The 45,521-nt window shown below is 55.0% G+C and carries 27 protein-coding genes (1 of these 27 cut by a window edge); 16 read left to right on the top strand and 11 right to left on the bottom strand.

The features are described from left to right. Window positions 1-222: 222 nt before the first annotated feature. Window positions 223-8,874 (bottom strand): GH36-type glycosyl hydrolase domain-containing protein, encoded by an 8,652-nt coding sequence (locus ACMV5I_RS11350; protein WP_414824385.1) that lies wholly within the window; start codon window positions 8,872-8,874, stop codon window positions 223-225. A gap of 288 nt (window positions 8,875-9,162) precedes the next feature. Between ACMV5I_RS11350 and menF the strand changes: the two genes are divergently transcribed. The 6 genes from menF to menE all read left to right on the top strand — a co-directional run bounded on the left by menF (window position 9,163) and on the right by menE (window position 16,377). Then, window positions 9,163-10,455: an isochorismate synthase MenF gene (gene menF / locus ACMV5I_RS11345; protein ID WP_414824384.1), complete on the top strand. Its 1,293-nt coding sequence runs from the start codon at window positions 9,163-9,165 to the stop codon at window positions 10,453-10,455. Window positions 10,456-10,721: 266 nt separating this feature from the next. Next, on the top strand, window positions 10,722-12,395 hold the full coding sequence (menD, locus tag ACMV5I_RS11340; protein ID WP_414824383.1) for a 2-succinyl-5-enolpyruvyl-6-hydroxy-3-cyclohexene-1-carboxylic-acid synthase: 1,674 nt from the start codon (window positions 10,722-10,724) through the stop codon (window positions 12,393-12,395). Next, on the top strand, window positions 12,395-13,183 hold the full coding sequence (menH, locus tag ACMV5I_RS11335) for a 2-succinyl-6-hydroxy-2,4-cyclohexadiene-1-carboxylate synthase (RefSeq protein ID WP_121607378.1): 789 nt from the start codon (window positions 12,395-12,397) through the stop codon (window positions 13,181-13,183). The genes menD and menH overlap by 1 nt, the downstream gene beginning before the upstream one ends. Next, entirely contained in the window at window positions 13,167-14,024 is an 858-nt protein-coding gene (gene menB / locus ACMV5I_RS11330; RefSeq protein ID WP_021805976.1) for a 1,4-dihydroxy-2-naphthoyl-CoA synthase, read from the top strand. Before menH ends, menB begins: the two co-directional genes overlap by 17 nt. Next, complete coding sequence (gene menC / locus ACMV5I_RS11325; protein ID WP_414824382.1) at window positions 14,024-15,007, top strand: o-succinylbenzoate synthase; 984 nt, start codon at window positions 14,024-14,026, stop codon at window positions 15,005-15,007. The genes menB and menC overlap by 1 nt, the downstream gene beginning before the upstream one ends. After that, a complete protein-coding gene (gene menE, locus ACMV5I_RS11320) occupies window positions 14,995-16,377 on the top strand; it encodes an o-succinylbenzoate--CoA ligase (RefSeq protein ID WP_414824381.1) in 1,383 nt (460 codons plus the stop codon). The genes menC and menE overlap by 13 nt, the downstream gene beginning before the upstream one ends. Window positions 16,378-16,433: 56 nt before the next feature. Here menE and katA read toward each other — a convergent pair whose 3' ends face one another. Further along, a complete protein-coding gene (gene katA / locus ACMV5I_RS11315; protein ID WP_414824380.1) occupies window positions 16,434-17,870 on the bottom strand; it encodes a catalase KatA in 1,437 nt (478 codons plus the stop codon). Window positions 17,871-18,205: 335 nt separating this feature from the next. Here katA and ACMV5I_RS11310 point away from each other — a divergent pair, with 335 nt between their 5' ends. Next, entirely contained in the window at window positions 18,206-18,745 is a 540-nt protein-coding gene (locus tag ACMV5I_RS11310) for a YfaZ family outer membrane protein (protein WP_024485848.1), read from the top strand. Window positions 18,746-18,795: 50 nt separating this feature from the next. On the opposite strand, the gene tyrP is transcribed toward ACMV5I_RS11310, so the two are convergent. From tyrP to ACMV5I_RS11295, 3 genes are all read right to left on the bottom strand, one after another. Next, window positions 18,796-20,004 carry a tyrosine transporter TyrP gene (tyrP, locus tag ACMV5I_RS11305; RefSeq protein WP_202672327.1) on the bottom strand — a complete coding sequence of 403 codons (1,209 nt, stop codon included), beginning with the start codon at window positions 20,002-20,004 and terminating at the stop codon, window positions 18,796-18,798. 170 nt (window positions 20,005-20,174) lie between these two features. Further along, complete coding sequence (locus ACMV5I_RS11300) at window positions 20,175-21,398, bottom strand: MFS transporter (RefSeq protein WP_414824379.1); 1,224 nt, start codon at window positions 21,396-21,398, stop codon at window positions 20,175-20,177. Window positions 21,399-21,440: 42 nt separating this feature from the next. Next, complete coding sequence (locus tag ACMV5I_RS11295) at window positions 21,441-22,643, bottom strand: MFS transporter (RefSeq protein ID WP_414824378.1); 1,203 nt, start codon at window positions 22,641-22,643, stop codon at window positions 21,441-21,443. Between the two features lie 136 nt (window positions 22,644-22,779). Here ACMV5I_RS11295 and ACMV5I_RS11290 point away from each other — a divergent pair, with 136 nt between their 5' ends. The 7 genes from ACMV5I_RS11290 (at window position 22,780) to ACMV5I_RS11260 (ending at window position 30,683) form a co-directional block, all read left to right on the top strand. Continuing rightward, the gene (locus ACMV5I_RS11290; RefSeq protein ID WP_121607372.1) at window positions 22,780-23,367 is read left to right on the top strand and encodes a TetR/AcrR family transcriptional regulator; all 588 of its coding nucleotides are present in this window, start codon (window positions 22,780-22,782) and stop codon (window positions 23,365-23,367) included. A gap of 121 nt (window positions 23,368-23,488) precedes the next feature. Then, window positions 23,489-24,685, top strand: a complete 1,197-nt coding sequence (locus ACMV5I_RS11285; protein WP_202672324.1) for a nicotinamide mononucleotide deamidase-related protein YfaY — start codon at window positions 23,489-23,491, stop codon at window positions 24,683-24,685. A 544-nt stretch (window positions 24,686-25,229) separates the two neighbouring features. Next, window positions 25,230-25,928, top strand: a complete 699-nt coding sequence (locus tag ACMV5I_RS11280; RefSeq protein ID WP_121607370.1) for a DUF1120 domain-containing protein — start codon at window positions 25,230-25,232, stop codon at window positions 25,926-25,928. A gap of 201 nt (window positions 25,929-26,129) precedes the next feature. Next, entirely contained in the window at window positions 26,130-26,819 is a 690-nt protein-coding gene (locus ACMV5I_RS11275; protein ID WP_414824377.1) for a fimbria/pilus chaperone family protein, read from the top strand. Window positions 26,820-26,830: 11 nt separating this feature from the next. Then, complete coding sequence (locus tag ACMV5I_RS11270; protein ID WP_414824376.1) at window positions 26,831-29,269, top strand: fimbrial biogenesis usher protein; 2,439 nt, start codon at window positions 26,831-26,833, stop codon at window positions 29,267-29,269. A 96-nt stretch (window positions 29,270-29,365) separates the two neighbouring features. Further along, window positions 29,366-29,845, top strand: a complete 480-nt coding sequence (locus tag ACMV5I_RS11265; RefSeq protein ID WP_414824375.1) for a hypothetical protein — start codon at window positions 29,366-29,368, stop codon at window positions 29,843-29,845. A gap of 139 nt (window positions 29,846-29,984) precedes the next feature. Beyond that, entirely contained in the window at window positions 29,985-30,683 is a 699-nt protein-coding gene (locus tag ACMV5I_RS11260) for a DUF1120 domain-containing protein (RefSeq protein ID WP_202672321.1), read from the top strand. 615 nt (window positions 30,684-31,298) lie between these two features. On the opposite strand, the gene yfaE is transcribed toward ACMV5I_RS11260, so the two are convergent. The 4 genes from yfaE to ubiG all read right to left on the bottom strand — a co-directional run bounded on the left by yfaE (window position 31,299) and on the right by ubiG (window position 36,208). After that, on the bottom strand, window positions 31,299-31,559 hold the full coding sequence (gene yfaE / locus ACMV5I_RS11255) for a class I ribonucleotide reductase maintenance protein YfaE (RefSeq protein WP_021805960.1): 261 nt from the start codon (window positions 31,557-31,559) through the stop codon (window positions 31,299-31,301). Beyond that, a complete protein-coding gene (nrdB, locus tag ACMV5I_RS11250) occupies window positions 31,560-32,690 on the bottom strand; it encodes a class Ia ribonucleoside-diphosphate reductase subunit beta (protein ID WP_024485993.1) in 1,131 nt (376 codons plus the stop codon). Between the two features lie 71 nt (window positions 32,691-32,761). Beyond that, window positions 32,762-35,050, bottom strand: coding sequence for a class 1a ribonucleoside-diphosphate reductase subunit alpha (nrdA, locus tag ACMV5I_RS11245; RefSeq protein ID WP_202809755.1), 2,289 nt, complete (start codon window positions 35,048-35,050; stop codon window positions 32,762-32,764). 432 nt (window positions 35,051-35,482) lie between these two features. Further along, window positions 35,483-36,208, bottom strand: a complete 726-nt coding sequence (ubiG, locus tag ACMV5I_RS11240) for a bifunctional 2-polyprenyl-6-hydroxyphenol methylase/3-demethylubiquinol 3-O-methyltransferase UbiG (protein WP_202672318.1) — start codon at window positions 36,206-36,208, stop codon at window positions 35,483-35,485. 237 nt (window positions 36,209-36,445) lie between these two features. On the opposite strand from ubiG, the gene gyrA reads away from it, so the two are divergent. Next, window positions 36,446-39,097 (top strand): DNA topoisomerase (ATP-hydrolyzing) subunit A, encoded by a 2,652-nt coding sequence (gyrA, locus tag ACMV5I_RS11235; RefSeq protein WP_024485995.1) that lies wholly within the window; start codon window positions 36,446-36,448, stop codon window positions 39,095-39,097. Window positions 39,098-39,268: 171 nt separating this feature from the next. Further along, window positions 39,269-42,142: a two-component system sensor histidine kinase RcsC gene (gene rcsC / locus ACMV5I_RS11230; RefSeq protein ID WP_141132609.1), complete on the top strand. Its 2,874-nt coding sequence runs from the start codon at window positions 39,269-39,271 to the stop codon at window positions 42,140-42,142. Between the two features lie 81 nt (window positions 42,143-42,223). Here the strand turns inward: rcsC and rcsB are convergent, their stop codons facing one another. Together rcsB and rcsD are read right to left on the bottom strand one after the other, a co-directional pair. Then, window positions 42,224-42,874: a response regulator transcription factor RcsB gene (gene rcsB, locus ACMV5I_RS11225; protein WP_021178490.1), complete on the bottom strand. Its 651-nt coding sequence runs from the start codon at window positions 42,872-42,874 to the stop codon at window positions 42,224-42,226. Then, window positions 42,867-45,521 carry the 3' portion of a phosphotransferase RcsD gene (gene rcsD, locus ACMV5I_RS11220; RefSeq protein ID WP_121609009.1) on the bottom strand. 48 nt of this gene lie beyond the right edge of the window, so only the last 2,655 of its 2,703 coding nucleotides appear in the window; the start codon falls outside the window, past its right edge; it ends in the stop codon at window positions 42,867-42,869. The genes rcsB and rcsD overlap by 8 nt, the downstream gene beginning before the upstream one ends.

Here is a 45,521-nt window from a genome sequence, read left to right as displayed (position 1 = left end):
AAAAACGTTTTTTGCCAAGTCGATACCAAGAGTCGATACTTTCATTTGGACGCTCCTGCTGTTGAGGTTAGACACTCAAATTGTGGCACATTGCGATGCCGTGGTAGGAGCGTCCATCTCATTATCCATGCGCTCAACGGTCGGCTAACCTGCAATGACTCCCTCCTGTCTCAAGCTTCGGGTGTAGCGGTATTAAACACAACTATTTAGCTACTGCGTCCCTTATTGCTTTCCCAGAATTACCTCCACCTGGTAGATTTTGGCCTCATCAGCCAAGGTAACCACCGCTTCCTGCTGCAGCACACCATCAATAATCACCTGAGTTTCTCCTTCCCCCTGGCGTAGGGTGAAGTGATATTCGCTCTCCCCTTCACGGTAGGTTAGGGTGACCGGTGGCCAATCTGCCGGTAAGCGGGTGTGGATGGAAAGCGTATTGCCGTGGCGTTTTAGCCCCAGCAACGACTCGACGATTAACCGATACATCCAGCCCGCCGAGCCGGTATACCAGCTCCATCCTCCGCGCCCAACGTGTGGGGCTACCGCGTAAATATCTGCCGTGGCGACATAAGGTTCGACCTTGTAGCGCTCCGCCGCAGTACTATCCAGGCTGTGGTTGATGGGGTTAATCAGCGCCATCAGTTCCCAGGCACGCTCGATGTTGCCCATCTCGGCGAACGCCATCACCGCCCATACCGCCCCGTGAGTGTATTGACCGCCGTTTTCCCGCACACCGGGCAGGTAACCCCGGATGTAGCCAGGATTCGGGCCGTTGCCGTCAAAGGGTGGGGTCAGCAGTTTGATGATGCCGGCCTGGTCGTCTACCAGGTGCTTATCCAGAGATTGCATTGCCTGTGCGCTGCGATCTTTGTCACCCGCGCCGGAAAGGATCGACCAACTCTGGGCTATGGCATCAATGCGGCATTCTGCCGCTTGGTGTGAACCCAGCGGTTCTCCGCTATCGAAGTAACCACGGCGATACCATTCGCCATCCCAGGCGTTGTTGTGCAGGTTGGCACGCAGTTTTTCTGCTTCCTCGCGGCACAGTTCTGCCAGCTCCAGATCGCCGCGGTGGGTGGCCAGTTTGCCGTAACGTTGCAGAATATAGAACAGGAAGAAGCCCAGCCAAACACTCTCACCCCGGCCTTCCAACCCTACCATGTTCATGCCGTCGTTCCAGTCACCTGCACCCATTAGCGGCAAGCCATGCTCGCCAAAGGTCAGGCCATGCTTCAGCGCCCTGGCTCCGTGCAGATAGAGGCTTTCCTGTTTCGAGCTGATACCAGGCTGTTCATAAGAAGACTCCTCACCCGGTGCCAGTATACGGGCCTCCAGATAACCCACTTGTTCTTCGAGGATCGATGAGTCGTCGGTCGTGTCGAGGTAGTGGCAAATGGCCAGCGGCAACCACAGGTAATCATCGGAGCAGCGGGTGCGCACCCCGTTGCCCTGCGGTGGATGCCACCAGTGCTGAACGTCGCCCTCAACAAACTGGCGCGAAGCACACAGCAGGATCTGCTCACGCATCCGCTCAGGCAAGGCATGCGTCAGGGCCAAGGTATCCTGGAGCTGATCGCGAAAGCCAAATGCGCCGCCGGACTGGTAATAACCACTGCGTGCGTGAATGCGACAGGAGAGGGTTTGATACAGCAACCAGCCGTTAGCCAGCAGGTTAACCGCTGGATGAGGCGTACCGATCTGCACCTTGTTGAGGATCTTGTCCCAATGGGCATCGACCAGCTGCAATTCGTGTTGCAATGCCTCCTCGTTGAGATACTGGCGTAGCAGGGATTCGGCTTCGTCGGCATCTTGTCCAAGACCAAGCGCAAACACAAAGCTGCGCTGATCGCCATCGATCATGCTGATGGCCGATTGCACCGCGCCACAGGGATCCAACCCGGCACCGGTCTTGCCGGATAACCGCCGCAGCTTAAGTACGGCAGGAGCGGCCAACGAACCGTTACGACCAATGAATTCCCGCCGATCGCCGGTGACTGAGCAATGGACGCCAGTAACGCCGAAGAAGGCGGTACGAGGCGATCCGCTGCTGGTGTAATGGTTGGTGGCGAGGATGCCACAACCGCCAGGTGGTGTAGCTACGCGGGTGACTACGTGCATCGCCGATTTCTGGCGTAAATCACCGAGGATCAGTTCGGCATAGCCGGTAGTCGAAAGCTTACGCGTACGGCCAGAAGTGTTGGTGAGCGTCAGCAGGAACAGTTTCACCGGGGCGTCTTTGGCAACCAGCATCGTCAATTGGCTATCGATACCGCCTTCCCGGTGTTCAAACACGCTGTAACCAAAGCCGTGGCGCGTCAGGTAATGACCGCGCCCACGGGCGGGCAGCGGCGTTGGTGACCAGACGTGACCACTCTCTTCATCGCGCAGATAGAAAGCCTCGCCGCTGCGATCGCTGACCGGATCGTTATCCCAAGGCGTCAGGCGGTATTCATGCGCATTCTCATACCAGGTGTAGGCTTGGCCGCTTTCAGAGATCACCGAACCGAACATCGGGTTGGCGATGACGTTTGACCACGGAGCCGGCGTCACCTTGCTTTCGTTCATGGCGATCACATATTCGTTGCCATCTTCCGAGAATCCGCCAAACCCGTTGTAGAACTGGAGCTTGTCGATGATCGGCAACTGCGGCGAATGCAGATTACGCGGCAAATTGGCCATGGTAGCCAGTTTGGAGGAGGCGGTCGGCGGCCCCAATGGCTGCTGCAGCGTTTGCGGCAGTTGCAACCTTTGGTTGAGTTGCTCCGTCAGGCCACCGCGGCGGTCATCCAGATAGATCCGCGCTACGCTCAGCAGCAAGGTGTGATCCTCCGGTGACATATGTTCACTGGAGCGTACGAAGATCCCTCCGGGTTTGTCCGTCAGGGAAGACTCCATCCCGGCGGCGATCAGCCCCATGATCCGATTTTGCAGATCTTGCCGGTAACCGCCGGAATCCTCATTGAGGATCACCAGGTCGACCAATAATCCTTTCAGCCGCCAGTAGTTGTGTGCCTGAATAAGCTGTTGCACCAGCCCGATATTCTCAATGTCAGTGACGGACAGCAGCACGATCGGCAGATCACCGGAAATCGAATAGCCCCACAGGCCGGACTGCCCGCGGCGGTTATTGATGATTTCATTGCTGGCGGCACGCATTTCCTGTGCCGGGAACACCACCGCGCTGGCCAGACGGTTAAACAGATTGGCGTCTTCTTCGTTAGCGTTCAACTGGCGCAATACCACCTGGCTGTGCGACCAGGCGAGTTCGAAAATACGATCGGCCATATGGCGGTCGCGGTACTTCTCCAACATCGCCAGGCTGGTGGCGCGGTCTTCACACACGCCGTAGAAGATATCCAGCGTCAGCGGCACGTTGGGTTCCAGCCGGATCCGCTGACGGATGGCGATGATCGGATCGATCACCGGCCCGGCGCTATTGGTCAGGGGTTGATTCTGATAGAGCGCCTGCGGGTTAGCTGCCGTACGGCCACGGCCGATAAACTTGGCCCGGTCGGTTTCAAAGGAGGTTTTGCTGCTGGCCCCCTGGACCGACATCATATGCAGCAACCACGGCGATTTTTCTTTCGGTTCACGCGGACGGCGATGGCACAGAATGGCATCCTGTTCCTGCAACAGCTCGGTTTGGACAAACAGATTGCTGAACGCCGGGTGGGCCAAATCGTTGCTGGCCGGTGCCAGCACCACTTCGGCATAGCTGGTGATCTCAATGGTCCGCGACTGCTTGCCCCGGTTCACCAAGGTTAAGCGCCGCAGTTCGATGTCGTCCTCAGGAGAGATCACCACCTGGGTTTTCACCGACAGCAGCCCCTGCTTGCGTTGGAATTCCGCCCCGGCATCGTTGAAGACGGCGCGATAGCCGCCTTTCTCGGTTTCGCCGGTAGGGTGCCAGGTATTGCTCCACACCTCGCCGGTTTGCGGATCGCGCAGGTAGCAGAACGCCCCCCAGTTATCGCAGGTGGCATCCTCACGCCAGCGGGTCAGCGCCAGATTCTGCCAGCGGCTGTAGCTGCCGCCGGTTTGGGTGATCATCAGGTGGTAGTTGGTATTCGACAGCAACTGGACTTCCGGGATCGGTGTATCCACACGGGTGAACTCACGCGCGGCGAAGCTGGCCGGTTTAATCGCGCCTTCATGGGTTTCGAAGTGGCGGCGGGTACTGTACAGCTCAACCGCATCAGGCACCCGTTCCTGCAACAGCAAGCGGGTTGACTGGAAGGCAGGGTAACTGGCAAAGCGTTTCACCATCGGCGCATCCAGCAGCAAGTGTGACAGCGCCAGGAAACTCATACCCTGGTGGTGAGCCATATAGGAACGAACAATGACATACAGTTGTCCCCGGCTGAGGCGTGAAGTGGTGTAGTCCAGCGCTTCATAGAAGCCATAACGGCCCTTGGCACCGTTTTTTTCCAGTTCCACCAGGTTGCTACAGGCATTGTCCGGATCGACAATCAGCGCCATCATGGTGGCGTAAGGGGCGATCACCATGTCGTCACCCAGCCCACGCCGCAGCCCTAACCCCGGCACACCAAAGGCGTGATACTGGTAGTTTTGCAAAGCGTCAAAGCCGAAGTAACCGGACTCGGAAATCCCCCACGGTACACCGCGCTCCTTGCCCCAGGCAATTTGCCGCTCGACTGCAGAGCGGCACATTTGCACCAGCAACGTATCGGGATAGGCAGGCATCACCAGTTGCGGCATCAGGTATTCAAACATCGAGCCGCTCCAGGACATCAGCGCTGGCTCCTTGTCGATCACCGTAAACAGCCGGCCTAACGCAAACCAGCTACGCTGCGGAATTTGGTTGGTGGCAATCGCTACATAGTTGGTCAGGCGGATTTCCGAGGCCAGCAGATCGTATTTACCACTGTCGGCACGGTTTTGATCGCAGTTGAAACCGACGGTCAGCAAATGGGTGGCTTCGTCATACAGGAAGCTGAAGTCCATTTGCGCCATTGCTGTCAGGCGCCGTGCCAACTGCGCCAACTGTTCGAGGCGTTCCGCTGCCAACTGTTGCACGGCATCCAACTGTGTTTGCTGTTCTGTCGACAGCGTCAGCTGTTTAGGTGGGTTAGCCAGCCAATGCACGCTAGGGAGCTGGTCTAGCTCCGGCATGCTGTCGCTCAGCCAGCCAAACCATAATGCCCATTCGGCGCACAGATCGTTGAGTTGCTGGTGTAAGTTGCCTGCCCAGCGTTTGACCTCGTCACCCTGTTGCAGAGCGGGTTCCTGCAGCCCATTACAGTGGTTACGCATTTCATTGAGTTCAGCCTGTAGTGCCGCCGGATGGGCGTTCTGCGCCTGTTCCCAGTGTTTGCGCAGTTTGGTTAATCCTTTTGGTGCGGCGTTACCCCAGTGCTGCTCCAGTATCAGCAACGTATCTTCCACTCCGGCCAGAATGCGGGCTGGCTCGATAACTGGCTGCATAGCCAACGCTGGCAGGCCTGAGCTCAGGGTCAACAGGTGGCCTGCGAAATTACCGCTGTCCACGCTGGAAACATAACGTGGATTCAGAGGCTCCAGGGTGCGCGTGTCGTACCAGTTGTACAGATGACCGCGATAATGCTCCATACGATCGAGCGTATTCAACGTCAGGGTAATACGCTGCAAGGCGGCACTGAGGGTGATATAGCCGAAATCATAGGCGGTGAGGTCGGCCAACAGCGCCAGCCCGATATTGGTGGGGGACGTGCGGTGCGCCACTACCGGCTCTGGAATTTCCTGGTAGTTATCCGGTGGCAGCCAATTTTCCTGCTGGTTGACAAAAGTGGCGAAAAACTCCCAGGTTTCGCGGCTGCTCTGGCGCAGGAAACGGCGCTGGCGATCGTCGATGGCCGTTTTGCTGCGCTGTGGCTCAAGGCTGAGCGAATAAAGCAGGTACGGCGACAGGATCCACAAGGCGGCTAATGGGATGGCGGCTAACAGCGCAGCCGGGCTGGAAAAAGCGGCCAATAGCAACAGTGAAACGCCAGCAAACGGGTTGATCCACAGGTTGCGATAAAAATTCGCCAGCGTGACGGTCAGGTGGTGTTTGGATTGGTCGAAGCTGGTCCACTCTTGCAGATGACGTTTGCTGATCAGCAAACGCCACAGGGTGATGCCAATGGCCTTCAGGCTATACCAGGCTTCATGAGGTAGCTCAGCCAGACGCAGGCCAATCTGACACAGCCGATGCTGTGATCCCTTCAGTGCCAGCTGCAAGTGCTGAATAACGGGCCGACGCGGGGGCTTGCGTACCACATCTTGCAACAAAGCCAGCAGCGTGGGCAGCAGCAGAATAATGGCGAATACGGCCAACCAGTATGGGGTATCCGGTAGCCAGGTTAAGCCAAAGAACAGCAGCAGCAGGAAGCAGGGGGCTACCAGGCTGCGGCGTAGGTTATCGAACAGTTTCCAGCGAGACAGAGGGCTTAATGGGTTAGCGGCCCGCGAACCGTCTTCAGTGGTGACCCGGGGCAACAGCCAGTTCAATAGCTGCCAATCGCCGCGGATCCAGCGGGTGCGGCGGGCAACATCGACCAGATAGTTGCTTGGATACTGTTCATAGAGCAAGACGTCGCTCAATAAACCGGAACGGGCATAGCAACCTTCCAGCAGATCGTGGCTTAACACCAGATTTTCCGGGCAGGTGCCCTTCAGGCTGTGGGAGAAGACGTCAACATCATAAATCCCTTTGCCGATAAATGAGCCTTCGCCGAACAGATCCTGATAGATATCTGAAGCCATCTGGGTATAAGGATCGTTGCCGGGCGTACTGCTGCAAAGGGCAGCATAACGGCTCTGGCCATAAGCGGGGATCTCTTCGGCCATGCGGGGTTGCAGGATGGCATAACCCTCCACCACTCGCTGCAGTTTGGCATCATACTGAGGTTGATTCAGAGGATGGGCCATGGCGGCGATCAGCCGGTGTGCTGTTTCACGTGGTAGCACGGTATCGCTGTCCAGGGTGATCACGTATTTGACGTTTTTCAGCACCTCCAGCCCTTGGCCAACCTGAGTGGTAAACGCATTGCCACGGTTACGCAGCCAATCGTTCAGCGCGTTCAACTTGCCACGTTTACGCTCCAACCCCATCCAGCTCTGCTGTTTTTCATTCCATTGGCGATCGCGATGGAATAGGAAAAAGTGGCTTGGCCCTTCGCAGGCATACTGCGCATTGAGCTCGTTCATCTTTTGGCTGGCATAGGCCAGCAGTTCGGCATCGTCGGGCTGCTGTTGCCGAGGCGAGTCATTAAAGTCGGTGAGCAGGGCAAAATGCAGGTGCTTGATGGCATTGCCCAGATAACAAACTTCCAGTGTGTTGATCAACTGGTCAATGCCGGGTTTGCTGCTTATCAGCGTGGGAATGGCAACCAGCGTGCGGAACTCGGCCGGGATACCACAGGAAAAATCCAACCTTGGCAGCGGCTGCGGAGAACGGCTGCGGGTGGTGATCTCACTGAGCAGACTAATGACGAACTGAGCGAGCACCATCCCCAAGGGGAACAGCAAGATCAACAGTCCCCAGGTGAGCCCGGTTTGGTGGGCATGGCGTAACAGCAAGGCCCAGCAGGCCATCGTGAGTAGGCTGATGCTGCCGAGCCAGGAAAGCAGTGGAGATTGGCTGAGTGCCTGACGGATACGCGTAATACGGCTAAGCCGAACGTCGAGCTGTTGCTCTAACTGCGTGCGACCATGGTCAATCAGGTAATAGCCGATGTGATGAGTGCGTGGATCGTTGCGGGGATCTTCGGCGGCGACCCGTGCCATATTTAGAGCGTGTTGTGCTACCTCAACCTCATTGTAAGAACAGTGGCGAGCCAGTCTCTCGATCACATGACGATAGTTGTCACGGGTATCGAAATGCATTAGTGGATAAACCCCGGTAGGATCTTCGCGCAGCGTCTGATCGACCTTGCTCATGGTCTCAACAAATTCCGCCCAATCCATTTCACTCAGTTGCCGCAGGCCAGCGATACTGTTGCTGACGGAAAGTTGGCTCACAGCCAGTTGTTGGTTGAAACGATGGATAAGCTCATCGGAGCTCAGGCTGACTTCGGCCAGGCGTTGCTCAACCCAGGTCAGCGGTAGCGCCAGCATGGTGCCGTGCCCCTGCAGGCGCCGCACCAGTTCCGCCACAAAGGCGCTGGTGCGGGGCGGGTTGGAGCGGGCCATATCGGCAATCACAATGATCAGGTTGGCCGGATCGTTTTCCGCCGACTCCAGCATTTTGGTCACCCAACTATCGGCCAGGCTGCGTTCTTCCTGTGCCTGTGCCACTTCTACCGCCACGCGGCGCAAGTTCTCAATGAGCGCCAGCCTCAGCATGCCCGGCAGCGCCCAAAGCTCGCCCAGGGTCAGATTGGCCTCTTTTTGGTAGGCGGCAATATAGCGCGTCAGGCTCTCGGCATCCCATCGCCCGTCGCCGTGAGCAATGGCTTCGGTGGCGATATCGAAAATTCGTGGGCAATTGTGCGGGGCGGTTAACTGTGGCAGCCCACGGCCGAAGGTTTTCGGCAGATGGTGCCGAACGACGCGGATCTGCTCCTCGATAAGATAAAAGTTATCCAGCAGCCAGTCGCCCGCCGGGGTCATGGTGTTTTTCTTGTCGTTACTCAACCTGCGGCAACTGTCCGTCAATACCTGCTCGTTGTTATCGAGACGCTTGAGCAAATAATAGGGTGTTTTATGGGTTGCCAGCTTATGGGAGCGTGCCAGGCGCTGGCCATAGCGTTCCATTTGGTCGACCGAAAACAGCTCTGCCTTGATGTTGCTGGCAGGAGGGGTTTCGGCAGCAGCCCGGTTATGCCGTAAGGGTAACCGGGCCACTTTGGGGTGGTGGCGCTGTTTCTTTAACCAATTGATAAGTATTTCTTTCACGCAAAAAGCTCCTTACATCTGACCCAAAGGACAGCGGGTTAATACCGTTGGGAGGCTGTGAACATCTTGATTTAACTATCGATTTGATATGACAAGATTTCACTGCGGCAGGAACATGACTTCTAAGTATAGTTCCGCCGCGCGCGTGTGGCTGTTTTTTAATCTTAAACTTCAGTTTTAATAAATAATTAGCGACGGAAGATATGGGTTAATTGACGCTATTTTTCCGCCCGTAAGGGTTGATTTACCGTATAATTCCCCACATAGCGTTTGGTTAATGAGGTGGCAGTGGAACAACTTTCGGGATTGCTGCGGCGGCTACGTCAGCAGCTTGGGCAAGGCTTTCCCCGTGAAGCCGGATTTCGGCAGCTAACGCTGGTGGTTCCCAGCCATCTGAGCGATTTGCTGCTGGAGTGGCTGGCGGCGCAGGTGCTGTTCCCTCAATTCTACTGGCGTCATCGCGAAGGGCGGCAGGAGGCGGCGGTGTGCGGCGCTTTGCGGCAGTTTTCACACCCTTCAATGGCGCAGGCATTCGTGCATGCCTATCCTGCAGCCCGTTTATGGGGGCTGACTGCCTTTGACGGTGACGCCCAGCTGTTTTTGCCGCGTCTGGAAATTATTAACCGCCAAGGCAAGTGTGAACTGACGCTAAACCTGTTTTCTGAAGTGGCATTGAGTGATGATGCCCAAGTGGCGCTTGCCTGGCTTGAAAATCTGCTGGTGGCTAAACCGATCGAGAATTTACAGGTGAAAGTGCTGTCTGTGCAGCATCAGCCGGAACGTTCCGGGTGGGAAATCATGCTGCGCGATGCGCTGAAGGCGATAAATCGGCAGCAGATGGATAAGGTGGTCTTGGCGCGCAGCTCGGTGTTGACGCTGGAGAGTCCGTTGTTTGCCCCTGCGATGATGGCCGCCAGCCGCAGGGTGAATCACCAATGCTACCACTTTATGCTGCGCTTTGATGCACATTCCGCATTTCTTGGCTCCAGCCCGGAAAGATTGTACCTGCGTGAGGGAAAACATTTGCTGACCGAAGCGTTGGCGGGGACGGTTGCCAACCATCCCGATGAGCGGCAAGCCCAGGCACTGGCCCAGTGGTTGCTGCAAGACAGCAAGAACCAACAGGAAAACCTGCTGGTGGTCGATGATATCTGCCAGCGTTTGCAAGGCGGTGCCAGAGCGGTCGATGTGTTGCCACCAGAAGTGGTGCGGTTGCGCAAGGTACAGCATCTGCGGCGGCGTATTGAAGGGCAACTGAACCAGGGTGATGATGCCGATTGCCTGCAACGGCTGCAACCGACGGCTGCGGTGGCCGGGCTGCCGCGCCAGGCCGCGCGTGAGTTTATCCGCCAGCATGAGCCTTTTTCTCGCGGTTGGTATGCCGGCTCTGCGGGTTATCTTTCTGCGGCACGGGCTGAGTTCTGCGTTGCGCTGCGTTCCTGCCAGATCGAGGATGCTCGGGTTGAGCTGTATGCCGGGGCGGGGATTGTGGCCGGTTCCGATCCGGCACAGGAGTGGCAAGAGATCGAAAACAAGGCGGCGGGCTTACGCACTCTGTTGCAGCCAGAACATTCTGGGTAGGCGCATTGAGCAGGCCGATCTTCGTGTGTAAACTTGTTGTGTTTTATATGTTTCTTTTTTGTTCTTTTTCGGGGCGCTATTTGGCATGGGTGGGTCGAAATTGATTTATTGCAGGCCACCTGCCACAGGGAAATACGGCGTTTTTGCGCTGGCGCAAAAGCCGTAAAGATAATTACTTATATAATTCAGAGTTATGATCCCCGGTTCGCTACCTCGTTTGGGTAGGCTTCGGCGCGTAACCTCTGTTTACTACTGATGAGCGAAATATGTCGACAAGTGTTTTTAATCGCCGGTGGGCGGCGTTGTTGCTGGAAACGCTGGTCCGCCATGGAGTGCGGCATGTCTGTATCGCTCCGGGATCGCGCTCCACGCCTCTTACGTTGGCCGCTGCCGCGAACCGCGCTTTTGTCTGTCATACTCATTTCGATGAGCGGGGCCTGGGCCATTTAGCGCTCGGTCTGGCAAAGGCCACGCGTGAGCCGGTGGCGGTGATCGTCACCTCGGGTACCGCGGCAGCAAATCTTTATCCTGCCCTGATCGAAGCCGGGTTAACCGGGGAGCGGCTGGTGTTCCTCACCGCCGATCGTCCGCCGGAGTTGATTAACTGCGGGGCCAATCAGGCGATCCGCCAAAACGGCCTCTACTCGAGCCACCCCACCTTGAACATCGATTTGCCACGCCCAAGCCCGGATATTCCGGCTCGCTGGCTGGTATCTACCTTGGACAGCGCGATGGCGCGCCTACGGCAGGGTGCCCTGCATATCAACTGCCCGTTTGCGGAGCCGTTATATGGCGGAGATGAACAGCTGTATGAGCAGTGGTCGGCAGAGTTAGGGGACTGGTGGCAGGATACGCACCCTTGGCTGCGTGAAATGGATCACCATCAGGTTATTAAGCAGCCGGACTGGTTTTTCTGGCGGCAGAAGCGCGGCGTGATTATCGCTGGCAGGATGGGAGCGGAAGAGGGCGTGCAACTGGCTGAATGGGCGGGCATGCTCGGTTGGCCGCTGATTGGCGATGCCCTTTCGCAAACGGGACAACCGCTGCCCTGTGCCGACTTATGGTTGGCGAATCCACAGGCTCGCGATCTGTTGGCTAGTGCGCAGTTGGTGGTGCAGTTTGGCAGCAGCCTGACGGGCAAACGCCTGCTGCAGTGGCAGGAGCGCTGCCAGCCGGAGGAATTCTGGCTGATCGACGATCTGCCTGGGCGTCTCGATCCCGCGCATCATCGTGGCCGCCGTATTCGGTCTACCGTCGGCGAGTGGCTCGATCTGCATCCGGCGCAACCTCGCTCACCTTGGGCTGGCGATCTGTCCGCGTTGGCGGATGATGCCCTTGATGTGACGTCGCAATACCTGGTTAACCGGTTTGGTGAGGCCCAACTGGCCCATCGCCTACCTGAACTGTTGCCGGAGAACGGCCAGCTGTTTCTCGGCAATAGCCTGATTGTGCGCCTGATCGATGCCTTAACTCAGTTGCCTGCCGGTTATCCGGTTTTCAGCAACCGCGGAGCCAGCGGTATCGATGGCCTAATCTCCACCGCGGCTGGGGTTCAGCGCGCCACAGCCAAGCCGACGTTGGCCGTGGTAGGCGATCTCTCCGCGCTATACGATTTGAACGCCCTGGCACTGTTGCGCCAATGTTCGGCGCCCACGGTGCTGATCGTGGTGAATAACAATGGCGGGCAGATTTTCTCGCTGTTGCCAACGCCGGAACCTGAGCGCCAGCGGTTTTACTGTATGCCGCAGGACGTGGAGTTCAGCCAGGCGGCAGCCATGTTCCAGCTTGATTATGCCTGCCCGGAAAATTGGGGGCAGTTGCAGCAGGCAGTGGAAAAAGCCTGGCGTCACAGCGGAGCCACGCTGATTGAGTTGCAGGTGCCGCCAAGCGATGGCGCAGAAACCTTGCAACATCTGGTACAAAAAATGGGGGCAAACTGATGCTGGCTTCCCGCGTGCTACAACAAGGCGAAAGCCAACGCCCATGGTTGATCTGGCTGCATGGTCTGCTAGGGAACAACAATGAGTGGCGGGTGATCGCCTCGCGTTGCGAACAGTGGCCCTCGCTGGCGATTGATTTACCCGGCCATGGCGATTCTGCCGATCAATCCTGCCTGGACTTTGCCGACGTCAGCAAGCAAATCACCGCCACGCTGCAGCAGCATAATATTGAGCGTTACTGGCTGGTGGGTTATTCACTCGGTGGGCGCATCGCCATGTACCATGCTTGCTGCGGAGAAGCGCAAGGGCTACAAGGTATTGTGATCGAAGGCGGTAATCCAGGGTTGGAGAACGAGGATTTACGTGCCCAGCGGCGTGCCCATGATGCCGCCTGGGCGAAGCGTTTCCGTACTGAACGGATCAAAACGGTATTGGCCGATTGGTATCTCCAACCGGTCTTTGCCAACCTCAGCCCGGTACACCGCGAGGCGCTGATAGCTGCCCGTGCAGATAATCATGGCCCGGCCATTGCCGATATGCTGGAAGCGACGTCTCTCGGGCGGCAACCTTGGCTGGTGCCACAGTTACAACAGTTGGCACTGCCAGTGATGGTGTTATGCGGTGCTGACGATCACAAATTTCAGGCGTTGGCGCGTGATGCCGGTTTGCCATTGCAAACCGTGCCAGAAGCGGGTCATAACGCTCATCTGGCCAATCCGGCAGATTTTGCCGCCGCGCTCGATGCATTTCTTGCTAAAAAAGGAACCAAACATGCTGTATCCCAATGAAGAACAACTGTACGCCGCGATCGACTGGCAGGACTGCTCGGGTGATTTCGAAGACATCCTGTACCACAAGTCCAGCGATGGCATTGCCAAAATCACTATCAACCGCCCACAGGTGCGTAATGCCTTCCGCCCGCACACGGTGAAGGAAATGATCGAGGCGATGTCGAACGCGCGCTATGACGACGGCATCGGCACTATCATTCTTACCGGTGCCGGGGATAAAGCCTTTTGTTCCGGTGGCGATCAGAAAGTGCGCGGTGACTACGGCGGCTATCGTGATGACAGCGGTGTACACCACCTGAACGTGCTGGACTTCCAACGCCAAATCCGCACCTGCCCTAAACCCGTGGTAGCGATGGTTGCCGGGTATTCCATCGGCGGCGGCCACGTGCTGCATATGATGTGCGATCTGACCATTGCGGCCGATAACGCCATCTTTGGCCAGACAGGGCCGAAAGTCGGTTCCTTTGACGGCGGCTGGGGTGCTTCCTATATGGCACGCATCGTCGGCCAGAAGAAGGCCCGTGAGATCTGGTTCCTGTGCCGCCAATACGACGCCGCTGCGGCGCTGGATATGGGCTTGGTCAACACCGTGGTGCCGTTGGCCGATCTGGAAAAAGAGACCGTGCGCTGGTGCCGTGAAATGTTGCAGAACAGCCCAATGGCTCTACGCTGCCTGAAAGCCGCACTGAACGCCGACTGTGATGGACAGGCCGGTCTGCAAGAGCTGGCGGGTAACGCCACCATGTTGTTCTATATGACCGATGAAGGTCAGGAAGGGCGCAACGCATTTATCGAAAAACGCCAGCCTGACTTCAGCAAATTCAAGCGTAATCCGTAATGACGGCACTAACCCGTGTTGCTGCGATCTATCGCTATAGCCTGCCGATGGAGGCGGGCGTGGTGCTGCGCAACCAGCGGCTGAAAACCCGAGATGGCTTGCTGATCCACCTGCAACAGGATGGGCAGCAGGGATGGGGGGAAATTGCCCCCTTACCGGAGTTCAGCCAGGAGACGCTCGACCAGGCGCAGCAGGCTACTTTGGCCTGGGTGCAGGCTTGGGCTGCGGGTGAACTGCCTGCGGAAAGCGAGTTGCCGTCGGTGGCTTTCGGCACCAGCTGTGCCCTCGCAGAACTGGCTGGGCAATTGCCAATGCAGGCCGATTATCGCAAGGCGCCGCTGTGCACTGGCGATCCGGATGAGCTGTTCGACCTGTTGGCCGCGCTGCCGGGGGAGAAAGTGGCCAAGGTGAAGGTGGGGATGTATGAGGCGGTGCGGGATGGCATGGTCGTCAATGTCTTGTTGGAAGCCTTGCCTGACCTCAAGCTACGCCTGGATGCCAACCGCAGTTGGAGCCGGGCCAAAGCGGACGGTTTTGCCAAATACGTTAACCCAGCGTGGCGCGATCGCATTGCGTTTCTGGAAGAGCCCTGCAAAACCCGTGATGAATCCCGTGAGTTTGCCCTGGCAACCGGTATTGCCATCGCCTGGGATGAAAGCGTGCGTGAAGCCGATTTTGTCGTGCAGGCGGAACCGGGCGTGGCAGCGATTGTGATCAAGCCGACCTTGGTGGGTAGCCTGGCACGCTGCCGTGAACTGGTCATGCAGGCGCATCAGGCCGGATTGGTGGCGGTGATCAGTTCCAGCATTGAGTCCAGCCTGGGGTTGACGCAGCTGGCGCGCATCGCGCATTGGCTGACGCCGCAAACGGTGCCAGGTTTGGATACGTTGAACCTGATGCAGGCCCAGTTGATACGCAACTGGCCAGAGAGCACTTTGCCGCTATTGGGCATTGATACCTTGGAGTGTGTATGGCGCAGTTGAGTGATTGGCCGTGGCGGCATTGGGCCAAACAGCGCCCACAGGCGACCGCGGTGATCTTTGAACAACAGCCGGTCAGTTGGCTGATGTTACAGCGGCAGGTAGAAGTGCTGGCTGCCGACTTTCAGCGCCAGGGCGTGTTACCTGGTAGCGGTGTGCTGCTGTGTGGGAAAAACAGCTATCCGCTGCTGTTGGCCTATCTGGCGCTCTTGCAGTGTGGTGCGCGCCTGCTGCCGCTCAATCCGACGCTGCCTGTGCCGATGCTGGCGGCTTTGCTGCCGGATCTGGATATCGACTTTGCTTTCAGCCCGGATGGCTTGCCTGAGTTGCCCCCTGGCGCGATCGTCTTGTCGCCGCCGGGCGTTGATGAGTGCCACTTGCAACTGTTGCCGTGGGATGAACAAAGACTGGCGACGTTGACGCTGACTTCCGGCTCCAGCGGCTTGCCAAAAGCTGCAGCCCATAGCTATGCCGGCCACCTTGCCAGTGCCGATGGCGTGTTGCAACTGCTGGAGTTTCAGCCGCAGGACAGCTGGTTGCTCTCGTTGCCTCTGTTTCACGTGTCTGGTCAGGGCATTATCTGGCGCTGGCTGGCGGTGGGAGCACAGCTTGTGGTGCGTGAAATGCAACCCTTGGCCGATGCGCTGGCGGGATGCACCCATGCTTCGCTGGTGCCAACTCAACTTTGGCGTTTGCTGTCTGAACCGATGGCCAAGCATGCGCTAAAAGAAGTGTTGCTCGGTGGAGCGATGATCCCGGTGTCACTCACCCAGCAGGCCGAGGCGGTAGGGATCCACTGTTGGTGCGGCTATGGTTTGACGGAGCTGGCTTCAACGGTTTGCGCCAAGCGTGCCGACGAGCTGCCCGGCGTTGGGGCACCTTTATCAGGACGTGAAATACGCCTGGTGGATCAGGAAGTCTGGATCCGCTCCACCAGCCTGGCGCTGGGTTATTGGCTGCGGGGCCAGCTAGTGCCCATTACCGACGATCAAGGATGGTTCCATACCCGCGATCGTGGCGCGATGGAGCAGGGTGAACTGCGTATTATTGGCCGGCTGGATAACCTGTTCTTCAGCGGCGGGGAAGGCGTTCAGCCGGAAGATGTGGAACGTGTTTTTGCCGCGCATCCACAGGTGTTGCAGGTGTTTATCGTGCCGATTGACGATGCGGAGTTTGGCCAACGGCCGGTAGCGGTGGTCGATCTGGAAGGTGAGTTAACGCTGGAAGGGTTAATGCTCTGGGCGCAGGACCGGCTGGCGAACTTCCAGCGGCCGATTGCCGCGTTGGCGTTGCCCGACGAGCTAAAAAACGGCGGCATCAAGATTTCGCGCCGTCGTCTACAACAGTGGGCGAGTAGCCAACTGCAAGCATAACCTGTTGCGTTGCGAAAAAGGCCGCCCGAGGGCGGCCTTGCTATTGGTGTAAAAAATTATTTCAGGCCCAAGGCCTTGGCTACGCCGTTACCGTAATCGGGATGTACTTTGGTGAACAACTCAACCTGACGACGTTGGATCTGTTCTGGCACCTGCGACAGCTCACCGGCGATACGGGTGAACATACGTTGGTGCTCCTCGGCACTCAGCAGATTGAACAGCGCGCGCGGTTGGCTGTAGTAATCGTCGTCTTCACGATGATTCCAGTGATCGGCGGTACCTTCGATGCTCAATGGCGGTTCGCTGAAATCTGGTTGCTCCTGGAACACCCCAAAGCTGTTTGGCTCATAGGTTGCGCCGTTGCCGCTGTTACCATCCACCCGCATAGCCCCATCACGATGATAGTTATGGAACGGACATTTGGCACCGTTGACCGGGATTTGGTGATGGTTGACGCCCAGGCGGTAGCGGTGTGCATCACCATAGGAGAACAGACGGCCCTGCAACATTTTATCCGGGGAGAAGCTGACGCCAGGCACCACGTTAGCCGGGTTCATGGCCACCTGTTCTACTTCGGAGAAGTAGTTATCCGGGTTGCGGTTCAGTTCGAAGAAGCCGACATCGATCAGCGGGTAGTCGCCGTGCGGCCAGACTTTGGTCAGGTCAAACGGGTTATACGGGGTTTGTGACGCCTCATGCTCTGGCATGATCTGGATTTGCAGTTTCCAGCGCGGGAAGTCACCGTTCTTGATGGAATCGAACAGATCGCGCTGCGAACTTTCACGATCTTTGGCGATGATGGCTTCTGCTTCATCGTCCATCAGGTTTTCGATGCCTTGCTCACAGCGGAAGTGGAACTTGACCCAGAAACGCTCGTTATTGGCATTGATAAAGCTGAAGGTGTGGCTGCCGAAGCCATGCATATGACGGTAGGATTTAGGCAGGCCACGGTCACTGAAGTCGATGGTCAACTGGTGCAGTGATTCAGGCAGATGGGAGAAGAAGTCCCATTTATATACCGGATTGCGCAGGTTGGTGTGTGGATCGCGTTTTACCACGTGGTTCAGATCAGGGAATTTCAGTGGATCGCGCAGGTAGAACACCGGGGTATCGTTACCTACCAGATCCCAGTTACCTTCTTCGGTATAGAACTTCATGGCAAAGCCGCGGATATCACGTTCGGCGTCGGCAGCCCCACGCTCACCGGCAACGGTAGAGAAGCGGACGAACATCTCGGTTTGCTTACCAATCTCAGAGAAGATTTTTGCGCGGGTGTACTTGGTTATATCGTGGGTGACGGTAAAGGTGCCGTAAGCTCCGGACCCCTTGGCGTGCATCCGACGCTCTGGGATCACTTCGCGGTCAAAGTGGGCCAGTTTTTCCAGGAACCAAACGTCTTGAAGTAGCATCGGGCCGCGCTTACCGGCGGTGATCACGTTATTATTATCAACAACGGGCGCGCCAGCCGCGGTAGTTAATCCTTTCTTGCTCATCAATTGCTCCTTACTGTATTGCAGTTAAGTTGATAGCTCAGTTTCGGGTGCTGCAGATCTTCATCATATTAACTAATGAAAAGGCCAGCTCTGCTGACCTCCATCAATGGCACTACTAGTTGTAGACTTATTCTCAGTCCTCGGCAAATAGGCAGCGCTTATCGTTGTAATTTTGGGGTAACTGATTGGCATTTGTTTACAGTTTATTGAAAAATTAATGGCTTATTGCTTTAAATTAGCCGGGAATTGATGACAATTCAGTTACACTTACCGCGGATTTCTTCCGGTGCCAGACATCATCACTCCTTGATGATGAAGATTGAAAAGGATCAATAATGAACAAAACTTTAGTCGCGTGCGCAGCAGGTTTGCTGTTTGTGGCTGGCTCTGCCAATGCGATCAGCGTGAGCGGTGAGGCAGGGGAACATTACACCAACCTGGGCGTCGGCTTGGGGGGCACAACGGCGGGCCTGGGGATCAGCGGCAACTGGATCCGTAGCGATCATGATGGTGACATCGGGAGCCTGGGGCTGAGCTTCGGCCTGCCGGTTGGGCCTTTGACGGCCACCGTGGGCGGCAAGGCCATTTATCTTAGCCCGAAAGATGGCAAAGATGGTGGGGCATTGGCATTAGGAGGCGGTCTGCAATGGGATCTCAACCGCTATCTCAGCCTGTATGGCGAAGGCTATTTTGCGCCGGAGTCTTTGACCAGCGGGGCAAAAGCCTACAACGAAGCTAATGGCGGGGTGCGCTTAAACGTGCGTCCGTTCAATGTGGATGTCGGTTATCGTTACATCAACATCGAAGGTAAAGACGGCAACCGCGACAACGCGATAGCCGATGGCCCTTATATAGGTGTGGGCGTGGGCTTCTAATCCTATCTGCTATTAAACGGGCGCTGCATTTGCTGCGCCCATTTTTTCTGTTAGCCGATGGCTGGTAACAGGCCGCTGGCGATGCTGAGCTGAATGGCGATCACCGCCACCCCACAGACAAACACCAACGCCAACGCTGGCGTTCCGCCCCAGACTCGATAGCTGGCCTGATGCCGCCGCCGAGTTTTCCAGACCAGCAATGAAGGTAGCAGCAGGGCGAGTACGGACAGCGCAATTGCCGCGAACCCAAGTGCCAGCACAAAACCGCGTGGATAGAACAGTGCGAATGCCAATGGCGGCAGGAAGGTGATGGCCCCGGTCTGCAAACGGCCCCGCACGTTATCCTGGCGTTTGAACAGATCGGCCAAGAAGTCGAACAACCCGAGTGAAACCCCCAGGAATGAGGTTGCCAGCGCCAAATCGGCAAACAGGTGCACCGCCAGCTCGACATGAGGCGACGCAACCACGTCACGCACCGCTTGCAGTAAACCGTTCAGTCCGGCCTGTTGTGCCAGAATGCCGACAAAGGTGGTGGAACTGATGCTGCCCAGCGTCGCCAACTGCCAGAAGATATAAGCCACTAACGGGATAGCACTGCCGATGATAAAGATCCAACGCAGTTTGCGGATGTTGCCGCCCATATAGTTGACGATACTGGGTACGCTGCCGTGGAAACCAAATGAAGTGAAGATCACCGGGATGGCCGAGAGCGCCAGCCCCTGTTCCAGCGGGAGCGTCAGCAGGTTGGTTTGCTGGATGTGCGGCATCATCAGACCAAGCATGACGATCAGGAAAATCGACTTGGCGGTAAACAGAATACGGTTGAACAGATCCACCGAATGGGTGCCGATGCAGACGATCCCCCCTGCGACCAGGGTGAACAGCAGTACGCCGAGGTAAGTCGGGAAGTCCTGAGAAGTCCACTGGCTGATGCTGACAGCCAGCAGTTCGCCAGCGCCACTGATATAGGCTGCGGTCAGCGCATACATCAAGAACATCATGCTGAAACTGGTAAGCCACTGGCCGCCGCCGCCCAGATAACGTTTGGCCAGCGTTCCCAGACCGGTGTCCGCCTGCTCATGCTGATAAACCTCGACCAGCAACAGCGCGGTATAGCACATTAATAACCACAGCCCGACCAGCAGTGCCAGCGTTACGCCAAAACCTACGCCCGCTGCCGCCAGGGGCATAGCCAGCATCCCTGCACCAATGGTGGTGCCTGCCACGATAAAAACACTGCCCAGCGTGCGATTCTTCACGTTTTTCTCTGCTATTGGATGATTTAGGGGCGTTTTCGGGACCCTATTTTTAGTGCGGCAGAATAGTTGATTGCCGATTTTGTGTCAAACCGGCGTTACGTATGGTGTACATTTAAATTTACGGTTGTGAGTGAGGCCGCGGCGGTATCAGAAGGGGGCTCTCTGTCCAGTCAGTTCATTAGCGAGCGAGCCCGCTGCTTTGTCGCTTCGCTTCTGTGTTCCGCCAGACTGATACCGAAAGACAACAGTAAGGCGATGGCGGCGATGCCTCCGGCCAGCCAGAGGTTGGCGGTCATGCCAAGTTCATCCACAACTTGGCCACCTGCCCATGCCCCCAATGCAATGCCGATATTGAATACGCCCACATACAGTGCGGTAGCAATCTCTACGGCTCGCGGTGCGACTTTCATTGTCCATGTCATTAGACCGACTGATACACCGCCATAGGCCAGCCCCCAAACTAGCAGTACCACTCCACCGCTGATGTAGGAGTCACCAATGGTCAGGAATAGCACTGGAGTGAACAGTAGGCCCATCGAGACCGCTATCAAAGTCAGGACCGTGCGCCGCGCCGCGATGGTACCTGCCAAGAAGTTGCCAACAATGCCTGCAAAGCCGTAGGCGAAAAGCAGTGCGCTAATCCATTGCGTATCGAATCTCGGTACTGACAGCAGTAACGGGCGCACGAAGGTAAAGACCATGAAGTGGCTGGCTACGAGCAGTAACGTCAGAAATAACCCGACTTGCAGCTTCCGATTACCGAGTTGTTTGCCGAACTGGCGTAGGGTAGCCGAACTGGCAACGGGGAGTGCAGGAACGACGGCAAGATGCAAAACCAACACCGACACGCTAAGCAACGCCATACTGCCAAAAGCCCAGCGCCACCCCACAAAGTCACCGATCAGCGCTCCGAGTGGAACCCCAAATACAGAAGCGGCCGCCACCCCACCAAAGATAATGGAGGTTGCCAATCCGATGGAGTTATCAGGAACAAGCCGGGAAGCCAAGCCACCCGCGATAGCCCAGACTCCCCCCATACAAAAGCCGACGAGAACACGAGCAGCCAGCATCCAAGCCATGTTAGGTGCCAATGCCGATACAATGTTGGCGATAGCCAGTAGGCCCAGTAATCCGCACAGGATCCTGCGCCGGTCCATACCACCAGATGCAATCACCACCAGCGGCGCGAACAAGGCCGCCAGCACTGCGGGCAGCGAGATCATCTGGCCTGCCGTGCCGGTAGAAGTCTCCAGAGAGTCGGCAATCGGCGTCAGCAGACCGACCGGCAGCATTTCCGTCGTGACCACCGAAAAGGTGGCAAGACCTATGGCGGTGACTGCCAACCATTGGTGTCGGGTAGACGTTTGAGGCGCAGTACTTGAAGATTTATCCATAGTTAAGCTCCTTGTGAGTAGGGAAAACAGGTTGTGCCCATATCACGCGGCATTTGGTACGGATGAGTCACGCAGGCGCTGACTCCCCCAAAGAGCGACCAACAGCACCAAAGCGCCCGCGCACAGGGCTATAACAAATCCAGCACGCGCACCGCTTTCATTCACTACCTGGCCGGATACGGCGGCTCCCAGCGCAACTCCGACATTTAGAGCGGCCAGCAGCCAGGTCATGCCTTCCGTCAATTGGCGCTTCGGTACCTGGCGTTCGATAAGCGACATTGCCACGATCATCGTTGGTGCGAAAAACAGGCCTGCTACGAACACCACAGTGGCTAATGTGGCAATGTTGCCTGCCAGTAGCAGGGGCAGCGTTGTCGCAGCTGTCGCCAGCCCACCCAGCAACAGCAGGCGGGATAATGGGATAGTTAACTTGCGTGCGCCAAACAGCAGACCTGACAGGCATGATCCTACGGCATAGGCAGATAGAACCAGACTGGCCGCCGCTGGTTGCCCCAGTTGCTCGGCGAAGGCCACGCTGACGATATCAACAGTGCCGACGATGATACCCATCGCCATCATCAGCAGTGCCAGCAATTGCACGCTCGTCAGTTTGATGACAGATCCTGGCAGGCCCGAAGTAGCGTCATGTTTTTTGACCAACGGTTCGGTGCTGCGCTGTGCGATCAGGGCCAGCACTCCTATGGGGAGAAGTATCGCCGCCGCTAATGGGCCAGCTTGTGGAAATAGCGCTACGGACAGGCCAACTGACAGCGGCGGCCCGGTGATGAAGGTGACTTCATCGAGCACTGTCTCAAGCGAATAGGCCGTCTGCAAGCGCGGTTGGCCCTGGTAGATAGCTGTCCAGCGTGCCCGTGCTACCGCCGACATGCTGGGCATAAAACCGGCCAGTAAGGCACCTGCGAACAAAGTCCAGTCGGGTGCCAGCCACCAGGAACTGGCGAGTAGAAGCAGTATCCCGATGACGCTGATGGCCGTCGCAGCTGGCAGTACTCGGCTCTGTCCGTGGCGATCCATCAAGCGAGATATCTGTGGCGATAGCAGAGCGTAGGCCAGCACGAAGGTGGCGGATACGGCACCGGCCAGAGCGAAGCTGCCACGCAGCTGTGACAACATGGTGATGATGCCGATGCCAGTCATCGACAGCGGGAGCCGTGCCAGCAGTCCGGCCAGAGCTAAGCTCTTGGTGCCGGGAGCGGTGAACAGTTCTCTATAAGGGTTAGCCATCTCAGTCTCCAGGGGGCGTCGCTTGCCTTAGTGGCATAGCGCGGTGATAATACATACGGCACGTATGAATAGGAGTGTATATTCATACGGAGTGTATGTAAATAAACATACGTAACGTATCTAAAGGGGAACATCAATGGCTCGCCGCACCCGCGCAGAAATGGAAGAAACCCGTGCCACATTGTTGGCAACTGCCCGTAACGTCTTCAGAGAGCATGGCTACGCCGAGACCTCGATGGATGAACTCACCGCGCAGGCGGGCTTGACCCGTGGCGCGCTTTATCACCACTTTGGTGACAAGAAAGGGTTGCTGACGGCAGTGGTGGAACAAATCGACGCCGAGATGGATGCGCGCCTACAACTCATCTCCGACACTGCCGAAGATGCGTGGGAAGGTTTCCTCGGCCGTTGTCGCGCCTATCTGGATATGGCGCTGGAGCCGGAATTCCAGCGCATCGTGCTTCGCGACGCCAGGGCGGTGCTGGGCGGAGCTTCGCCGGACTCGCAACGCCATTGTGTTGAGTCGATGCGGCGGCTGATAGACAACCTTATCCAACAAGGTATCGTCGCTAAGGTCGATCCGCAGGCGCTAGCATCGTTGATCTACGGTAGCTTGGCCGAGGCTGCGTTCTGGATCGCGGACGGTGATGACGGCAATACGCGGCTGGCGCGAAGTGTTGCCGCGCTGGAGCTATTGCTGCGAGGATTGTTGGCCAAATCATAAGTTAACGAAACTCCCTGTTCATACTGCTCCCCTGCCTGTAGCACTATTAGCCGCAGCTATTTGGTGAAAAGTTGTTAACAGGCTTCTATAGTGGAGGGATCTGAACATAAGGGAGAGATCAATGTTAAGAGTGGAGATGCTCAGCACTGGTGATGAAGTGCTACATGGGCAAATTATTGATACCAACGCCGCCTGGCTGGCAGATTACCTGTTCCAGCAAGGCTTACCGATGAGTGGGCGTGAAACGGTGGGGGATAGCCTCTCCTCTCTGATCGAAATCCTGCAGGAGCGTAGCCACATTGCCGACGTGCTGATCGTCAACGGCGGTCTGGGGCCAACCAGCGACGATCTCAGCGCGTTGGCGGCAGCAAAGGCTTGCGATACCGAGTTGGTCGAACATCCCGAATGGATCGCCCGTATGGAAGCCTACTTTGCGGAGCGCGGCCGTCCGATGGCGGCTTCCAACCGTAAACAGGCACAGATCCCGGCTAATGCGGAAATGCTGGATAACCGTGTAGGTACCGCCTGCGGCTTTGCCTTAACGCTGAATAAGTGCCGGATGTTCTTTACACCGGGTGTGCCTTCCGAATTTAAAGTGATGGTAGAAGAGCAGATCCTGCCACGCCTGCGCCAAGGCTTTACTCTACCTGAGCCGCCGTTGTGTCTTCGTCTTACCACCTTCGGGACTTCGGAAAGCGACTTGGCTGCTGAACTGGACGGCATGCCTTTGCCGCCGGGTGTCGTACTGGGCTATCGCTCTTCCAGCCCGATTATTGAACTGAAGTTGACTGGCCCACAGGCTCAGCGTGCCGCTATGGAACAAGCCTGGCAGCGAGTGCGGCAGGTTGCGGGTGACAATACGATTTTTGAAGGTACGGCAGGGTTACCGGCAGAGCTAACGCAACGCTTACAGCAGCAGAACTTGACGTTGGCGCTGAGCGAGCAATTTACCGCCGGGCTAATCAACCTGCAGTTGCAGAGCGAAGCGGCCCCGCTGGCCGGTGGCGAACTGTTACCCGCACATTGCTCCGAGACGCTGGCAACTGTGCTGGCGCGTGCTCAGTCTTTGGCTCAGCTCACCGGCGCGCAGTTAGCGTTGGCCGTTAGCGCCATGGCAGGGGATCGTGTCAGCGTTGCCTTGCATACGCCAAAAGGCGGTATTGGTCAGACAGTGGGCTATCGTGCATCACGTCATGGCCTGCGCTTACGCCAGGAGTCGGTCGCGATGCTGGCGCTGGATATGCTGCGCCGCTGGTTGAATGGCGGCCAGGTTTGCGGCAAAAACGGCTGGCTGGAAATTGTGGAAATTATCGAGTAGAAACATTCCTCAGAAGGTTCAAAACCTGGGGGCCTCATGCAGTAAAGCGTGCGGTCCCCTACGGTCGAACATGTGCGACCCCCTTCCATTTCTGCAAATCTTCACTGGTATCCCCTATCGCCGAGCAACGGCTAGCTGGAAATAGTCGCTATTACCGGAGAGAAACGGGTTGATAGCGCTGATATATCCCTGATTCATTGTTGCTTTTTTGTTTTATTATTGCGCGCGAATTTTTTGGTGCGCACATGCGTAACTAGTTGATTATAAACATTAATTAAAAATTATAAGTTAATTATTTACGTTTTTTTATTAACTTTTTATTATTTATAGTTATTGCCTATCAAACGACAGAAATTTACTTGGATTTATGTCTTCCAAAAGCCAGGGTTGGTGATTTACCATTCTGCCCCTCATTTTTCTTGCAGTTTTTTATTTCAAATAAATCCAAAGAATTGGAATTAGATGTCTGTTTGTTGGTTTTTCATGGAGGAAGTATCCGGGATAGGGATGGTCAAGGTTAGTTGATCTTAAGAATGGTATTTAAATGAAATTGTTTAAACTTACAACGCTGCCCCTTATTCTGGCTACTTCTGCCGTTTCCCTTCCTGTGATGGCAGCGGAAACGGCCCAAATTATGGTGAAAGGGTCCATCGTTCCTACCGCATGTTCCATCTCTGTTGCTGGCTCGGCAGACTTCGGCAATTTGACCGAAAATGAACTGAAAGAAAAAAGCAAATTCCTCAATGCTTACCAGCTAGGCTATAAGCCCGTTAATTTTGATATTCAATGTAACTCTGCAGCAAAAGTGGCGTTATCTACACAGGCTGATATTCCGCCTTCTGGTCCGAGCACGGTAGGTGTTGTGAGCTACGTTAATGAGACTGAAAAAACGTCTCGTACCAAAACCGAACACTTGGGCAATCTGGGAGTGATTGAGGGGCATGACATCGGCTATTTTACCACGGCGCTGGTAAGTGCAAATTTGGATGACAAAAATTCCGAGCTGATATTTTCCCAAGATAATGGCCATGATTGGCAAGCTGTCTCTGGTGCAGATGAGCATGTGATGTATCAGGATGGCTCTGCATTTTATAGTTGGGGGAAAGACAATGCACCACAGGAAGCAACCAATATCTCTGGTGTTATCAATATCTCTGCTGCCATTGATGCTCGTTTTATCGATGACATGAAAGAAGTCCTCAACTTTAACAGCAGCACAACCCTAAGCCTACAGTACCTATAAACCCTCGGTGTCTTGTCTGGCAGTTGCCTGCCAGACAATGTTTACCTGCTGTTATTTTATCAATACTGTTTTCTGTAAGGTGTGTCTGTGATGCGTTGTCAATTTTCCGCTTATTTTATTTCCGTTAAGCGAATAATCTCCAATACGTTATTACTGGTTGCTAAGTCTTATTCTAGGAGTGAAGATTTAAAATCGGATTGGATGCTGTGCAGTTTTTTACTGGTTGCAGTATCTATTTTTTCGACTCAGTCTCACGCCTCTGGCGTATTACCTGAATCTTCGGCGGTCATTATTGACGAAGCACAGAAGGGCGGCAGCATTAATGTTAAAAACACGGAAAAAGTTCCGGTGCTGTTGTATACCAGAATCGTCGAGTTACCTGACGATCCCACTCCTCGCCTGATTGTGACCCAGCCAGTAGCTCGTTTGGAGCCAGGCCAGTCCCAACGCGTACGCTTTGTGTTGAACACCGATACTCCGTTGCAGAGCGAACATATCAAGCGCGTATATTTTGAAGGCGTGACTGAACGGACTACGGATAACAGCCAAGTGTCCGTTAGCGTGCGTCAGGATCTGCCGGTGATTATTGTACCAAAAGGGTTGAGTGCTAAACGCGATATGTGGACCGATTTGGACTGGTCCGTTAGCGCAAACAGCCTGAAAGTCACCAACACGGGTCGCCATGTGGTGCGCTTGACCCCGCAGGTCAAACTACAACCCTCAGGTAATGTGCTGTCCCTGAACAAGAGTTATATCCTACCTGGCGAAACCCTGGTGGTCACCGCACCTGCCAGTACCCGTCTCAGTAGCCAGCAGCAGGTGGCGTTCTCCCCCGTTACTCGTTACGGGTTTGGTGTAGGTGTAAAGACTGCCCCTCTGAGCGGCAAATAATTACTCATACCATGAAGACAACCCGCCATTCATTACTGATCTCAGCCATTTTACTGGTTTGCTGGGGGGGATCCGTACCAGCAGAAGGGGCCAAATTGACCAACTTCAGTGAAAGTCGGCTGAAGGCGTTGGGTATCGATCCGTCTACTGCTGCCTACTTTGCACAAGGGGCGCGCTTTACGCCTGGTATTACCGATGTGGAGCTAAAGGTAAATGGCGCCCGCCAAGGCATGCAGAGACTGGCATTTGGTCACAGTGGTGAAATGTGTGCGGATGAAGCCTTTTTTGCGTCTGCCGGTATCCGATTGGATCCGCCACTGCGGCAGGAGAGGGCGGACGCAGATACCTGCCCGCAACTTACCGACGTCTGGCCGACCGCTACGATCTCCCTACTTCCCGCCACTCAAGAAGTGCATATTGTGGTGCCGCCGGAAGCGGTGGAGAAGGCAAATGACTTGGCGCATTTCCAGCAAGGTGGCACGGCTGGCTTGCTGAACTATTCCGCTTACCGTTCCTATTTTTCCTCGTACGGTAACCATTCAAGCAACAGCTACCTGAATCTGGAAAGTGGTTTTAACGCGGGTGACTGGATGGTGCGTGGTGCGCATAACCTGCGCCAGAGCAGCGCGGGTGGCTTTACCTTCGACAATGCGTATGTATACGCACAGAAAACCCTGGTGGATAGAAAGCAATTGTTGCAGGCCGGGCAAATCAACTTTTCCAATAATCTTCTGTCCGGTGCGTCCATCGATGGGATGCAACTGATCCCACAGTCTGCGCTGAGCAGCCAGGGAGAAGGGGCACAGGTGCGCGGTATTGCCCGGGCAGACCAGTCAAGGGTGGAAGTCCGTCAAAGCGGGATCCTGATTTATTCCACGCTGGTGCCGGCCGGTCCCTTTACGCTGACGGATCTCCCTGTACTGAATTCCACCAGTGACCTGCAACTCAGGGTGATAACCCCGGGCGGGCAGGAAGAGGCTTACACCATCACTGCGGCATCATTTCGCAGTTTGGTACCAAAGGCACCGGAAACCTGGTCTTTGGCGTTGGGACGCCTACGTGCGGACAGCGTCAGCCAGAGCTATGAGCGGCCCTGGGTGGCCAGCTTGTCTGATGGGCGGGCGCTTTCCCAGCGGGTATTGCTGGAGGGCGGGTCAATTATCGCCTCTGGTTATCTGGGCAGCGGTGTGGGGCTCACCGTCAGTCCGCGTCAAGAAGTCTCTCTAGGCCTGTCCGCCGCGCTGAGCCAGGATCGCAACCATGACCGACAGGGGGCAAAGAGTACGGCTTCGGTGAACTGGCAAGCGCCACTGAATCTCGGATTTGGTGGTGATATCACCCTCTATTCTCCTGGCTATCGGGAACTGACGGACTCGGTTTCCCTCACTGATAGCCCTTACAGCCGCACCAGTGCAGGTCTGCGGATGAATTGGTACCAAACGACACTGGGCCATATTTCGCTCTCTGCCAGCCAGACCCGTCAGGGGGATAATGGCGGTGATACTCGGCGCCTGATGGCCACCTGGAACCGCAATTTTGGTTTTGTAAACGCCTCAGTGAACTGGCAGCGCCAGAGCCGAAGTGTACGAAGCTGCCATGCATCTTATCGGTGCCGCAATACCGACCGCGACAGCCTGTTTGTTAACCTCAGTTTTCCACTGGGTGGACAGGTGATCGGTAGCCATTATCGACATACCCCAGATTCAGCGGCTGTAGGCATGCAGACGAGCGGTGTCCTGACGGATAACAGCAACTGGTCATTGGCGACAGAGCACAGTATGAAACAGCAACGCGATACCAGCCTGTCAGGCAGCCTGAACGGCAACCTGCACTACACCACTGCCGGGTTATATGGATACGCTGCGACCGATCATACCCGCAACTACTCCGGCACGTTGTCTGGCGGCATCGTAGTCCATCAGGAAGGTGTGGTGTTCTCACCGCATAAGATTAACGACACTTTTGGCGTAGTGACGGTGGAGCCTGCGGTCAGTGGGGTAGAAATCAACACCCCACGGGGAAAAGTATGGACTGACTGGCGGGGTAAGGCGGTGGTGCCTGGGCTACCCGCTTACGCAGCAGGCCGGATAGAGTTGAACACGGAACAATTGCCAGCAAATACCGATGTCAGCAATGGCTTGCGGCAAGTTGTGGCGGGGCACGGAGCGGTAACCGATACCCATTTTATTTTGCAGCAGACGCGCAACGGGTTGTTGACGGTGAAGCTGATGGATGGATCGCCGTTGCCGAAAGGCAGCGCCATTATTGCGCAAGACGGCAGTTATGTGACCACGGCGGTAGATGCAGGCACGGTGTTTCTTACCGATCTGAACGATAAACGCCCGCTGATGGCGCGTTGGCAGGAGCAGCAATGCAGTCTGCATTATTCCGTACCGGAAAAGGCGCTGAAGGGGGAGGCCTATGAAAATGTCACCGCACAATGCAGTTAACCGTAGAACCAGGGTGGGCGTGTGAAACAGAAAGTGATCACATTAATCCGGGGATTGAAGCTTATCACTGTGCTGTGGCTTGTTACTACAGACGCTATGGCACAGAACTGTCAGGTGGTGGTATCACGCCCCGAGATCCAACTGGGCAAACAGATCCATGTTGCCAATGCAGGAACGTTGTTTACCCAGCAAGAGATGACAGTCGCCGCTGAGTGTGTGGGGACGGGGCCGATCACGTTGCTGATTGATGGCACGCCGGATGAGGGGGGACAACACTTTCGCTTTGGCACTGCGGGCAGAATGACACTGACGCTGCTGACTGCGCAGTATGACGGTAGTGACACAGGGCTGAGGCTGAGTTCTGCGCTGCAGGGGGAAAGGCAGCTATCGTCGGGTTCATCGGTTCCGTTGTCTCCTAGCAGCCAGATTACCACGCTCGCAACAGGGGCCGCCGGGAAGGAGACTCATCTGCTGATAGTGCAGTTGCGCCTGGATTTTCCCGCAGCAGGAGATGAGGGCCGGATCCGCGATCTGACGGAGATGGACGGCCAAGTGAGGTTTGAAGCTCGGCAATAGTCGATATCGCCTGAGGCTGCCGACAAACCCCAATAGGCTCACGGCGTAGGGGCGCTGCATGCTGCGCCTGTTTTTGTTATGGAAGAGGTATCCAGTCTAGGGATGGTTAATGTTAGTTAATCTGAAAAATGGTACTTAAATGAATATGTTTAAAATTACAGCTCTGACCCTTGCCATCGCTACTTCGGCGTGTTCCTTGACTGCGATGGCGGCGGAAACGGCTCAAATTACGGTGAAGGGGGCAGTATTTCCTTCCGCGTGTGCCATCTCTGTTGATGGTTCTGTTGACTTCGGTAATTTGAAAAAAAACGAGCTGCAAGAACAAACTAAAAATCAAAATGCCTATCAGTTAGGCTATAAGCCTGTTGGTTTTAATATTCAATGTAAATCGGCAGCCAAAGTGGCGCTATCTGCACAGGCGGACACCCCTGTTTCTGGCAATCCCACGATGGGTGTTGTTAGCTACCTCAGTGATACCGACAAAGCGCTGCGTGCTGAACCTGGACAACTTGCATCCCTAGGGGCGCTTGAGGGTGAAGACATCGGCTATTTTACCGTGATGCTGGCAAGTGCCACCCTGGATAGCAAAGATGCCGAGCTTATCTCCTCCAAAAATGGCGGCAGTAGCTGGAGCGCGGTTTCTGGCACCGCCGAGCATTTGATGTATCAGGATGGCTCCGTGTTCCATGGTTGGGGGAAAGACACCGCACCACAGGAAGCCACTAATATCTCAGGTATTATGACGGTCTCTGCGGCACTTAACGTTAAAGTTGTGGAAGAGCTGAAAGACGTTGTCAACTTTAACACTAACACCACTCTAAGCCTGCACTACCTGTAAACCATAGGGGTATTGTCTGGCGGTTGTCTGCCAGACAATGAGCCCACCATAGCTTGCGTTTACGTTAAGCATCGGTAGTGTCCTGGTGCTGGATTTGCTGCGTCGTTGGCTGAATGGCAGCCAGGTTCGCGGCAGAAGCGGTAGGCTGAGAATGGTCGACATTACCGCAGAGTAACTTGTTGATAGCGGTGATATATCCCTTATGGCTCATAACAATATAAGGGGTATTCGCTGTGGGATTGTGTTGTTACACGCTTTGCGGGTGCTTGAGAGTTTTCGTCTTGGGCATTGTGTGGCAAGGCGGAAAGTTGAAAGCCCCAAACTGACGTTAACTCAGAATGGGGCAACCAATAACGCTTCGACACCGTTATGGTAGCCCCTTCACAGCAAGGAGGCAAGCCATGTATAAAAAACATGCGCTCTACGCGTTACTAACTGTATACATTACAGTTTTGGTATTGATACCCGTCGCCTTTCAAGCTGCAGCGTTGTTGGCTGCAGGTGCTCACCCCAGTCACTTACTAAACGTAAGCTCCTGGGGATTCACACCTTTGCCGCCTAGCTGCAACTTGAAATTCTTAGGGTATCCCAGTGATTGAAGATTATTTTGCGTGGTTAAATTTCTAATTCGATATCCATGGCGGGCATGCAGCAGCAGGGCAGGATCTCGCCGTGATTGATAAATGCCAACGGCTGCTGGTGGTAAGCGACCTCACCCTTCAGTAATTTCACTCGGCAGGCACCGCAATAGCCGGAGCGGCATTGGTATTCCACCTCCACCTCATGCAGTTCCAGCACGTCGAGCAGGCATTTCTCACCTTCGGGGCAGGAGAGCTGCGTACCGGTGGCACGCAGCGTGATGGTTGGTGCAGCCACTTACAGCTCGAAATCACTCAGGTCGTCGGCGTTGACTTCAGAGTCAATCTGGCCGACCAGGTAAGAGCTGACTTCCACTTCCTGCGGAGCCACCTGCACGTTATCCGACACCAGCCAGGCGTTGATCCACGGGATTGGGTTGGAGCGAGTCGGGAACGGTGAACCCAGGCCGACGGCCTGCATGCGGATATTGGTAATGTATTCCACGTACTGGCACAGGATGTCTTTGTTCAGGCCAATCATGGAGCCGTCGCGGAACAGATATTCGGCCCACTCTTTCTCTTGTTGCGCCGCCAGGACGAACAGGTCATAGCACTGTTGCTGGCATTCTACGGCGATTTCAGCCATCTCTGGGTCATCAGCGCCTGAGCGCATCAGGTTCAGGATATGTTGCGTACCGGTCAGGTGCAGGGCTTCGTCGCGGGCGATCAGCTTGATGATTTTGGCATTGCCTTCCATCAGCTCACGCTCGGCGAAAGCAAACGAACAGGCGAAGCTAACGTAGAAACGAATGGCCTCCAGCGCGTTGACGCTCATCAGGCACAGATACAGCTGCTTTTTGATGGCGCGCAGGTTAACGGTCACCGTTTTACCATTGACCTGATGTGTGCCTTCACCCAGCAGATGATAGTAGCTGGTCATTTCGATCAGATCGTCGTAGTAGCCGGAGATATCTTTTGCCCGCTTGAGGATCTCCTCGTTGGTGACGATATCGTCGAACACCACCGACGGATCGTTAACGATGTTACGAATGATATGGGTGTAGGAACGTGAGTGAATGGTCTCTGAGAATGACCAGGTTTCGATCCAGGTTTCCAGTTCCGGAATGGAGATCAGCGGCAGAAACGCCACGTTAGGGCTACGGCCCTGGATGGAATCCAGCAAGGTCTGATACTTCAGGTTGCTGATGAAGATGTGCTTCTCGTGTTCCGGCAGCGCTTGATAGTCGATACGATCGCGCGCGACGTCAACCTCTTCCGGACGCCAGAAGAAGGAGAGCTGCTTTTCGATCAGCTTTTCGAAGATTTCATGTTTTTGCTGGTCGAAACGCGCCACGTTGACCGACTGGCCGAAGAACATCGGCTCAAGCAACTGGTTGTTTTTGTTTTGAGAAAAAGTAGTGTAAGCCATGAGCTTGGATCCATTAGTGCCGAGCTGAAAAGTAAAGGGGCCGGAAGAGTTCCGGCCCGCTGTGTCAAACGTTAGATCTTGCAGGCGCCGCCTTCACAGTCGTCATCGCCGCCCTGAGCAGGCTGCATGTCTTCCTGGATATCATCTGCACCGTCGCGGGTGTTCTGATAATACAGCGTTTTGACACCGAACTTGTAGGTGGTGAGCAGATCTTTCAACAACTGCTTCATCGGCACCTTGCCACCCGGGAAACGGGTTGGGTCATAGTTGGTGTTCGCCGAGATCGACTGATCGATAAATTTCTGCATCAGGCCAACCAGTTGCAGGTAACCGTCGTTATTGGGTAATTCCCACAGCAGTTCGTAGTCATTTTTCAGACGCTCATACTCAGGAACGACCTGGCGAAGAATGCCGTCTTTGGACGCTTTGATACTGATATGGCCGCGCGGTGGCTCAATGCCGTTGGTGGCATTGGAGATCTGCGACGAGGTTTCCGACGGCATCAAGGCAGACAGCGTTGAGTTGCGCAAGCCGGTCTTTTTGATCTCTTTACGCAGGCTTTCCCAGTCGTAATGCAGGGGTTCGCTACAGATCGCGTCTAAATCTTTCTTGTAAGTGTCGATTGGCAAGATGCCTTGCGCATAGGTGGTTTCATTGAACCACGGGCAAGCCCCTTGCTCCTGAGCCAGACGGTTCGAGGCTTTCAGCAGGTAGTACTGGATCGCTTCGAAGGTTCTGTGGGTCAGGTTGTTGGCGCTGCCGTCGGAATAGCGTACGCCGTTCTTCGCCAGGTAATAGGCAAAGTTGATCACACCGATACCCAAGGTACGGCGACCCATCGCGCCACGGTGAGCGGCTTTGATCGGGTAATCCTGATAATCCAGCAGGGCGTCGAGCGCACGCACGGCCAGCGTCGCCAGCTCTTCCAGATCGTCCAGGCTCTCAATCGCGCCCAGGTTGAATGCTGACAGCGTACACAGCGCGATTTCGCCGTTTTCGTCGTTAACGTCATCCAACGGTTTGGTCGGCAGAGCGATTTCCAGGCACAGGTTTGACTGGCGTACCGGGGCGATCTGCGGATCGAACGGGCTGTGGGTGTTGCAGTGGTCGACGTTCTGGATGTAGATACGGCCAGTAGAAGCACGTTCCTGCATCATCAGTGAGAACAGCTCTACCGCTCTCACTCGCTGCTGACGAATGCTGTTGTCTTTCTCATACAGGGTGTAGAGACGCTCGAACTCGTCCTGATCGGCGAAGAATGCGTCGTACAGCCCTGGGACGTCAGACGGGCTGAACAGGGTGATGTCTTCATTCTTGATCAGGCGCTGATACATCAGGCGGTTGAGTTGCACGCCGTAGTCCATGTGACGGACGCGGTTGCCTTCAACCCCACGGTTGTTTTTCAGCACCAGCAGGCTTTCCACTTCCAGATGCCACATTGGGTAGAACAGTGTGGCTGCACCACCACGTACGCCACCCTGAGAGCAGGATTTCACCGCGGTCTGGAAGTGTTTGTAGAACGGGATACAGCCGGTATGGAAGGCTTCACCGCCACGAATTGGGCTACCCAAGGCACGGATACGGCCAGCATTGATACCGATACCGGCACGCTGTGAAACGTATTTCACAATGGCGCTGGAGGTGGCGTTGATGGAATCCAGGCTGTCACCACACTCGATCAGCACGCAAGAGCTGAATTGGCGGGTTGGGGTGCGCACGCCAGACATGATCGGCGTAGGCAGTGAAATCTTGAAGGTGGAGATAGCGTCATAGAAACGTTTTACGTAGTCCAGACGGGTGGCGCGCGGGTAGTTGGAGAACAGGCACGCGGCTACCAGGATGTACAGGAACTGGGCGCTCTCATAAATCTCGCCGCTGACGCGGTTCTGCACCAGATATTTCCCTTCCAACTGCTTCACGGCAGCGTAGGAGAAGTTCATATCACGCCAGTGATCGATAAAGGAGTCCATCTGCTCGAACTCTTCAGTGGTGTAGTCTTCCAGCAGATGTTTATCGTATTTGCCCATTTCCACCATGCGTGCAACGTGGTCGAGCAGCTTCGGCGGCTCAAACTGACCGTAAGCTTTTTTACGCAGATGGAAGATGGCGAGGCGAGCGGCCAGATACTGATAGTCCGGTGCGTCACGGGAGATCAGATCGGCTGCAGCCTTGATGATGGTTTCATGAATATCGGCGGTTTTGATGCCGTCATAAAACTGAATATGTGAACGTAACTCTACTTGAGAGACCGAGACGTTGTTTAAACCTTCCGCGGCCCAGTCGATGACTCGGTGGATTTTGTCGAGGTTGATGCGCTCTTTACTGCCATCGCGTTTAGTTACAAGTAGGCTTTGGTTCATTTTTACCTGTCCGTGAGATTCCCCTAAGCAGAAAGTGTAGTCGCTCTGCTCAGTATGTAAACACTATATATAGGGGGTGTATGTCGGTGAGGTAACAAGATAGTGATAAAACGGTGGGTTTGCAAGTGAACAAAACCTGCCGATCTTGTGGATAACTTGGGGGTGAAATGTTACCAATTGTTCCTAGTGCGCGCCCTATCTGGGGTGGCAAGGTTGTCAATAAGCGCGATGAGATTTTGCTGATTTTGTGAAAACCCCGATCGTTTGCCGCTTTATTAAACGTTAGAAAAAAACCGCATATTGATCTGCTTTTATATTCTTAAAAATGGTTTAGATCGGCTTTTTTGATCGAAAACGGATAAATAGGTATTTATCTTATACGCTTAGTTACACCGGCGGCGGAAACATCGCCCCCGGTACGTTATGGCAGTTTCAACCCTGGTGCTGGGTATGTACCATGTAGTTCACATCAACGTTGCGACCCAGCTTGAAATGGTCGGTGATCGGGTTGTAATGCAGGCCGATGATATGTTTTTCACGCAGCTCGGTGCCGTCGACCCAACCGATCAGTTCAGAAGGGCGGATGAACTTCTTATGATCATGGGTGCCCTGTGGCACCATCTTGAGCACGTATTCAGCGCCGATGACCGCCATCAGCCAGGCTTTGGTATTGCGGTTGATGGTGGAGAAGAACACGTGGCCGCCCGGTTTGACCAGATGTGCACAGGCCCGCACGACGGAAGCCGGATCCGGGACGTGCTCGAGCATCTCCATGCAGGTGACGATGTCATACTTTTGTGGATGAGCTTGCGCATGGCTTTCTACCGTTTCTTGCACGTAGGTCACCTGCATACCGCTTTCCAGCGCATGCAGTCGCGCCACCTGGAGCGGTTCTGCCCCCATATCCAGCCCGGTCACCAACGCACCTTCACGTGCCATGCTCTCTGCCAGAATGCCGCCGCCGCAGCCAACGTCGAGCACTTGTTTGTCAAAAATGCCTCCTGCGCGCTGCATGATATAATTCAGACGCAGCGGATTGATCCGATGCAGCGGCTTGAACTCACCTTCCAGATCCCACCAGCGCGAGGCGACTGCTTCAAATTTGGCGATTTCCTGGTGATCAACGTTTGGCGCGTGACGGGATGATTCAGCATTCATGGGCGTTATTAGCTCCTGGTTCTCTTATGGTGCAGATTATACATGTTCCGGCACGCTTGGCGCAGCGCTGTTGTGATCGAGGCAATTGTTATCGAGGCAATTTTCGCCCGCAGGGCAGCACATTTCAGCGAAACAGCGCCGGTAATTTCCCCGTAAAGCGCGCTTTGTGATATAGTTTTACACCTTTGGCACTACGCCAAGGCAGATGAATCATTCAGTATGAGGGATAGCAGCTCCATGAGCGACCTTGCCAGAGAAATCACACCGGTAAATATCGAAGAAGAGCTGAAAAGCTCGTATCTGGATTACGCGATGTCCGTTATTGTCGGCCGTGCGTTGCCAGATGTTCGTGATGGACTGAAGCCGGTGCACCGCCGCGTTCTGTACGCGATGAATGTACTGGGTAACGACTGGAATAAACCATACAAGAAATCGGCCCGTGTCGTTGGGGACGTGATCGGTAAGTATCACCCGCATGGTGACAGCGCGGTATATGACACGATCGTCCGTATGGCCCAACCGTTTTCGTTGCGTTACATGTTGGTGGACGGCCAGGGTAACTTCGGTTCTGTGGACGGCGACTCCGCCGCAGCAATGCGTTATACCGAAGTGCGCATGTCGAAAATCGCCCACGAACTGCTGGCGGATCTGGAAAAAGAGACCGTCGACTTCGTGCCAAACTATGACGGTACCGAGCAGATCCCGGCCGTTATGCCAACCAAGATCCCGAACCTGCTGGTCAACGGCTCGTCTGGTATCGCTGTGGGCATGGCGACCAACATTCCGCCGCATAACCTGTCTGAAGTTATTAATGGCTGTCTGGCCTATATCGAGGATGAAAACATCAGCATTGAAGGGCTGATGGAACACATCCCAGGCCCGGACTTCCCGACGGCGGCAATCATCAATGGCCGTCGTGGTATTGAAGAAGCCTACCGTACTGGCCGTGGCAAAGTGTACCTCCGCGCCCGTGCCGAGGTAGAGGCGGACGCTAAAACCGGCCGCGAAACCATCATCGTGCATGAAATTCCTTATCAGGTGAACAAAGCGCGCCTGATCGAGAAAATTGCCGAGCTGGTGAAAGAGAAACGTGTTGAAGGCATCAGCGCGCTGCGTGACGAGTCTGATAAAGACGGCATGCGCATCGTGATTGAAGTCAAACGTGACGCCGTGGGTGAAGTGGTGCTGAATAACCTGTATTCGCTGACTCAGCTACAGGTAACCTTCGGTATCAACATGGTGGCACTGCATCAGGGCCAGCCAAAGTTGCTGAACCTGAAAGATATTCTGCGTGCATTTGTGCGCCACCGCCGTGAAGTGGTGACCCGCCGTACCATTTTCGAACTGCGTAAAGCCCGCGACCGTGCCCATATCCTGGAAGCGTTAGCCATTGCGTTGGCCAACATCGACCCGATTATCGAACTGATCCGCCGCGCGCCGACTCCGGCAGAAGCGAAGATTGCGTTAATCGCGCAACCTTGGGATCTGGGTAACGTTGGGGCGATGCTGGAACGTGCCGGTGACAACGCTGCACGCCCAGAGTGGCTGGAGCCAGAGTTCGGTATCCGTGACGGTAAATATTACCTGACCGAGCAACAGGCTCAGGCGATCCTGGATCTGCGCTTGCAGAAACTGACCGGCCTGGAGCACGAGAAGCTGCTGGACGAGTATAAAGAGCTGCTGAACATCATCGCTGAGCTGATCTTTATTCTGGAAAACCCAGACCGCTTGATGGAAGTGATCCGTGAAGAACTGGTGGCCATGCGCGATCAGTTCGGTGACGCTCGCCGTACCGAAATTACCGCCAACACGTCTGATATCAACATCGAAGACCTGATCAACCAGGAAGATGTGGTCGTGACATTGTCGCATCAGGGCTACGTGAAGTATCAGCCTCTGACCGACTATGAAGCGCAGCGTCGCGGTGGTAAAGGTAAGTCAGCCGCCCGTATTAAAGAAGAAGACTTTATCGATCGTCTGCTGGTGGCCAACACCCACGACACGATCCTGTGCTTCTCCAGCCGTGGTCGCCTGTACTGGATGAAGGTGTATCAACTGCCTGAAGCCAGCCGTGGTGCCCGTGGCCGGCCAATCGTCAACCTGTTGCCGCTGGAAGCCAACGAACGTATCACCGCCATTCTACCGGTACGTGAATACGAAGAAGGCCGCCATGTGTTCATGGCTACCGCTAGCGGTACCGTGAAGAAAACCGCATTGACCGAGTTCAGCCGCCCACGCAGCGCTGGCATCATCGCCGTTAACCTCAACGAGGGTGACGAGCTGATTGGTGTTGACCTGACCGACGGCAGCAACGAAGTGATGCTGTTCTCTGCCAACGGTAAAGTGGTGCGCTTCCCAGAAGGGCAGGTGCGCTCGATGGGCCGTACCGCTACCGGCGTTCGCGGTATCAATCTCGGCGAAGGCGATCGTGTAGTTTCGCTGATTGTTCCACGCGGTGAAGGCGATATCCTGACCGTGACGCAGAACGGCTACGGCAAGCGTACTGCGGTAACGGAATATCCGACCAAATCGCGTGCGACCCAAGGGGTTATCTCCATCAAGGTCAGCGAGCGTAATGGCCAGGTTGTTGGGGCTGTGCAGGTCGAAACTACCGACCAAATCATGATGATCACCGATGCAGGCACGCTGGTGCGTACCCGTGTCGCGGAAGTCAGCGTGGTTGGCCGTAACACCCAGGGTGTTACCCTGATCCGTACTGCGGAAGACGAGAACGTCGTTGGCCTGCAGCGCGTCGCTGAACCGGTTGAAGATGAAGAGCTTGATAGCCTTGAACCGGGCGCGGAAGAAGCGGAAGAAGATACCACACCACTCGATGAGGGTGATGAGGATACCGGCGCCGTAGACGATGTGGATGACGAGAACGCCTAAATAACACGGCCTTGGCCGTATAATCTGGGTGGATCAAAAAGGGCTTGGCAGCGATGCTAGGCCCTTTTTCAGTTGTATGGTTTAATTACTGTAATCACTTGTCGATGCTGCACGGGATCGTTGTTTTGCTATGATTATGCTCGTCACCTCTTACTCTGGCATGGTACCTGCTTGAAATACTTAGCCTCTTTCCGTACCACGTTAAAAATTTCCCGCTATCTGTTTCGGGTGCTGGCGTTCATGCTGTGGTCGCTGGGTGCGCTGCTGACCACGTTTTATATCCTGGATATCGTGCATGAGAAAGAATCCGATATCAGGCAGGAATATAATCTCAACTTTGACCAGGCTCAGGGCTACATTCGCCACTCGGCGGATATCATCCGCGACATCAAATACATGGCGGAAAACCGCCTCAACGGCACGGTAGGGAGCCTCGAGCTGTTCACCGGCATGATGAATGGCAAAGACAGCCAGCCGGAGATGAAACCGCTGTACCCGGAATCCAACTGTGCGCTGAATTCCAACTACCGTGACTCGATCACCTCGTTAAACAGTCTGATCCAATACTGGAAAGAAAACTTTGTCGCAGCCTATGATTTGAACCGGGTGTTTTTTATCGGCAGTGACAGCCTGTGCATGACGGAATTCGGTAGCAGCAACGGCATCACCGATCGGCAAAACGTGCTCAAGGCGCTCCATGAGCGCATCCTTAAATACCGTAACGCCGCCAACAGCGCGGAGAAAGACAATAACCTTTACTGGATCAGCCCCAGCCAGCAGCGGCCTGATGTAGGTTATCTGTATGTGATGACGCCGGTCTATGTCGGCAACAAGCTGGAAGCGCTGCTGGGGATTGAACAGACGATCCGCCTGGAGGACTTTGTCACCACCAGCAACTTGCCAGTGGGGGTTAATCTGCTGGATGAGAACAACGAATCGGTGCTGCGACTGGCCAATGGCGATCGCTACGCCTCTTCGCTCAATGTTTATCCGCAGGAACACACCTATTTTGGCTATGTCGACAGTTACCAGGATCTAATCATGAAGAAGGCGCTGCCTCCTTCGTCGCTCAGCATCGTGTATTCATTGCCGGTGAAGAGCGTGGTGGAGCGCTTCAAGGTACTGATCCTCAATGCGGTGCTGCTTAACCTGTTGTCGGCCGTGGTGTTGTTCAGCCTGGCGTGGTTGTTCGAACGCAAAATGTTCCTGCCAGCGGAAGAGAATGCCTTCCGGTTGGAGGAGCATGAACAGTTCAACCGCAAAATCGTGGCTTCGGCGCCGGTGGGTATCTGCATTCTGCGCATCAGTGATGGTACCAACATCCTGAGTAATGAACTGGCGCATAACTATATCAACCTGTTGACCAACGAGGATCGGGATCGTATTACACGCATTATCTGCGAACAGCAGGTCAACTTTGTAGATGTGATGACCAGTAATAACAACAATCTGCAAATCAGCTTTGTGCATTCCCGTTACCGCAATGAGGACGTGGCTATCTGCGTGCTGGTTGACGTTAGTGCCCGCGTCAAAATGGAAGAGTCGCTGCAGGAAATGGCCGCGGCGGCGGAGCAGGCCAGCCAGTCCAAATCGATGTTCCTGGCCACCGTCAGTCATGAGCTGCGCACGCCGCTCTACGGGATTATCGGCAACCTGGATCTGTTACAGACCAAGGCGTTGCCGCAAGGAGTCGATCGCCTGGTCAATGCGATGAACAACTCCTCGGGGCTGTTGCTGAAGATCATCAGCGACATCCTGGACTTCTCCAAGATTGAGTCGGAGCAGTTGAAGATAGAACCCCGTGAGTTTTCTTGCCTCGAAGTCATTACCCACATTGCGGGCAACTACTTGCCGCTGGTGGTGAAAAAGCGGCTCGGTTTGTACTGTTTTATTGAACAAGGTGTGCCTGAACGTATCAATGGCGATCCCGTGCGTTTGCAACAGGTCTTGTCTAACCTATTGAATAACGCTATCAAGTTTACCGACACCGGCTGTATTATCCTGCAGGTCTGCACCCGTGACAGCTATCTGGAGTTCAGCGTTCGCGATACCGGCGTCGGCATTCCAGAAAAAGAGGTCCTGCGCCTGTTTGATCCCTTCTTCCAGGTTGGCAGCGGGGTACAGCGCCATTTCCAGGGCACTGGGCTTGGGCTGGCGATTTGTGAAAAACTGATCAACCTGATGGACGGTGATATCGCGGTGGAGTCCGAGCCTGGCCTCGGTAGCCTGTTTACCATTCGCATTCCGCTGTTTGGGGCGCAGTTCCCGACGCCGCAGGCCAGCGATACCTGGCAGGGCAAAAACCTGTGGCTGCAAATTCGTAATCAGCGGCTGGAAAGCTATCTGCAGGCGATCCTTGGCGGCTTCGGCGCCACGGTATTACGTTATGAGGGGCAGCAAACCGCAGCAGGGGATGTTCTGCTCAGCGATTATCCTTTGCAGGTGGATACCCCGCTGTTGGCACAGATTGAATTCTCCATTGCGCACATCGGACCGTCATTGGAAACGCACCCGGGTTACTGGCTGCATAGTACCTCCACGCCACGGGATGCCATCCTGCTGTTGAACCGGTTGTTTGGCGTGGTTACCGAAAGCGATAAGGCGTTGGTGCAACTACCGTTACCGGTTAAGGCCAATAGTGCCGACAACGGGGATATTCGCCTGCTGGTGGTGGACGATCACCCGATCAACCGGCGCTTGCTGTCCGATCAGCTGTCATCGTTGGGCTATCAGGTGATTACCGCCAATGATGGTGTCGATGCGCTCAGCGTACTGGAACGCAATGCGGTGGATATCGTATTGACTGACGTCAATATGCCGAATATGGATGGCTATGAATTGACACGTTGCCTGCGCCAGTCGAATTTCACTGCCCCGGTGATTGGCGTAACGGCTAATGCGCTGGCAGAAGAGAAACAGCGCTGTCTTGAGGCCGGGATGGATAACTGCCTGTCGAAACCGGTCACGCTGGAGACGCTGGAGCAGTCGCTGGGCTATTACAGTCAACGGGTACGACGGCTTAGGGCTGAGTCGCAAACGGTATAAATACTAAAGGGCGCCTAAGAGCGCCCTTTAGATTGATAACAATGCTGGTTCAGGGGCGCCGCATGCTGCACCCGTTGAACTTTAGTCTTTATCCAACTGCGTCATACTGACGGAGGAGAGATAGTTGAGCAGTGCGATATCGTTATCAACACCCAGTTTCATCATGGCTGATTTCTTCTGGCTACTGATAGTCTTGATGCTACGGTTCAGTTTTTTGGCGATTTCGGTCACCAGGAAACCTTCGGCGAACAGACGCAACACTTCACTTTCTTTCGGAGAGAGGCGTTTGTCACCGTAACCGCTGGCACTGATTTTTTCCAACAGCTTCGAGACGCTCTCTGGCGTGAATTTCTTGCCTTTCTGCAATGCGGCCAGCGCTTTTGGCAAATCGGTAGGCGCACCCTGTTTCAGGACGATGCCTTCGATGTCCAGATCCAACACCGCGCTGAGAATGGCCGGATTGTTGTTCATGGTCAGAACGATGATCGACAATTGCGGATAGTGGCGTTTGATATATTTTATCAGCGTAATGCCGTCGCCATATTTGTCACCCGGCATCGAAAGATCGGTGATCAGGACGTTGGCGTCCAGTTTGGACAGATTGTTGATCAGTGCTGTAGAGTCCTCGAACTCCCCAACGACATTCACCCACTCAATTTGCTCAAGTGACTTCCGGATGCCAAACAGTACGATAGGATGGTCATCGGCAATAATTACGTTCAGGTTATTCATGTTGTTGGCTACCTTGCTGCAGCAGTCTACTGACGAAAAAATCAATCTGACTGATGTTATTCTCGATCTTGAGCGCATCACCGTCCGCGATGTGCTGTTCTAACGACTCACACAGAAGCTTTCCGGGAAGCAGATTTAACATAGCAAACACGCCCTTCAGGCGGTGTGCGGTTTGAGACAGCGCTGCAAAATCACCGCTGCCCGCCTCAGTATACAGTTTTTTGATATCGTCGGGTACTGTATCAATAAACAAACCATAGTAATCACTTGATCTCAATTGTTTTTCATACACTTGGGCGCTTTCTGCCAGCGATCCTACAGGGGTTTCTTCCAGCTCTTGTGCCGCCATCTGGTGTTCTATCAAGATCAGAACAGCGTCGATCATGGCATTGTGCAGGTTATAGTTGACGCGAATATAGCCTTTATCAAGCTGTTGCCAGCCCGCTTCATCGCTGGTTAGCAGCAACGTATAGTTGTCGGCCTGCTGCGGGTTATCGGTCAGTAATACATCATATTCCCGGCTGTTTTGGTGCTCCTCGGCCACGATGCAGTTGGCCCCGTAGCCCGCCAGCAGTTGAGTCACGATACGGCGGATCTCGTCGGAGGTGATATCCAGCAGCGCCGTTACTCCATCGAGTAACTTCTCCGTTGCCTGTTCCTCTGTTTTCTCCTGCTCCATAGTGACACGAATGGTATAGCGGGTACCGATATCGATTTTGCTGCGGATATCCAACTGGCCATTGAGTTTTTTGCACAGCTGATTACACAGGAAAAACGTCAGCCCAGAGCCGTGGTCGAAGCGATCGACCAGCGTTTGGCTGAGGAACGGGTAGGTCAGGTTGCTAATTTCCTCATTGGAAATGCCGGTGCCGGTGTCATTGATATGAAATACCAGGTGTTCAGGGCGATCGGCTTCCTGTTCCACCACCAGGGTGATCTTGCCGTAGGCGGTGGTGATGATGGCGTAGCGCAGCAGCAATGAAAGGATTTTGCGCAGTGCGCCAGCATCGCCAATGTACTGTTGGTTGACGTCCAGATTAACGTGATTGAACAGCGCCAGCCCTTTCTGGTTGATGGCTGGCAGCACGTCCAGCAGCAGTTCATCCAGCAGTTCAGTGGGGTTGAAAGGTTGACGTACCGGCTGCCAATCCTGTGTCTCCAGCCTGGTGAGCAGGGTGATATTGTCGATCAGATCCAATACCGATGCCGAAGCCAGGTTGAGCTGTTTAAGCAATGTCTGTTGCTGCTCGGCATCTGATGGTTGGCACAGGCTCGCGGCCAGTTCGTGCATTTGCCGCACCGGCTGATTCAGCTCGATCCCCAGGTTATGCAGCATCAACTTACGGGCCTGCACGTTTTTATCGTATTCGCGGCGGGCCTGTTGCAGCCGCTTATTCACCATCACTTCTTTATCCTGATCGTTGAGCAGGAACAGATAGGTTTCTGCCGTTCGTTGGCTGCGGAAGATGCGGATCTCATAGACTTCGTTGTTGACCGTCGCCTGGATCACGCCGTGATGCTGCTCCGCCATATGGGCAATTTTGGACAGGCTGAGATGTGGCAACAGATGTTCGGCGATCTTGTTGCTGGTAATCACGCTGTTATCGGCAAAGTCATAGACCAGCAACCCGCAAGGCAGGCTGGCGACAATTTCCTGGTTGAGCGAGCGTTGGAGATCCAGCTCGGCGGCGATATTTTCGCTGGGGCGGATGTACTGCTGGCGGAGGAAATAAATGCCCACCATCGATAGCGTCAGCAACAGCAGATTGACCGCCAGTAGCCAGATGTTATTGCGCAGCAGGTCAATCGCCAGATTGAAAGCTGAAACGCGGTAAATCAGCTGCAACGGCGAGTTGGGCAAGGCAACACTGAATTCAACCCAACTGCCTTTCAGGGCCGCCTGGGCGTTAATTGCCGTTTCGCTCGGCACCATGCTGTCGTCGATCTCTTCATTATCGGGCAGCAGCAGGAAGTTGGAGCGGGCCATATTAAGCGGAATGATATCGTTAATCGGCAGGTCGAAGGCGATCACCGTGGCCAAATGCCCCGGCTGGTTAAAGGTGGTACGGATCGAAAACGAATAGGCGTTCTGGAAGCGCTGTTTGCGCAGGCCGGAAAAACTCTCGCGTTCGTCCAGCATATTGGCCTGTTGCAGCATTTCAGTGCGGCGGTCTGACACCGACGTAGTCAGGTAGTTTTCTTTCAACCGGGAGGTCAGGTCTTTCAGCGATTGGGTCGTCACCAGACTCAGGCTGTTATCTTGCCCGTTGAGAAAATACATCGCATAGTTTTCGGTCTCGGTTCCCCAGCGGTTATCCAGGAAGTCCGAGATATTGGCAACCGTAGCCAGCGTAGCGTTGTCGTGGTTGCCAAAAATGACCGCATCGGTTTTGCTGCGTCGCTTCTCAACATAATATACATCCGGACGCAGTCGGGTTTCCTGCAGGTTGGTCTCAGCAGGAAGCGACGCGGTATTACCAAATTTGTCGTAGATTTGCTCGGTCAGAGAGCGGTAGCTGTCGATACGCTTTTGCAGCATGTTGGCGATGGTGTTGACGGCATGTTTTTTCTCCGTCAGATAGGCGTTGGTGTAGTTATAGCTGTACAACCCAATGGCCATGGCCAGCAGCACGACAAACAGCCAAAA

It is taken from the genome of Serratia sp. T13T92 (assembly GCF_047530105.1).
Lineage (GTDB): Bacteria > Pseudomonadota > Gammaproteobacteria > Enterobacterales > Enterobacteriaceae > Chania > Chania fonticola.
This window is presented reverse-complemented; position numbering and strand designations above follow the sequence as displayed.

Bases quoted from the DNA above. Each gene is read 5' to 3' on its own strand.
- menD (WP_414824383.1), top strand. From the start codon at position 10,722: ATGTCGACAAGTGTTTTTAATCGCCGGTGGGCGGCGTTGTTGCTGGAA.
- ACMV5I_RS11300 (WP_414824379.1), bottom strand. From the start codon at position 21,398: ATGGATAAATCTTCAAGTACTGCGCCTCAAACGTCTACCCGACACCAA.
- ACMV5I_RS11280 (WP_121607370.1), top strand. From the start codon at position 25,230: ATGAAATTGTTTAAACTTACAACGCTGCCCCTTATTCTGGCTACTTCT.
- ACMV5I_RS11310 (WP_024485848.1), top strand. From the start codon at position 18,206: ATGAACAAAACTTTAGTCGCGTGCGCAGCAGGTTTGCTGTTTGTGGCT.
- menH (WP_121607378.1), top strand. From the start codon at position 12,395: ATGCTGGCTTCCCGCGTGCTACAACAAGGCGAAAGCCAACGCCCATGG.
- menC (WP_414824382.1), top strand. From the start codon at position 14,024: ATGACGGCACTAACCCGTGTTGCTGCGATCTATCGCTATAGCCTGCCG.
- ACMV5I_RS11275 (WP_414824377.1), top strand. From the start codon at position 26,130: ATGCTGTGCAGTTTTTTACTGGTTGCAGTATCTATTTTTTCGACTCAG.
- ACMV5I_RS11295 (WP_414824378.1), bottom strand. From the start codon at position 22,643: ATGGCTAACCCTTATAGAGAACTGTTCACCGCTCCCGGCACCAAGAGC.
- ACMV5I_RS11290 (WP_121607372.1), top strand. From the start codon at position 22,780: ATGGCTCGCCGCACCCGCGCAGAAATGGAAGAAACCCGTGCCACATTG.
- ACMV5I_RS11285 (WP_202672324.1), top strand. From the start codon at position 23,489: ATGTTAAGAGTGGAGATGCTCAGCACTGGTGATGAAGTGCTACATGGG.
- ubiG (WP_202672318.1), bottom strand. From the start codon at position 36,208: ATGAATGCTGAATCATCCCGTCACGCGCCAAACGTTGATCACCAGGAA.
- ACMV5I_RS11260 (WP_202672321.1), top strand. From the start codon at position 29,985: ATGAATATGTTTAAAATTACAGCTCTGACCCTTGCCATCGCTACTTCG.
- ACMV5I_RS11265 (WP_414824375.1), top strand. From the start codon at position 29,366: ATGGCACAGAACTGTCAGGTGGTGGTATCACGCCCCGAGATCCAACTG.
- menB (WP_021805976.1), top strand. From the start codon at position 13,167: ATGCTGTATCCCAATGAAGAACAACTGTACGCCGCGATCGACTGGCAG.
- nrdA (WP_202809755.1), bottom strand. From the start codon at position 35,050: ATGAACCAAAGCCTACTTGTAACTAAACGCGATGGCAGTAAAGAGCGC.
- menE (WP_414824381.1), top strand. From the start codon at position 14,995: ATGGCGCAGTTGAGTGATTGGCCGTGGCGGCATTGGGCCAAACAGCGC.
- ACMV5I_RS11270 (WP_414824376.1), top strand. From the start codon at position 26,831: ATGAAGACAACCCGCCATTCATTACTGATCTCAGCCATTTTACTGGTT.
- nrdB (WP_024485993.1), bottom strand. From the start codon at position 32,690: ATGGCTTACACTACTTTTTCTCAAAACAAAAACAACCAGTTGCTTGAG.
- gyrA (WP_024485995.1), top strand. From the start codon at position 36,446: ATGAGCGACCTTGCCAGAGAAATCACACCGGTAAATATCGAAGAAGAG.
- katA (WP_414824380.1), bottom strand. From the start codon at position 17,870: ATGAGCAAGAAAGGATTAACTACCGCGGCTGGCGCGCCCGTTGTTGAT.
- rcsB (WP_021178490.1), bottom strand. From the start codon at position 42,874: ATGAATAACCTGAACGTAATTATTGCCGATGACCATCCTATCGTACTG.